Annotated in this window: 60 protein-coding genes (2 of these 60 only partly in view); 45 read left to right on the top strand and 15 right to left on the bottom strand. The window is 71.1% G+C overall.

From position 1 onward, the window contains the following. On the bottom strand, positions 1-483 hold the 5' portion of the coding sequence (locus ACFSKW_RS35575) for a cysteine hydrolase family protein (protein ID WP_379577411.1). 153 nt of this gene lie to the left of the window's left edge; only the first 483 of its 636 coding nucleotides appear in the window; it begins with the start codon at positions 481-483; its stop codon lies off the left edge, out of view. A 506-nt stretch (positions 484-989) separates the two neighbouring features. Between ACFSKW_RS35575 and ACFSKW_RS35580 the strand changes: the two genes are divergently transcribed. Next, positions 990-1,196, top strand: a complete 207-nt coding sequence (locus tag ACFSKW_RS35580; protein ID WP_379577391.1) for a hypothetical protein — start codon at positions 990-992, stop codon at positions 1,194-1,196. Positions 1,197-1,911: 715 nt separating this feature from the next. Here ACFSKW_RS35580 and ACFSKW_RS35585 read toward each other — a convergent pair. Together ACFSKW_RS35585 and ACFSKW_RS35590 are read right to left on the bottom strand one after the other, a co-directional pair. Further along, positions 1,912-2,391 (bottom strand): VOC family protein, encoded by a 480-nt coding sequence (locus ACFSKW_RS35585; protein WP_379577412.1) that lies wholly within the window; start codon positions 2,389-2,391, stop codon positions 1,912-1,914. Further along, on the bottom strand, positions 2,388-3,260 hold the full coding sequence (locus ACFSKW_RS35590) for a sigma-70 family RNA polymerase sigma factor (protein ID WP_379577414.1): 873 nt from the start codon (positions 3,258-3,260) through the stop codon (positions 2,388-2,390). The genes ACFSKW_RS35585 and ACFSKW_RS35590 overlap by 4 nt, the downstream gene beginning before the upstream one ends. 146 nt (positions 3,261-3,406) lie before the next feature. On the opposite strand from ACFSKW_RS35590, the gene ACFSKW_RS35595 reads away from it, so the two are divergent. Together ACFSKW_RS35595 and ACFSKW_RS35600 are read left to right on the top strand one after the other, a co-directional pair. Beyond that, positions 3,407-3,820, top strand: coding sequence for a VOC family protein (locus tag ACFSKW_RS35595; protein WP_379577416.1), 414 nt, complete (start codon positions 3,407-3,409; stop codon positions 3,818-3,820). 299 nt (positions 3,821-4,119) lie between these two features. Continuing rightward, positions 4,120-4,860: a hypothetical protein gene (locus tag ACFSKW_RS35600; RefSeq protein ID WP_379577418.1), complete on the top strand. Its 741-nt coding sequence runs from the start codon at positions 4,120-4,122 to the stop codon at positions 4,858-4,860. A gap of 67 nt (positions 4,861-4,927) precedes the next feature. Here the strand turns inward: ACFSKW_RS35600 and ACFSKW_RS35605 are convergent, their stop codons facing one another. Next, the gene (locus ACFSKW_RS35605) at positions 4,928-5,854 is read right to left on the bottom strand and encodes an oxidoreductase (RefSeq protein ID WP_379577420.1); all 927 of its coding nucleotides are present in this window, start codon (positions 5,852-5,854) and stop codon (positions 4,928-4,930) included. Positions 5,855-5,940: 86 nt separating this feature from the next. Here ACFSKW_RS35605 and ACFSKW_RS35610 point away from each other — a divergent pair, with 86 nt between their 5' ends. Continuing rightward, positions 5,941-6,546: a TetR/AcrR family transcriptional regulator gene (locus ACFSKW_RS35610; protein WP_379577422.1), complete on the top strand. Its 606-nt coding sequence runs from the start codon at positions 5,941-5,943 to the stop codon at positions 6,544-6,546. Here ACFSKW_RS35610 and ACFSKW_RS35615 read toward each other — a convergent pair. The 3 genes from ACFSKW_RS35615 to ACFSKW_RS35625 all read right to left on the bottom strand — a co-directional run bounded on the left by ACFSKW_RS35615 (position 6,506) and on the right by ACFSKW_RS35625 (position 9,225). Further along, the gene (locus ACFSKW_RS35615; protein WP_379577424.1) at positions 6,506-7,252 is read right to left on the bottom strand and encodes a cytochrome b/b6 domain-containing protein; all 747 of its coding nucleotides are present in this window, start codon (positions 7,250-7,252) and stop codon (positions 6,506-6,508) included. The two genes, ACFSKW_RS35610 and ACFSKW_RS35615, sit on opposite strands and share 41 nt — an antisense overlap. Then, on the bottom strand, positions 7,209-7,868 hold the full coding sequence (locus ACFSKW_RS35620) for a molybdopterin-dependent oxidoreductase (RefSeq protein WP_379577426.1): 660 nt from the start codon (positions 7,866-7,868) through the stop codon (positions 7,209-7,211). Before ACFSKW_RS35620 ends, ACFSKW_RS35615 begins: the two co-directional genes overlap by 44 nt. Before the next feature lie 664 nt (positions 7,869-8,532). Next, positions 8,533-9,225, bottom strand: a complete 693-nt coding sequence (locus ACFSKW_RS35625) for a TetR/AcrR family transcriptional regulator C-terminal domain-containing protein (protein WP_379577428.1) — start codon at positions 9,223-9,225, stop codon at positions 8,533-8,535. A gap of 80 nt (positions 9,226-9,305) precedes the next feature. Between ACFSKW_RS35625 and ACFSKW_RS35630 the strand changes: the two genes are divergently transcribed. After that, positions 9,306-9,884, top strand: a complete 579-nt coding sequence (locus tag ACFSKW_RS35630; protein WP_379577430.1) for a hypothetical protein — start codon at positions 9,306-9,308, stop codon at positions 9,882-9,884. A 53-nt stretch (positions 9,885-9,937) separates the two neighbouring features. On the opposite strand, the gene ACFSKW_RS35635 is transcribed toward ACFSKW_RS35630, so the two are convergent. After that, complete coding sequence (locus ACFSKW_RS35635) at positions 9,938-10,333, bottom strand: hypothetical protein (protein ID WP_379577432.1); 396 nt, start codon at positions 10,331-10,333, stop codon at positions 9,938-9,940. Positions 10,334-10,600: 267 nt separating this feature from the next. On the opposite strand from ACFSKW_RS35635, the gene ACFSKW_RS35640 reads away from it, so the two are divergent. Together ACFSKW_RS35640 and ACFSKW_RS35645 are read left to right on the top strand one after the other, a co-directional pair. Beyond that, on the top strand, positions 10,601-10,852 hold the full coding sequence (locus ACFSKW_RS35640; RefSeq protein WP_379577434.1) for an SAV_915 family protein: 252 nt from the start codon (positions 10,601-10,603) through the stop codon (positions 10,850-10,852). Between the two features lie 134 nt (positions 10,853-10,986). Next, positions 10,987-11,757: an SAM-dependent methyltransferase gene (locus tag ACFSKW_RS35645; RefSeq protein WP_379577436.1), complete on the top strand. Its 771-nt coding sequence runs from the start codon at positions 10,987-10,989 to the stop codon at positions 11,755-11,757. A 382-nt stretch (positions 11,758-12,139) separates the two neighbouring features. Here ACFSKW_RS35645 and ACFSKW_RS35650 read toward each other — a convergent pair whose 3' ends face one another. Beyond that, entirely contained in the window at positions 12,140-12,649 is a 510-nt protein-coding gene (locus tag ACFSKW_RS35650; RefSeq protein ID WP_379577438.1) for a MarR family winged helix-turn-helix transcriptional regulator, read from the bottom strand. Between the two features lie 69 nt (positions 12,650-12,718). Here ACFSKW_RS35650 and ACFSKW_RS35655 point away from each other — a divergent pair, with 69 nt between their 5' ends. The 13 genes from ACFSKW_RS35655 to ACFSKW_RS35715 all read left to right on the top strand — a co-directional run bounded on the left by ACFSKW_RS35655 (position 12,719) and on the right by ACFSKW_RS35715 (position 26,481). After that, positions 12,719-13,489 (top strand): SDR family NAD(P)-dependent oxidoreductase, encoded by a 771-nt coding sequence (locus tag ACFSKW_RS35655; RefSeq protein WP_379577440.1) that lies wholly within the window; start codon positions 12,719-12,721, stop codon positions 13,487-13,489. 98 nt (positions 13,490-13,587) lie between these two features. Beyond that, complete coding sequence (locus ACFSKW_RS35660) at positions 13,588-14,556, top strand: SGNH/GDSL hydrolase family protein (RefSeq protein ID WP_379577442.1); 969 nt, start codon at positions 13,588-13,590, stop codon at positions 14,554-14,556. Between the two features lie 5 nt (positions 14,557-14,561). Next, positions 14,562-15,188 (top strand): NAD(P)-dependent oxidoreductase, encoded by a 627-nt coding sequence (locus ACFSKW_RS35665; protein WP_379577605.1) that lies wholly within the window; start codon positions 14,562-14,564, stop codon positions 15,186-15,188. 193 nt (positions 15,189-15,381) lie between these two features. Then, on the top strand, positions 15,382-16,986 hold the full coding sequence (locus ACFSKW_RS35670; RefSeq protein ID WP_379577444.1) for a serine/threonine-protein kinase: 1,605 nt from the start codon (positions 15,382-15,384) through the stop codon (positions 16,984-16,986). Between the two features lie 220 nt (positions 16,987-17,206). Then, positions 17,207-17,707, top strand: coding sequence for a MarR family winged helix-turn-helix transcriptional regulator (locus ACFSKW_RS35675; RefSeq protein WP_379577446.1), 501 nt, complete (start codon positions 17,207-17,209; stop codon positions 17,705-17,707). A 220-nt stretch (positions 17,708-17,927) separates the two neighbouring features. Continuing rightward, on the top strand, positions 17,928-19,172 hold the full coding sequence (locus tag ACFSKW_RS35680) for an FAD-dependent monooxygenase (RefSeq protein ID WP_379577448.1): 1,245 nt from the start codon (positions 17,928-17,930) through the stop codon (positions 19,170-19,172). Between the two features lie 93 nt (positions 19,173-19,265). Further along, complete coding sequence (locus ACFSKW_RS35685) at positions 19,266-20,648, top strand: MFS transporter (RefSeq protein WP_379577450.1); 1,383 nt, start codon at positions 19,266-19,268, stop codon at positions 20,646-20,648. Next, complete coding sequence (locus ACFSKW_RS35690) at positions 20,648-21,466, top strand: FAD binding domain-containing protein (protein ID WP_379577607.1); 819 nt, start codon at positions 20,648-20,650, stop codon at positions 21,464-21,466. The genes ACFSKW_RS35685 and ACFSKW_RS35690 overlap by 1 nt, the downstream gene beginning before the upstream one ends. Beyond that, the gene (locus ACFSKW_RS35695; RefSeq protein WP_379577452.1) at positions 21,463-23,802 is read left to right on the top strand and encodes a xanthine dehydrogenase family protein molybdopterin-binding subunit; all 2,340 of its coding nucleotides are present in this window, start codon (positions 21,463-21,465) and stop codon (positions 23,800-23,802) included. The genes ACFSKW_RS35690 and ACFSKW_RS35695 overlap by 4 nt, the downstream gene beginning before the upstream one ends. Beyond that, positions 23,799-24,293, top strand: a complete 495-nt coding sequence (locus ACFSKW_RS35700; protein WP_379577454.1) for a (2Fe-2S)-binding protein — start codon at positions 23,799-23,801, stop codon at positions 24,291-24,293. Before ACFSKW_RS35695 ends, ACFSKW_RS35700 begins: the two co-directional genes overlap by 4 nt. After that, positions 24,290-24,982, top strand: coding sequence for an SRPBCC family protein (locus ACFSKW_RS35705; RefSeq protein WP_379577456.1), 693 nt, complete (start codon positions 24,290-24,292; stop codon positions 24,980-24,982). The genes ACFSKW_RS35700 and ACFSKW_RS35705 overlap by 4 nt, the downstream gene beginning before the upstream one ends. Next, complete coding sequence (locus ACFSKW_RS35710; RefSeq protein WP_379577458.1) at positions 24,975-25,637, top strand: isochorismatase family protein; 663 nt, start codon at positions 24,975-24,977, stop codon at positions 25,635-25,637. Before ACFSKW_RS35705 ends, ACFSKW_RS35710 begins: the two co-directional genes overlap by 8 nt. Continuing rightward, entirely contained in the window at positions 25,630-26,481 is an 852-nt protein-coding gene (locus ACFSKW_RS35715) for an alpha/beta fold hydrolase (RefSeq protein ID WP_379577460.1), read from the top strand. Before ACFSKW_RS35710 ends, ACFSKW_RS35715 begins: the two co-directional genes overlap by 8 nt. A 66-nt stretch (positions 26,482-26,547) precedes the next feature. Here ACFSKW_RS35715 and ACFSKW_RS35720 read toward each other — a convergent pair whose 3' ends face one another. Together ACFSKW_RS35720 and ACFSKW_RS35725 are read right to left on the bottom strand one after the other, a co-directional pair. After that, positions 26,548-27,300: a maleate cis-trans isomerase family protein gene (locus tag ACFSKW_RS35720; protein WP_379577462.1), complete on the bottom strand. Its 753-nt coding sequence runs from the start codon at positions 27,298-27,300 to the stop codon at positions 26,548-26,550. Positions 27,301-27,317: 17 nt separating this feature from the next. Next, positions 27,318-28,349: a 2,5-dihydroxypyridine 5,6-dioxygenase NicX family protein gene (locus tag ACFSKW_RS35725; RefSeq protein ID WP_379577464.1), complete on the bottom strand. Its 1,032-nt coding sequence runs from the start codon at positions 28,347-28,349 to the stop codon at positions 27,318-27,320. Positions 28,350-28,776: 427 nt separating this feature from the next. Here ACFSKW_RS35725 and efeU point away from each other — a divergent pair, with 427 nt between their 5' ends. The 3 genes from efeU to efeB are packed head-to-tail and all read left to right on the top strand — an operon-like array spanning position 28,777 to position 32,044. Further along, entirely contained in the window at positions 28,777-29,601 is an 825-nt protein-coding gene (efeU, locus tag ACFSKW_RS35730) for an iron uptake transporter permease EfeU (protein ID WP_379577466.1), read from the top strand. 14 nt (positions 29,602-29,615) lie between these two features. Then, the gene (efeO, locus tag ACFSKW_RS35735; RefSeq protein WP_379577468.1) at positions 29,616-30,758 is read left to right on the top strand and encodes an iron uptake system protein EfeO; all 1,143 of its coding nucleotides are present in this window, start codon (positions 29,616-29,618) and stop codon (positions 30,756-30,758) included. Positions 30,759-30,769: 11 nt separating this feature from the next. Then, a complete protein-coding gene (efeB, locus tag ACFSKW_RS35740) occupies positions 30,770-32,044 on the top strand; it encodes an iron uptake transporter deferrochelatase/peroxidase subunit (RefSeq protein ID WP_379577470.1) in 1,275 nt (424 codons plus the stop codon). Positions 32,045-32,217: 173 nt separating this feature from the next. On the opposite strand, the gene ACFSKW_RS35745 is transcribed toward efeB, so the two are convergent. After that, positions 32,218-32,685 (bottom strand): hypothetical protein, encoded by a 468-nt coding sequence (locus ACFSKW_RS35745; RefSeq protein ID WP_379577472.1) that lies wholly within the window; start codon positions 32,683-32,685, stop codon positions 32,218-32,220. Further along, positions 32,682-33,323, bottom strand: coding sequence for an RNA polymerase sigma factor (locus tag ACFSKW_RS35750; protein ID WP_379577474.1), 642 nt, complete (start codon positions 33,321-33,323; stop codon positions 32,682-32,684). Before ACFSKW_RS35750 ends, ACFSKW_RS35745 begins: the two co-directional genes overlap by 4 nt. A gap of 401 nt (positions 33,324-33,724) precedes the next feature. Here ACFSKW_RS35750 and ACFSKW_RS35755 point away from each other — a divergent pair, with 401 nt between their 5' ends. From ACFSKW_RS35755 to ACFSKW_RS35775, 5 genes are all read left to right on the top strand, one after another. After that, a complete protein-coding gene (locus tag ACFSKW_RS35755) occupies positions 33,725-34,213 on the top strand; it encodes a DUF3995 domain-containing protein (protein WP_379577476.1) in 489 nt (162 codons plus the stop codon). 96 nt (positions 34,214-34,309) lie between these two features. Next, complete coding sequence (locus tag ACFSKW_RS35760) at positions 34,310-34,996, top strand: DUF998 domain-containing protein (RefSeq protein ID WP_379577478.1); 687 nt, start codon at positions 34,310-34,312, stop codon at positions 34,994-34,996. 57 nt (positions 34,997-35,053) lie between these two features. Beyond that, positions 35,054-35,647 carry a TetR/AcrR family transcriptional regulator gene (locus tag ACFSKW_RS35765; protein ID WP_379577480.1) on the top strand — a complete coding sequence of 198 codons (594 nt, stop codon included), beginning with the start codon at positions 35,054-35,056 and terminating at the stop codon, positions 35,645-35,647. A 4-nt stretch (positions 35,648-35,651) separates the two neighbouring features. Then, on the top strand, positions 35,652-36,323 hold the full coding sequence (locus ACFSKW_RS35770) for a haloacid dehalogenase type II (RefSeq protein WP_379577481.1): 672 nt from the start codon (positions 35,652-35,654) through the stop codon (positions 36,321-36,323). Positions 36,324-36,553: 230 nt separating this feature from the next. Continuing rightward, positions 36,554-36,910, top strand: coding sequence for an isoamylase early set domain-containing protein (locus ACFSKW_RS35775; RefSeq protein WP_379577482.1), 357 nt, complete (start codon positions 36,554-36,556; stop codon positions 36,908-36,910). A 180-nt stretch (positions 36,911-37,090) separates the two neighbouring features. Here the strand turns inward: ACFSKW_RS35775 and ACFSKW_RS35780 are convergent, their stop codons facing one another. After that, entirely contained in the window at positions 37,091-38,296 is a 1,206-nt protein-coding gene (locus ACFSKW_RS35780) for an FAD-dependent monooxygenase (RefSeq protein WP_379577484.1), read from the bottom strand. A 140-nt stretch (positions 38,297-38,436) separates the two neighbouring features. Here ACFSKW_RS35780 and ACFSKW_RS35785 point away from each other — a divergent pair, with 140 nt between their 5' ends. Both ACFSKW_RS35785 and ACFSKW_RS35790 read left to right on the top strand, forming a co-directional pair. After that, the gene (locus tag ACFSKW_RS35785; protein ID WP_379577486.1) at positions 38,437-39,363 is read left to right on the top strand and encodes a TetR/AcrR family transcriptional regulator C-terminal domain-containing protein; all 927 of its coding nucleotides are present in this window, start codon (positions 38,437-38,439) and stop codon (positions 39,361-39,363) included. Positions 39,364-39,574: 211 nt separating this feature from the next. Next, complete coding sequence (locus tag ACFSKW_RS35790) at positions 39,575-41,056, top strand: mannitol dehydrogenase family protein (RefSeq protein ID WP_379577488.1); 1,482 nt, start codon at positions 39,575-39,577, stop codon at positions 41,054-41,056. Between the two features lie 105 nt (positions 41,057-41,161). On the opposite strand, the gene xylB is transcribed toward ACFSKW_RS35790, so the two are convergent. After that, the gene (xylB, locus tag ACFSKW_RS35795; RefSeq protein WP_379577490.1) at positions 41,162-42,562 is read right to left on the bottom strand and encodes a xylulokinase; all 1,401 of its coding nucleotides are present in this window, start codon (positions 42,560-42,562) and stop codon (positions 41,162-41,164) included. A gap of 170 nt (positions 42,563-42,732) precedes the next feature. Between xylB and ACFSKW_RS35800 the strand changes: the two genes are divergently transcribed. The 15 genes from ACFSKW_RS35800 to ACFSKW_RS35870 all read left to right on the top strand — a co-directional run. After that, positions 42,733-44,208, top strand: a complete 1,476-nt coding sequence (locus ACFSKW_RS35800) for an extracellular solute-binding protein (protein WP_379577492.1) — start codon at positions 42,733-42,735, stop codon at positions 44,206-44,208. Next, positions 44,209-45,144, top strand: a complete 936-nt coding sequence (locus tag ACFSKW_RS35805; RefSeq protein WP_379577494.1) for a carbohydrate ABC transporter permease — start codon at positions 44,209-44,211, stop codon at positions 45,142-45,144. It begins immediately after the preceding gene. Beyond that, complete coding sequence (locus ACFSKW_RS35810; protein WP_379577496.1) at positions 45,141-46,049, top strand: carbohydrate ABC transporter permease; 909 nt, start codon at positions 45,141-45,143, stop codon at positions 46,047-46,049. Before ACFSKW_RS35805 ends, ACFSKW_RS35810 begins: the two co-directional genes overlap by 4 nt. Positions 46,050-46,059: 10 nt before the next feature. After that, a complete protein-coding gene (locus ACFSKW_RS35815; protein WP_379577498.1) occupies positions 46,060-47,073 on the top strand; it encodes an NAD(P)-dependent alcohol dehydrogenase in 1,014 nt (337 codons plus the stop codon). A 4-nt stretch (positions 47,074-47,077) separates the two neighbouring features. After that, entirely contained in the window at positions 47,078-47,917 is an 840-nt protein-coding gene (locus tag ACFSKW_RS35820) for a DeoR/GlpR family DNA-binding transcription regulator (RefSeq protein ID WP_379577500.1), read from the top strand. Positions 47,918-47,927: 10 nt separating this feature from the next. After that, positions 47,928-49,049 carry an ABC transporter ATP-binding protein gene (locus tag ACFSKW_RS35825; protein WP_379577502.1) on the top strand — a complete coding sequence of 374 codons (1,122 nt, stop codon included), beginning with the start codon at positions 47,928-47,930 and terminating at the stop codon, positions 49,047-49,049. A 30-nt stretch (positions 49,050-49,079) separates the two neighbouring features. Next, a complete protein-coding gene (locus tag ACFSKW_RS35830; protein WP_379577504.1) occupies positions 49,080-50,030 on the top strand; it encodes a carbohydrate kinase family protein in 951 nt (316 codons plus the stop codon). A 123-nt stretch (positions 50,031-50,153) separates the two neighbouring features. Further along, positions 50,154-50,897, top strand: coding sequence for an SDR family NAD(P)-dependent oxidoreductase (locus ACFSKW_RS35835; RefSeq protein ID WP_379577506.1), 744 nt, complete (start codon positions 50,154-50,156; stop codon positions 50,895-50,897). 169 nt (positions 50,898-51,066) lie between these two features. Beyond that, entirely contained in the window at positions 51,067-51,846 is a 780-nt protein-coding gene (locus ACFSKW_RS35840) for an alpha/beta fold hydrolase (protein WP_379577508.1), read from the top strand. After that, positions 51,843-53,069, top strand: coding sequence for a SpoIIE family protein phosphatase (locus ACFSKW_RS35845; RefSeq protein WP_379577510.1), 1,227 nt, complete (start codon positions 51,843-51,845; stop codon positions 53,067-53,069). The genes ACFSKW_RS35840 and ACFSKW_RS35845 overlap by 4 nt, the downstream gene beginning before the upstream one ends. After that, a complete protein-coding gene (locus ACFSKW_RS35850) occupies positions 53,066-53,443 on the top strand; it encodes an STAS domain-containing protein (protein ID WP_379577512.1) in 378 nt (125 codons plus the stop codon). The genes ACFSKW_RS35845 and ACFSKW_RS35850 overlap by 4 nt, the downstream gene beginning before the upstream one ends. A gap of 336 nt (positions 53,444-53,779) precedes the next feature. Next, on the top strand, positions 53,780-53,977 hold the full coding sequence (locus ACFSKW_RS35855) for a hypothetical protein (protein WP_379577514.1): 198 nt from the start codon (positions 53,780-53,782) through the stop codon (positions 53,975-53,977). Positions 53,978-53,979: 2 nt separating this feature from the next. Further along, complete coding sequence (locus ACFSKW_RS35860) at positions 53,980-54,243, top strand: hypothetical protein (protein ID WP_379577516.1); 264 nt, start codon at positions 53,980-53,982, stop codon at positions 54,241-54,243. Positions 54,244-54,344: 101 nt separating this feature from the next. Then, complete coding sequence (locus tag ACFSKW_RS35865; protein ID WP_379577518.1) at positions 54,345-54,965, top strand: FMN-binding negative transcriptional regulator; 621 nt, start codon at positions 54,345-54,347, stop codon at positions 54,963-54,965. After that, positions 54,962-55,416 carry the 5' end (the start) of an amidohydrolase gene (locus ACFSKW_RS35870; protein ID WP_379577520.1) on the top strand. It continues 1,036 nt past the right edge of the window, so only the first 455 of its 1,491 coding nucleotides appear in the window; its start codon is at positions 54,962-54,964; its stop codon lies beyond the right edge, outside the window. Before ACFSKW_RS35865 ends, ACFSKW_RS35870 begins: the two co-directional genes overlap by 4 nt.

Genomic DNA, 55,416 nt, shown 5'->3' on the forward strand with positions numbered 1-55,416 from the left:
GCCGAGCTCCATGGCGAAACGGCCGGTGGACTCGACGCAGGTGTTCGCCAGCACGCCGACGACCACCACGTGGGTGATGCCGTGCTGCTTGAGCTGGAGGTCCAGGTCGGTGTTGGCGAACCCGCTCTGCCCCCAGTGCTCATGGGCGACGACATCGCCCGGCTGCGGCTGGAAGTCCGGATGGAACTGCCCGCCCCAGGAGCCCCGGGCGAAGGTGTGCCGCTCCTGGATGCCGCGCTGGGTCGGGTTCGGGTGGCCCCAGGTGTCGTAGTCGCCTTCCTGCCAGCGGCGGTGCGGGACGAACATCACGCGCACGCCGGCCGCGCGGGCGGAGGCGATCACCATCCGCAGGTGGTCCAGCAGGCCGACGTCCTGCGCCACGGGCTCGAGGCGGGGCCAGAGCTTGCCGCCCTCGGAGATGAAGTCGTTGTAGGGATCGACCAGAAGGACCGCCGTGTGGCGGGGGTCGTAGCTCTCGGCCACGGTTCCTCCTCAGAGCTGGATGACGGGCCTCGGCGCCCGAAGCGGTGTCACGACGGCGTGGACGTCCTCAGCCTCGAAGTCGCCGTGTCGGCAGGCAGGTCACACGCCGCGCTCCGTCACCTGCCCCGCAGACGCGCACGACGACCTGCCTGCCTGCGGTGATACCCCGAGAGAAGGCCCTCCTGCCCACGCGGTGTGCGGTCAGCGACGGTCGGGACGACGCGGAAACGAGCCTGGCTGAACGCCGGCGGTTCGCCCCGCCTGGCGACGTGCGCTGTCGACGGGCCGGATCCGTCGGCCCAGACGGGCATCCCTGCTATGGCCGTCGAGCTGCACCGTCAAATAGAGGTATGGGCATGCCCCTTCATTGGAAATCACTCCGATTCGCGGAATGCGGAACCCACCCCGACGGTTGCAGCACCACATATCCGGATTAATCACATAATTCCGGGAACCAGCCCGGGCCCCGCGCCCAGGCACAAGAGACCAGACACGGAGTGATCCGCATGTTCACGATGAAGAACGTTCTCGCAGCCGGAGCAGTGGCAGCCTTCGCCCTCGTCGCACCCGCGACCGTGTCGGCCGATGTCTTCAGCACCGACACCGTGGCCGCCGCACACCACATCGCATCCGCCGACAGGCCCGGCCTTGGCAACGGAATCAGCCTGGGCGGCACCAATGCGGGTGGCGGCGGCAGCAACAGAAACAACTAATACACGTTTCTGAAATCTTGCGAAAAAGGGAAACGAAGAGGCGCCAGAAGCCACGCTTTTCGGCGCCTCTTCGCCGTTGCCGCCCCGCTGCTCGTCAGCGAGTCGGGTACCAACGCCCCACACCACGGCCGGGAAGCATGCACGACGGCCCGATGGCCGGCGAGGCCGAGGAGGCGGACCACAACCCTCCCCGAGGCCCACCCGCCCCACGACGACAGGCAGAGCGGGCCCGGACTCCGGCAACCGGACCAGCTGTCCTCTCCTGGGCACCGCCCGCACGCCCACGGGAGGTCGTCTGGTCCGAGTTGCGCAGGTTGTCGCGGTTGACGAACAGGTACCGGGTCGCGCGCAGCGCCGCCTCGTTCTCCCCGTGCCCGCCGCCGTCGGCGACCGTTCGATCCCGACATTCGTGCCCAGCGCGTACAGGACCAGCAGGAGCCGTCTGCGGATCACCTCGCGTGGGGTGGCACCCCGGATGGCGGCGAGCACGTGCTCACGCTTGCGACTGTAGGCCAGTCGTTCGTAGGCAGCGCGGGCGACCAGGTCGAAAACCGGTCCCACCTTCCTCACCGAGGCCATCGCCGCGCCCGGGACGGTTGCGGCGACGGTGATCGAGCACCGCTCCCGGTCATGGACGAGCGCGGCACCCGCCCGGCCGTTCCGGGCCCTCGCCCCGGTGGTGGACCAGGGTGAGGATGGCGACGGATGGCGGCGTTCAGGGTGCCGGGCGGCCCGTCGCGGCGTGTGCCTGCCGTGATTCGAGTGTCAGGACCACCTGCCGCGGCTGGGTGAATCGCAGCATGTTGCCGGAGGGATCGAGAAAGGCACAGTCGCGGGCGCCGTTGGGCTGGTTGATCGGTTCTTGCATCACTTCGGCGCCTGCGGCCTCGATGCGCTCAAAGATGGCGTCGCAGCTGTCGGTCACGAAGACGAGACGACCCAGCAGGCCCTTGGCCATCAGCTCTGCGATCGCCTGCCGGTCGGCCGGCGAGACACCAGAGTCCGCGCCGGGGGATTCGAGGACGATCTGCACGTCCGGCTGCGACGGCGGGCCGACGCTCATCCATCGCCTCCCCTCGGGTCCGTCGTCGTCGCGTATCTCGAAGCCGAGCACGTCTTGGTAGAAGCCGAGCGCCTCGTTGAGGTCGTGGACAGCGAGAGTGCAGGACGAGAGCCTGAGATCCGTGCGGGTCAACGCCGCTCCTTGGCGCCGGCGGTAAGAATGACGATGTCCAGGTCGCGGAGCCGGCGGGGGTCGGTGTCGATATCGATGCGGGTGATCTTGTCGTCGTTGACGGTGAACGTGAAGACCGCTTTCGGTCGGCCCAGGTGCGACCAGACGGCCGCCGGTACGCCGTCGACCAGAGCGAGCCGGGCGGCCTGAGCCCGTCCGGCGAAGAAGGCCGCCACCGCGTCGCCACCGCGGATCTCGCCGACCACGGCGTCCGGATCGAGCAGCTCGAGCAGGGCGGCGAAATCCCCGCCCCGGGCGGCGGCAAGGAAGGCGTCGACGATTTCCCGCTTCGCCGATCGCGCGGCATCGGATGCGCCGGCAGCTCCTTGCACCCGGCGCCGGGCCCTGCTGGCGAGTTGCCGGGCCGCCGCCGGGGAGCGGTTGATGATGGCGCCGATCTCGCCGAACGACACGGCGAACACGTCGTGCAGGACGAACGCGAGCCGCTCGGCGGGAGTCAGCGTGTCCAGCACCACCATCAGCGCGACACCGACCGAATCGGCCAGCAGCGCCTCGTCCTCGGGGCCGGCCTTGCTGGTCGGGTGGATGCTCTCGTGCGACGCGGCCGGCTCGGGCGGCAGCGCTCCGGCCGACTCCTCACGCCGGGTACGGCGTGCCTCGAGCATGTTCAGGCAGACCCGGGCGACGACCGTGGTCAGCCACCCTCCCGGATTCTCCACCTGGCCGGTGTCGGCGCGGCTGACCCGCAGCCACGCCTCCTGCACCGCGTCCTCAGCCTCGCCGGTTGAGCCGAGCATCCGGTAGGCCACCGCGTGCAAGCGGTCTTGGTGCTCGGCGAACCGCTCGCTCACCCAGTCCTGCTCGATCATCTGTCACATTCCTCCGTCTCGCCGGTCATATCAAGTGACCGGCGAACCCACGCCGATGTGACATCCGGGCCTGGCCCGGATGTCCGGCCTGCCAGTTCAGGCGGCACATCACCTCAAGCACACCTCAAGCACAAGGGAGACAAGGCGTGAAAGCGCACGTGAGCTCGATCCTCCTCGGCGTCCGGGACATGGAGGCGTCCAGGCGGTTCTACACAGAGGGGCTCGGCTGGGAGGTCAAGGACGACTACGGCATCTCGGTGTTCTTCGAATCGGATGGAGCCTCGCCAGTCGGCTTCTACGGCCGCGAAGGCCTGGCCGACCAGGTGGGCACGAGCCCGGAGGGCAGTGGCTTCAGCGGACTGGTCCTCACCTATGTCGTCCGTAGTGAGGCGCGGGTCGACGAGATCATCGCGGAGGCCGAAAAGGCCGGCGCCACGATCCTCAAGCCCGCCGGAGCCCTGCCCTGGGGCGGGTACGGCGGCTCCTTCGCTGACCCGGACGGCTACATCTGGAGCCTCGGCTACAGCGCCCAGGGAGAGGATCAACCCTACGCGGAGTAGCCCGACGAAAGCCTCTGGCGAGTGGGTGACGCGGCCATCGCCGGGGCACGCCGCCGGACTCCTCAGAACCGGTGAGCCCTCGGCATGACCGACGTAACCGCCACCGACGAGTAGGTCCGGCGTCGACGCGAACTCGTGTCGACGCCGAACCACCGCGCGTTGCCGGACCAGGCCTTTAGCCCCGCTCCCAAGATCGTTGGTGTTGGAGTCGGGTTGTGATCGCGTCTCGGCCTGTTCCGTCGGCCCCGTTCTGCCGCTCGTGCCTCGCCTGTGATCTGTTTCCGACATGATCCCTCGCCATGAGAAAGATGATCACGGCACTGGTGGCCGGTGGCGCCCTGGTGGTCACCGCTTTCCCCGCGCACGCGGCGCCCATGGACCCCGTCCTTGCGCTGAAGGCCAAGCTGACGCCCGGACACGGTGTGCGCTTCACCGAAAAGGCCGTTCTGTCGGATGACAAGGAGGAGTGGGAGGTCCAGAGCCGCAAGGGCGCCTTCCAGTTCGACAAGAGGGGCGTCGCAGCCTCCGATGTCACGATCACGACGATCGATTCCGAGCGGCAGCGGGCCATCGGCGTCGACAAGACCACCTACGTCTCCGGCAGCATGCTGGACGGGCGGCTGCCAGAGGGCAAGACCTGGTTGAAGACCCGCGGCGGCGGGCTGTTCGGCTTCTACGGGCAGATCATCAATCCGGCCGAGCCCAAGACCTTGGCGGCCCTGATCAAGGGTGGCACGCCGGGCAAGAGCACCGTCACGGGCACGATCACCTTCAAGGAGCTCGAGAGGGTCTCGCCGTGGTTCGCGGCCTCGACCCCAAGCAGCTGGCACGATGGCACCAAGGTCTCCTACACCCTCACACTGACCTCCGCGGGTCTGGTGAGCGGGGTGCGGAGTTCGTACACCGCGACGGGGGTCGTGGGCCGCGGGGACGTCGAGGGCAGAACCATCACCGTCGACAGCCGCTACACCAAGTGGGGCGGCAAGGTGTCGATCAAGGCTCCGGATCCCAGGACGGTGACCAGCGAGCCGCTCAGCTGAAGCCCAGAGCGTGCGACCAGAACCCTCGCCATCCTGATGTGAACGCGGCTGGATGGGGGCAGGCTCGTCACCGCGTGTCGGGGATCGGGCTGTTCCACGTCACGCCGGTGAGGCGTTCCGAGATCTCCCACAGGCGGCGCGCGGTGCCGGTGTCACGCGTGGCTCGGTGCCCGTGCCGAATCGATGGGCGGCCGCGCAGCTCGAGCAGTCCGTCAGGCGCGATGTACTCGCCGCCGCGCAGCTCGGGAGCCGTCGCCGCGTACAGCGAGGTCCTCGCGCCCTCGCCGGTGGGCTGGAAGGCGGCGGCGACGAGCAGCCGGATGAGACTCTGGTACGCGCGGCCGCGACCGGCGTTGGCGCCTCCCGTGAGGACGTTGGTGCGGGTCAGGCCCGGCGCGACCGCCATGCTGCGCAGGCCGGCTGCGCTCGTCCTGCGGTTCAGCTCGGCCGAGAAGTAGAGGTTGGCCCTCTTGGACTGGACATAGGCGAAGGGCGCGCTGTAGCGGCGCTCGGCGTTGAGGTTGTCCAGGTCGAACCTGGCGAAGCGCTGGCCCTCGCTGCTGACCGTCACCACTCTCGGCTCCCGTCCGGCCAGCAGGTACGGCATGAGCAGCCCGGTCAGCGCGAACGTGCCCAGGTGGTTGATGCCGAAGTGGGATTCGAAGCCGTCGGCGGTCCTGGCGAAGGGGACCATCGCGACGCCCGCGTTGTTGACCAGCAGGTCCAGCGGCCCGAGATCCCATCCGGCGGCGAACTCGCGGATGGAGTCGAGGCTCGCCAGGTCGAGGTGGCGCAGCTCGGCCCGCGCGCCCGGCACCCGGTTCCTGAGGCGGTCGAGCGCCGCCCTGCCGCGGTCGAGGCTGCGACAGGCCAGCACGACGTGGGCGCCGCGGCGGGCGAGCTCGCCGGCGGTGACGTGGCCGATGCCGCTGTTGGCGCCGGTCACCACGGCCACCCGTCCTGACTGGTCGGGGATGGAGTCGAGTGTCCACATGGTCGAACCCTTCTCTCATTGCAACTCAGAGTTGCGATAGAGTGATCGTGACATCACATCCACCGATAACGCAACTTGGAGTTGCAATGGAAGGTGTTTCCCCGCGCCCTGCCGCGGTAGGACGCGGCCAGAAGGTACGGGTGGCCGTCCACGCCGCGACGCTGGCCGAACTCGTCGAGAAGGGCTACGCCGCGCTGACCGTCGAGGGCGTCGCCCAGCGAGCCGGGGTGCACAAGACGACGGTCTACCGGCGATGGAAGGACAGGGAGAGCCTGGTCGTCGACGCGCTGTCGGACCGGTCGGCGACCGACGTGCCGATCCCCGACACCGGCTCGGTGGAGTCCGACCTGCGCGAGCTGGCCAGGTCGCTGGTCCGCATGATGACGGGACCCACCGGCCGGGCGCTGCTGGCGGCGATGTTCTCCGGCGCCGCCGACGTGCCAGGGGTCGCCGAGGCCAGGCGCCAGATCTTCGACGACCGGTTCGGGCGCGCCGAACCCGTGGTCGTACGCGCCGTCGAGCGGGGCGAGCTGCCGCCCCGCACCGACCCTTCCACGCTTCTCAAGGCCCTGGCCGCTCCGGTGTACTTCCGGCTGCTGGTCACCGGCGAGCCCGTCGACGAGCACACCGCCGACCACGCGGCCGAGATCGCTATGGCCGCCGCGCGCGCCGGCGTCCTCGGCGCCCCATGAGGCGCTCCCCCTCCCGGCGCCCCAAGCCCCGGCCGGACGGCGACGAGAGTCCTGCGGCGCGGTCCTCCTCCATCCACTCCGAGTGCTCCCTCGCCGCCCAGGCCGGCTCCACGAAGCCCGTGCGCATCCCACGCCGCGCCTGCGGATCCCGGTAGGCCAGCCGGAGGTGCCCGAGCAGGACGACACCGATGGCCAGCGCCGTCACGTCGTGCACGAAGATGGCGCTCGTCCGGGAGATCACCGGCAGGAGTCCGGTGAACCACATGAGCAGCCCGGTGAACATCATGATCGGCACAGCTCCGGCGATCCACCCCGCGTAGATCTTCTGCCCGGCGTTGAACTTGCCGGCAGGCCGCAGACCAGGCGAGGTCCAGCGCCTGCGGACGGCCCGCAGCCACTCCTTGTCGTACTGCGCCAGGCGGTTCAGCCTGCGCAGGTCGGCGCGGAACGCGGACGAGGCGAGCCCGAGCAGGAACGGCACCGGCAGCAGGATCCCCGACCACTCGTGGACGACGACCACCAGGTGGCGGCGGCCGACCAGCTGGGCGAGGGGCGCGACGTACAGGCAGGCCGCCGCTCCCACGCACAGCAGCATGAGCACGGCTGTGGCGCGGTGGACCGACCGCTCGGCGCGGGTGAACCGCGGTATGCGCCGAGAGCGCTCAGGCGGACCTGTCGGCCCCGTCGAGCCAGCCGTCGACGTCATAGCCGTACTCCTCCCAGTAGCCAGGGATGACCTTGTCGGTGACAGAGATGCCGGAAAGCCATTTGGCCGATTTATAGAAGAACATCGGCGCCACGTAGAGCCGCACGGGCCCGCCGTGATCGTGGGTGACGGGTTCGCCGAGCATCTTCAGCGCCACCAGCACGTCGGAACGGCGTGCCTGCGCGAGCGTGAGGCTTTCGCTGTACACGCCGTCGAAGCAGGTGAAGCGGACCGCCCTGGCCTCGGGCCGCACGCCCGCCGCGTCGAGGAGGTGCGAGAGCGGCACCCCTTCGAAGGGCGTCCTCGGGACCCGCCAGCCGTCGGTGCACTGCACGTCACCGACGACCCTGGTCTGCGGCAACGCGCGCAGGGCGTCGAGCGTGTACGTCGCAGGACGGTCCACGAGACCGTCGACCGTCAGCCGGTAGTTCGTCCTGTCCTTCCGGGGCACCGAGGCCGCCACGCTGAAGTAACGGAAGCCGGCCGGATCGGGCAGCAGCTCGGTGAGTCCGGTCGGGTCGTTCCGCGAGACGGCCCCGAGGACCTTCTCCCAGCCGCCCTGCAGGTAGGGCGCGGTGACGAGGCCGGCGGCACCGGCACCGAGCATCGAGAACATCACCCGTCGCGCTATGGGTGGACCGCTTTCGGGTCCCTTTCGTACATCAGTCACCTCGCGATTCGAGCAGCCGCGACTCCCGTTGGCCAGCGATGGCGGGTGTCCGTAAGACTTTCGTCAGTCTTGCTCGGGATGCGCTCCCCTCCGATGTCTGGAGTGGCCGTCACCCCCTTGCTCGCGGGTACCCGGTTCCGTACGGCCGCCCTGACTCCGGAACCGGCCGACCAGGCGGCGTGCGCATCCGGTAGACCGACCGGGGTCGCCCGGTACCCGCCTCGCCGAACTCGGCGCGCGAGCGCGGCGCCTCACGCGTCCTCCGTGTTCACGTCTCCCTGCTCAGAAGACCTGGGCGAAGCAGGCAAGGGCGACGGCCACGACGAGCACGGCCACCGACAGCGCCTTCACGTAGTTCGATACATGCGACATGATGCTCCTTCGTTGACGGATGGGCGGGAAACGCCTGGCAGCCGCCGGTCGAGGAGTCCGCCGTCGGCGGCCATGCGACCTCCGTCGCGGCCCTCGCCCGTCGCGGTGACGACCGCGGTGTAGCTGACAGCCATGGCACTTCCCCTTGGACGGGTCCACACGGTCACGTCACCCTTCTAACTGGTGACGATACTCGTAACCCAATCGTCACCTGTCAAGATGGTGACGCCGGCCCGCGTCAACGAGGGCGGGCCGAGCCGGCCGCGAGTCGTGACTGCAGGCCGTCGAGGACGGCCCGCAGACCGAACTCGAAGGTCGCCTCGGCCGGCTGGGCGGCGGCGGCGTCCGTCGAGGGCGCGGTACGGGCGCGCAGGCGGGGGAACTGCTGAGCGATCTCGCTGATGTGCGCGATCGTGTCGCGCAGCTGCCGTTCCTCGTCGGCGCCCGCGCGGCGCAGCTGTGCCCGCCAGGCCGACTCCGCCGCCTCGCCCTGTGCGGCGCCGATCACGAACATCAGGACTGTCGCGGCGGCCTGGTCCGCGTCCCGATCGGTGAATCCCGCCGCTTCGTAGACGGCCAGGCAGTGCTCGTCGTAGCGGGCCTTGCCGGGACCGTAGATGAGGTGCGTGCTCATGGCCGGTATCAACCAGAAATGCCGGATGATCATCTCGTGGGCACCGCGCGCCAGCGTCGCCGCCGCCTCGCGCCATCCGACCGCGCCCAGGTCGGGCAGTTCGATCTCGCCGAAGACGTGATCGGCGGCGAGCACCACCAGCTTGTCCTTGCTCTGCACGTGGTAGTACATCGCCGTGGCCGCCGAGCCCAGCTGGGCCCCGAGCCGCCGCATGTTCAGGCCGTTCACGCCTTCGGCGTCGAGGACGTCGACGGCGGCCAGGACGATCTGTTGCTTGGTCAGCGTGTCGCGCGGCATGGGCTGAGAATATCCAGTTGCACTTAGTTCAACTCAGCCCTACTGTTGCACTTAGTTCAAATCTGGCCCGAGGAGCAGACATGACCGACCCGGCCCCCCGGGCAGGACGCCGCCCGCGCAGTGTCATCGCCGCCGCGACGCTGCAACTGCTGACCGTGATCCCCTTCCTGCTCGGGACCTTCATCGTTGTCCGCCACGGCGCGGACGCCCAGGCGGCCGCCGAGGCAGAGATCGTGCGGCAGGGACTGCCCGCCGGCATCCTGGCCCAGCACGGCATCTCCTTCGCGGGAAGCGAGACGCCGGCCATCGTGCTCGTCCTCGTCCTGGTGACCCTGGCGCTGCTCAACCTGACCGGCAGGAGGATCGGCCGAGTCCTGTCCTGGGTGTTCCAGCCGGTGCTCTTCGCGATGGGCGTCGTCATCATCCCGAGCCAGCTGTTCACCGCCCAGCTCCTGGAGTCCTCCTTCAAGAGCTCGGGCGACGCCGTGCTGGCGCGCGTCGATGTGCCGGCCCTGGTCGACGCGGCCACGCAGGTCATGCCCGGCTGGGCGCACTCGGCGAGCATCGCCAAGCTCGCCCTGACCACCCTGGGCTCGGTCCTCGTGATCATCCTGCTCGCGGTACCGTCGGCGCGCGCGTACTTCCGCGAGGCACAGTAGAGGACCTGAACGCCTGTGCGGCCTCGGCGATCGCAAGGCGGCCTCAGCCGGTCTCAGGTTCGCGCGCCGACCTTCGGTACCGTCCGCTCCGTGTGGCCGCGCGCCTGGCGCGGCACGTCAGGACGCCGGCGGGCCGCTGTCGACAGAGTCACGAGCGACCGCGCGACCATCGATCCCGCGAACGCCGCGGCGGCGAACACCCCGAACCTGAGCATGTCGGGCCGGGTCAAGGTCAGCTCCCCCGCGGTGTTCACCAGGAACCCCGTCGTGAAGCACCACACCATCAGGACCGTCGCCGAGGCGGCGAGGGGACTTCGCGACCAGGCCGCGTACGCCCCCGCCACGGCGGCCATCGCGACGACGCGCGGCGTGCCGACTGGGACGAGGACGGCGACGGCGGCACAGGCCGCGACGGTCACCACGAACCCGCCGGCGATCAGGAATTCCACCGGCGGCCTCTCACGAATGACATGCACGATTCATCACACCGCATTACGGAAAGCGCGCGATAAATCACTACGATATCCCTCCGTTTTTATGACGAATCCTGACGCGATAATGACGCGGGACGCGCCGTCCTCAGGACCGACGTCAATCACGTGTCAGGGTTTCGGCGGTCGCCGTTCAGATCCCGTATCGGCCCCGCCCAGGCCGATTTCTCACGCCATAGCGTCACTTTCTACATAAGTTCCCCCAGGAGAAATCACATGTCAGAAGTGCCGCTATTCGTTCCGGTCCGGCAGGGCCGGTTCAGCGCCTCGCTCCGGCTGTTCCGCACGGTCGCAGGCAGGAAGACCGCAGTGGGCTTCACCTCTCCCCTGCGCCTGGCCAAAGCGCTCGGCTCCGGCCAGCAGTGGGTACGGCTCAGCGAGCCGGCCCTGCGCGGCATGCTCAAAGACCTGGACGTCATCGGTGTCGTCGTCGACCCCGCGGGAACGATCACCCGCCCGAGCACCGGAGCAGCCTGATGCGCGCGCTCGAAGCGGCTGCTCCTGTTCGCCGACGATCGTCGCCCGACGGCGGCCCTGCCAGGTGGGATTCATTGGTTTAACCGTTTGCGGGCGCTCTTCACGGTGTGATGGGATGCCGCGCTGTGACAGCCATGAGCGACCTCATCCGCCCCCACGACTACCCGCGTTCCTCTCGCTACGATCCCGGTTGGCTCGTTGGTCTGGACATGGGGCCGAACCCGCTGTGGCTGCTGGAGGACCTCTCCCGCGATCTCGAACTCAAGCCGGGCATGCGGGTTCTCGACCTCGGCTCCGGCATGGGCGCCACGTCGGTGTTCCTGGCCCGCGAGTTCGGCGTGGACGTCGTGGCCGCCGACCTGTGGATCGCACCGGAGAAGGCCGAGGCCGTCTTCGCCGAGGCGGGCGTCGCGCACCAGGTACGCGCCGTGAGCGCCGAGGCGCATGCCCTGCCGTTCGAGCCGGAGTCCTTCGACGCGATCGTCAGCATCGACGCCTATGAGTACTTCGGCACCGCTGACAGCTACCTGGCCTACATCACCCGCTTCCTCAAGCCCGGCGGTCAGCTGGGGGTCGCCACCCCCGGCATGACGCGCGAGGTCCGCGACCTCGGCGCCATCCCGCCGCACGTCAAGGCCCTCGTCGGGTGGGAGGCGATCGCCTGGCACACCGCCGACTGGTGGCGCTTCCAGTGGGACATCACCGAGTTGGTCACCGTCACCTCCGCCCGGCTGCAGGAGAACGGCTGGCACGACTGGCTGCTGTGGTCCAGGGCCTGCCTCGAACACGGCGCCACCGACAGGGATGTCGTCGAGCGGACGATCGCCATGCTGGAGGCCGACCGGGGTGAGTACCTGTCCTTCGCCCTGGTGAGCGCGCGCAAGAACGCCGCCCCTGCGTCCTGACGCAGGGGGTCGGGCAGGGCGTCCCGGTCGCGCCCTGCCCCGCACGTCGCCGTCCCCCGGCGCCGTCGTCGACGTCATGGCCGGCGGCGGCGCTCGCCGTATGAGGAGCGACGCCCATCCCCGCCCCCTGCGGCGGACGCTCATGTCCGGAACCGGCGGCAACCAGCCTCTTCGAGCTGGTGTGTGGACTTCGAGCGGGCGCGAAGATGCGCGCTTTCGCCCTGCCTGCCGAGCCCGTGAGGAACGCGACCGGCGCCCATGACCTGCGGACGGCACGGCGCAGGGACACCCGGCGCAGGGACGCTCGGCACGGCGCAGGGACGCTCGGCACACGCGACGGCGCCCGCGGAGCCGGTCTTGGGGACGGCCGGCGATCGGCCCGTCAGTGACACCCGGATGAGGTTCCCGCCCCGGGCGGGCGCGGCGAGGAGCCGCGGTAGCCGGGGTGGACGCCCGGGCTGAGGCCCTGGTCCTCGGCGATCACCGTCAGCAGCGCGATGAGCTGCTTGCGCTGGTCAGGATCCAAGGCCGAGGTGAAGTCGGCCTCGTGTGCCATCGCGGTCCTCGCGATGTCGTCCATGACGCGCGCCGCGTCCGGGGTCAGGTGCAGCTCGTAGTTGCGGCGGTCGCCGGTGGACCGGCGGCGCTCCACCAGTCCCGCCCGGTCCAGCGGGTCGATCAGGGAGGTGACGCGGCTCGGCACCACGCCGAGGTCTTCGGCCAGCGACTGCTGGCTGCGGCCGGGCCTGGCGGCGATCATCCGCAGCAGCCCGACGTCGGCGGGCGACAGGCCGAGCTCGGCGGTCCGCGCGGCGAACCGGTTCGCGGCGTGCGCGCCGAGCTGCGCGAGCAGGAACGCGGCGCCCATCGGATGGTTGCGGGACTCGGTCACGGCGCATACTGTACTCCACGCAGAATGATTCACACGAGTGAACCTTTCTCTAGAGAGAAGTGATGTGTGATGACAACCGATTGGCCGCGATATCCCGGACTGGACGGCAAGGTCGCCCTGGTCACCGGCGGTTCACGTGGCATCGGCGCGGCGGCCTGCCGCGCCCTGGCCGCCAACGGCGTCAGCGTCGCGGTCACCGGCCGCGACTCCGCGGCGGTCGCCCGCGTCGTCGCGTCGATCACCGACGAGGGCGGGCGAGCGCTCGCGGCGCCCGGCGACGTGACCGATGCGGGCACGCTCGCCCGCATCCGTGCGAGCGTGGAGAGCGAGCTTGGACCGGTGGAGATCCTTGCCCCGTTCGCCGGCGGGCAGGGCGCGCCCGCGCCGACCGCCGAGCTCGACCCTGCCCGATGGCGCTCCGTGCTGGAATCCGATCTGACGTCGGTGTTCCTCACGGTCCACGAGTTCCTGCCGAGCATGCTCAGGCACCGTGCCGGGTCGATCATCCTGATGTCGTCCACGGCGGGCCGCCGCCCTGGCGGCGCCAACGCCGCCTACGCCGCAGCCAAGGCCGGCGTCGTCATGTTCGCCCAGCACCTGGCCGCCGAGGTCGGCGGCGACGGAGTGCGTGTCAACTGCCTGGCACCCTCGGCCGTGCTCAACGACAAGCTCGGCTCCCTGCCCGCCGAACGGCTCGAGCAGCTGGCGGCGGCGTTCCCCCTCGGCCGCATCGGCGAGCCCGACGACATCGCGCAGGCGGTCCTCTACCTCGCCTCGCCCGCCTCGTCCTGGGTGACCGGCGCGACGTTCGACCTCACGGGAGGACGGGTGACCGGATGACCGCCCCCGCCCACCGCACCCACGCCGGCCGCCTGCGGCCGGCGAGCGTACCGGGACCCGCGCAGCCACCCGCCCACCACCCGAACGGAGACCTCCCCATGACCGACCCGACAACCGAAGCGACTCCGGACTCGACGCCCGGCGCGACTCCGGACTCGACGCCCGGCGCGACTCCCGACCCGACGACCGGCGCGACTTCGGACTCGACGCCTGGCGCGACTCCCCACCTGGAGACCGAAGCGACTCCCCATCCGGCTTTCGATCCGATGGCCGTACGGCTCGTCCGGTTCCAGCGGCCCACCACCGCCCTGCCGTATCTGGCGGGCGCGGACGAGACCCGCGTCGCCGCCCTGTTCGGCCTCGACGCCCCCGCCTACCGCGCGCTGCTCGACGACTTCGAGCGGCAGACCCGGCAGGCGGCCGAGACCCTGCTCGCGCGCACGGATTTCGCCGACGCCGTGGACCGGCTGCCGCTGAACGACTCCCCCCACATCGTCGCCATCGGCGAGAGCACCACCGCCGACCGGCTGTCGTGGTTCGAGATCCTGCGGCACGCCGTGACGCTGCGCCGCCCCGCCGACGCCGTCCGGTTCACCAACCTGGCCGTCTCCGGCTGCACCACCACCCAGGCGCTCTCCTACACGCCCGCGCTCGCGTTCCAGCGGCCCGACATGGTGCTGTGCATGCTCGGCGGCAACGACGCGCAGCATCCCGCGCCCGGCGCGCCGACCCAGGTCGGACTGCCCGAAACCCAACGTAACCTGGCCCTGCTGCACGACCTCGCCCGGCAGCGCGGGCCGGTGCGCTGGACATGGCTCACCCCCAGCGCGGTGGACGAGTCGCGCGTCGCCGAATATCCGCACTTCCGGCGCGCCGGGATCAGCTGGGCCAACAAGGACATCGACGAGATCGCCGAATACCTGCTGGACCGGCCGGAACCCACCGTGGACACGAGATTCGACGCCTCGGCCGAGGGCCTCTATCTGGACGACGGCGTTCACCTCGACATCGCCGGTCAGTGCGAGGTCGTCACCGCCGTCGTCCACGCGATGGCCGGTGCGGCGTGAAGCTGATGGTCTTCGGCGCGACCGGGGGCACCGGACGCCAGGTGGTCGAGCAGGCGGTCACCGCAGGGCACGACGTCACCGTCCTGGCGCGCGACCCTGCCCGCGTCTCCGCGCGCGACCAGGTGACCGTGATCGGCGGCGACGTGCTGACGCCGGAGACCTGGCACGTCGCCGTCGCCGGCCAGGAGGCCGTGCTGTCGTGCCTGGGCAGCACGGATCGCCGCCACCCCACCACGGTCTATTCCGCGGGCACCGCCAACATCCTCGCCGCGATGCGCGACGGCGGGGTGAGCCGTCTGCTGTGCCTGTCGTCGGCGGGCCTGGAGATCGCGCCGGGCACGCCGCTCGGACAGCGCCTCGTCACCCGGTACGTGATCCAGCGCCTCTACCGGCACGGCTACGCCGACATGACGCGCATGGAGCGGGTGGTGGCCGCCGCCCGCGACCTCTACTGGACCATCGTGCGCGCACCGATGCTGACCGACGGGCCGGTGACCGGCGACTACCGCACCGCCGAGAACGCCCACCTCGCCAAGGCGAGGTCGATCTCCCGTGCCGACCTCGCCCACTACCTGCTGACCCACGTCGCCGACGAGGCGAGCCGGCACGCCGTCGTCGAAATCTCCGGCTGACCGAGACCGCCGCCGTTCCCGCCGGGGGCACGGGAACGGCGGCACACCACGCTCCCGCCGCGACCGGTAGCCGACCGGTCGCGCAAGAGAGCGGCCACATGCAGCGGAGATCGCGAAACGTACGTACAAATCGGGATCTATCCCGTTAAGGTGCATGAGGTCCGTCCCGGCCGTCTCAGGAGCCACTCCCCTCATGCCGAACGCCGAACCGCTGCGTCCAGACGACCCCCAGGCGATCGCGGCCTACCGGATCGTCGGACGGCTCGGCGAGGGTGGCCAGGGCGTCGTCTACCTCGGTCAGGCTCCGGACGGCCGACCGGTGGCCGTCAAGGTGCTGCGGCAGTCCGTCGGCGGCGACGACCGCTTCGCCAGGGAGGTCGCCGCGGCCCGGCGCGTGGAGCCGTTCTGCATCGCCCAGGTGCTCGACGCGTCGACGGGCGGGCGCCCGTACATCGTCAGCGAGTACGTCGACGGGCCCTCCCTGCAGCAGTCGGGCCGCCATTACGGCGCCGACCTGCAGCGCCTGGCCGTCAGCACGGCCACGGCGCTGACCGCCATCCATGAGGCGGGCATCGTGCACCGCGACTTCAAGCCCGCCAACGTGCTGCTCGGACGGGACGGGCCGCGCGTCGTCGACTTCGGCATCGCCCGGGTGGCCGATTCCGCGGTCACCGTCACCAGCAGCGTCGTCGGGACGCCCGCGTACATGGCGCCCGAGCAGCTCGCGGGCGCGCGCGTCGGCCCCGCGGCGGACGTCTTCGCCTGGGCTGCGGTCATGGTGTTCGCGGGGACGGGCACGCCGCCGTTCGGCAACGACTCGCTGCCGGCGGTCATCACTCGCATCCTGAACCAGGAGCCGTTCCTGGGCGACCTGCCGGAGCCGTTGCGCTCCGTCGTGTACGCCTGCCTGGCCAAGGACCCCGGCGCCCGCCCGCAGATGCGGGACGTCCTGCTGGGCCTGCTCGGCGGGCAACCGGCCACCACCGTGGGGAACCGGCACCCGCCGTCGGGTCAGCAGGCGCCGCCCTGGCACCGCCACGCCCAGGCGGGCGGCCCGCCCGCCACCCTTCCGCCGGGCCGGGCGAGACCGCGCGTGCCGCTGCTCGCCGCCGCCTCCGGAGCCGTCGCCGTGTGCCTGGCGGCCGGCGTCGTCGTCTGGAACGCCTGGCCGGGCACCGACACCACCCGGTCCGCGCTTGCCGCAGGCTCCAGTGAGCCGTCCCCTTCGGCGACCACCTCGCCCGAGCGAGGCGAGACCGTCGCGCCCGGGGAGAGACGAACCCCGACGGCCACCCGGACGACCAGGCGCCCACGCCCCACGCCCAGGCCGTCGCAGGAGCGCGCGACCGTCCGTCCTACGCCTGCGGACACGCCCACGCCGACGAGGAGACCGGCGACGAACAGCCCGACGACGAAGAACCCCGCGACGCGGAAACCGGCGACGAAGAGTCCGTCGCCCACCGCGAGCAGGCCCAAGGCCGCCTCGTTCAGCCTCGCCTACGTGCGGGTCGCCGGCGCGTCCAGGATCAACGGCGACGGTGTCACCTGCTACTCAGGCTCGGTGAGCTTCGGCATCGCCCTGGGCGCGACCGAGATGGGGGCTCCGTTCTCCTACCAGTGGCTCGTCGACGGACAGGCGATCGAAAGCGGCTCCAGGCGGCTGCCGTCCTACGGCCGAGACGACTATTTCGGATCGAAGAGGCAGATCACTCCCGATCTCGGGTCCACGCACACAGTCGTCTTCCAGCTCACCTCGCCGGTGCGGAAGACCAAGTCGGCCACATGGACCATGTGCTGACGCGGCTCTCCCAGAAGGGGCGGCCCTTCTTGACGAGCAGCGCCCGCGCGGGCCGACCCGAGCAGCAGGCGCCGAGACCGGACGAGCAGGTCCGCGCACAACCGCAGGCGGCTCGGGAGGATCTCTCCGGACGGATCAGTCCGTCCTGACGGCGGAACCGACCGTCGCGGCGGTGACGGCGATGAAGGGGGCGCGCCGGGTTCATGATTGGGTAGGGCGCATGGTGCGTGAAGCGGGTAAATCGACGGCGGCTAGGGGAGGTCGCGGCGAGGCGATCGCGACCCCTGCCGCACTCCTCGCCGCGCCTGGCTACGTGGCCCGGCGGCTCTACCAGTCCTATGTCGCGCTGTGGACGCGCATGGTCGATCCGGTCCTGACCGGCCCGCAGTTCGCGGTGCTCACGGCCGTGGACAACCATCCCGGTGTCGACCAGGGCTCGCTCGCCTCGTCGGTGGCGCTCGACCGGTCCACGATGGCCGACATCGTCCGGCGGCTGGAGGACAACGGGCTGATCGTCCGGCACACCGCGTTGCACGACGGCCGCCGCAAGCTGCTGCACCTCACCGAGGAGGGAGCGCGGCGCCTCGACGAGGTGAACCGGCGCGCCCGGGCGCTCGACGAGCAGTTGCTGGAGGGCTATTCACCGGCCGAACGGGACCGCGTTCTGCGCGAGATGACAGCGCTGGCCGCCCGCTGGGAAGGGCTCATGGGCGACGAGTGACGCGGTCCTGAAGCGGCGCGCGAAGCGTCCGCATCCTGGCCTACCTCTTGCTTTTTCCGGATCGTCCGTGTTCGGATTAGTTTTGCCGGACGCAGCACCCGTGCTTCCGCCGCGAAGGCGGAACGGCTGTGATCTGCGTGCCCGCGAACAGCCGCAACGGCATCCGAGATGACATTCCGAGGGGTTGGAGGAGCCATTGGCGCCGAGCCAGTCGTACCGCGTGACGATCGTCGGAGGTGGGCTCGGCGGGCTGACCGCCGCGCTGGCACTGCGGCAGCGCGGCCTGCGTGTCACGGTCCTCGAGCAGGCCGCCGAACTGGGCGAGGTCGGCGCCGGCATCCAGACCGCGCCGAACGCCAGCCGCGTCCTGCTCGGGCTCGGGCTGCGCGCCGCTCTCGAGGAGATCCACACCGAGCCGCTGGACCAGGTGCGCCGCCGCTGGCAGGACGGCAGCGTGATCGGCCTGACCCCGCTCGGCGACTTCTGCAAGCGCGAGTACAACGCCCCCTACTGGCACTATCACCGCGCCGACCTGCACAAGGTGCTGCTGGACGCGTGCCTGGACGAGGCCCGCCCCGGCCCGGTCGTGCGCGTGCGCACGGGGTGCAGGGTCGTGGCCGTCGACCGCTCGAACCCCGCCAGGCCCGCCGCGCTCACCGCCGCGGGCGAGCGGTACGAGGCCGACGTCCTGGTCGGCGCGGACGGCATCCGCTCCGGCGTACGCGACGCGCTGGGCCTGCCCGACACCCTGCTCTTCTCCGGCGAGATGGCCTACCGCGCGCTCATCCCAGGAGACAAGATCGCCGCGGACCCGGCGACACGCTGGCTGGTGGATCGATTCCAGAGCACGATCTGGTACGGGCCCGACCGGCACCTGGTCCACTACATGATCCGCGGCGGAGAGTGGCTCAACGTCGTCGCGATCGTGCCCTGCTCACCCGAGGTCGAGCGGCGGTGGACCGTACCGGCCACGGTGGACGAGCTCGCCGACGCCTTCCCCGGCTGGGACGACCGGGTCGCCCTGATGCTCTCCAAGGCCGAAGGCGACGTCTCCGCATGGGCCATGTACCACCGCCGCCGTGATCCGGTGTGGGTGGACGGCCACGTGGCCCTGCTCGGCGACGCCTGCCACGCCATGCTGCCCTACCAGGCGCAGGGCGCCTCGCAGGCCATGGAGGACGCGGCCGTGCTCGCCGAGGAGCTCGGCGCCGTACCGCGTGAGGGCGTGCGGGCCGCCCTCACGCGGTACGTGGCGCGCCGCGCCAAGCACGCCGGGATGGTCCAGGACGCCGCCTGGCGCAACATGTCCCTCTACCACCTGCCCGACGGCCCTGAGCAGCGGGCCCGCGACGAGAGGCTCAAGCGGTTCGACGGCGAGTCCGACGTCTCTTACGAGTGGCTGTGGAGCGGCACCCCGTTGAACGACCCCGACGAGGAGAGCTTCTCCTACCAGTTCCACAACTGACAGGCCCCCGGACCCGACGGGTCCCGGGCACCCCCGGGGACGCTCCTACCGCGTTCCCGTCTCCTCAACACCTCACATCAGGGTGGGAACACCATGCAAACAGGAGACCAGATCGTCCAGAGTCTGCCGTGGAAGTGGAGCGTCCAAGGCAAGATCTTCATCATCGGCGGCCTCGGCTACATGTTCGACGCCTGGGACGTCGCGCTCAACGGCTTCCTCACGCCACTGCTCGGCAAGGAGTTCGGCCTGTCGGTCGGCGAGAAGGGCCTGGTGGCGACCGCCAACCTCATCGGCATGGCCGTCGGAGCCGTCCTGTGGGGCACGATCGCCGACCGGCTGGGCCGCAAGCGCGCCTTCAGCCTGACCCTGCTCATCTTCGCGCTCTTCTCCGTCCTCGGCGCCCTGGCCCCGAACTACGGCGTCTTCCTCGTGCTGCGCTTCGTGGCGGGGGTCGGCCTGGGCGGCTGCATTCCCGTCGACTACGCGCTGGTGGGCGAGTTCTCGCCGAGCCGGCTGCGCGGCAAGATCCTCGCCGCCATGGACGTCTGGTGGCCGATCGGCGCGACCCTGTGCGGCGTGGTCGCCCTCGTGCTCGAGCCGGTGCAGGGCAACTGGCGCTGGATGCTCACCGTGATGGTCCTTCCCGCGCTGCTGCTGTTCTGGGTGCGCCGCGGCGTTCCCGAATCGCCCCTCTACCTGGCCAAGGCCGGTCGCGAGCAGGAGGCGCGCGAGATCATCGACGATCTCGTCGCCCGGACGGGCGCCCGTGCCGAGCCGTACGTCATCGAGGCCCCCGCCGAGGACGGCGCCGGCTCACGGGGGGCGCGGGCGGTGCTCGACCAGCTCCGCCAGGTCTGGAGCTTCAGCCCGCGGGTGACCTCCGTCGCCTGGCTGCTGTTCATCACCGTGATGACGGTGTACTACGTGGCGCTGAGCTGGATGCCCACGATTCTCAAGGAGGAGGGCTACACCGACTACGCGGCCTTCGCCAAGACCACGCTGATGACGGCGGTGGGCATCGTCGGCGTCCTGGTCTCCGCGTGGCTGGTCGAGGCCGTCGGCCGCAAGTGGGTGATCGGAGTGTCGGCGCCGGTGGCCGCGGCCGCGCTCGTGGGCTTCGCGCTGTTCCTGGACCTCAAGACCGCCGCGCTGGTGTGGCTGGGCGTCTTCGGCTTCTTCATCCAGGTCGCCATCCCGGTGCTGTACGCCTACGTCGCCGAGCTGTACCCGACACCCATCAGGGCCAGCGGGTTCGGCTGGGCCTCGTCGGCCAGCCGGGTGACCTCCGGCTTCATCCCACTGATCTTCGGCGGGTTGCTGTGGCCCCTGCTGGGCCTGACCCTGACGTTCGCCGTCCTCGGCGCCGTGATGCTGGCGGTCGTCCTGTGGATGGCCTTCGCCGCGCCGGAGACCAAGGGCAGGGAACTGGACCACATCACCGGCCGCGCCGACGACGCGGCGAAGGTGGGGACGTGATGAAGCCGGCGCCGTTCGCCTACCACCGCGCGAGGGACGTCGCGGGAGCGGTCGCCCTGCTCGCCGAGCTGGGCGAGGACGCCAAGTACATCGCGGGCGGCCAGAGCCTGGTGGCGATGATGAACTTCCGCCTGGCCCGCCCCTCGCACCTGGTCGATCTCAACGGCCTGCGCGGCGAGCTGGCCTACATCAGGCGTGAGCGCGGCGCGCTGCGCGTCGGCGCGCTGACCACCCACCACCAGGTGGAGACCGCGCCGCTCGGCCGGGATTTCGCCGTGCTGGGCGACGCCATGGAGTGGATCGGCCACCTGCCGATCCGGACGCGCGGCACCGTCGGCGGCAGTCTCGCCCACAGCGACGCGACCGCCGAGTGGTGCCTGCTCGCGATCCTGCTGGGCGCCGAGGTCGTGGTCCACGGGCCAGGAGGGCTGCGGCGCGTTCCCGCCGAGGACCTGTTCCTTGGCTTCTTCACCACGGCGCTGGAGCCGGAAGAGATGATCACCGAGGTGGTCTTCCCCCGGCCCGCGCCGCACGCCGCGCTGGCCGAGCACGCCGAGCGGCGGGGCGACTTCGCCGTCGTGGCCGCCGCCGTCGACCTGGACGCGCGACGCGTCGTCCTCGGCGGGGTGGCCCCCGTGCCGCTGCGGGTCCCCGAGGCGGAGGCCGTGCTCGCCGGCGGCGGGACGTTCGCCGAATGCGCCGAGGCGGCCGCGGCGGCCATCGATCCGCCCTCGGACGCGAACGGCAGCGCCGGCTACCGCAGGGCCCTGACCAGGACCCTGATCGTCCGAGCCTGTGAGGAGGCGATGCCACGATGAGCTGGGTCGGGAGATCGGCCGCCCGGCGGGAGGATCCGCGGCTGCTGACGGGGAACGGGCGGTTCGTCGATGACATCCACCTTCCCCGCATGCTGCACGCGCAGTTCGTCCGCAGCACGATCGCCCACGGCACCGTGACAGGAATCGACCTGTCCGGAACGCTCGCCGTGCCGGGGGTCGTCGCCGCGTTCACCGCCGCCCACCTGGAGGTCGGGGACGTCACCGCCGTCCTCGACCGGCCCCTGTCGGAGTTCGTGCCCACCGCGATGCCGGTGCTCGCCAGGGACCGGGTCCGCTACGTCGGGGAGCCGATCGCCATCGTGCTCGCCGAGGACCCCTACTCCGTCGAGGACGGCCTGGAGGCCGCCAGAGTGACGTACGAGACGCGCACGCCGGTGCTCTCCGACGAGCAGGCGCTCGCCGGTGGCGCGCCGCTCGTGCACGACGCGGCGGCGGCCAACACGCTGGTGGACGTGTCGATGTTCGCGACACCCGGCATCGACGACGTCTTCGCCGCCGCGCACCGCGTGGTCCGCGTACGGTCCAGGACGGGCCGGCAGAACGCGCTGCCGCTGGAGACCAGGGGCAGCGTCGCGACGTGGGACGCGCGTGAGGAACAGCTCCTCGTGCACACCTGCACCCAGGTCCCGCACCAGGTCCGCACGGTGATGGCCGAGTGCCTGGGTCTCGCGGAGCGCGCCGTACGGGTCGTGGTGCCCGACATGGGCGGCGGTTTCGGGCAGAAATGCGTCGTCGGACGGGAGGAGATCGCCGTGGGGGCCGCGGCGCTGCGGCTGCGTCGCCCGGTGAAGTGGATCGAGGACCGCAGGGACGCCCTCACGGCCTCGTTCCTGGCCCGCGAGCAGCGCTACGACGTGCGCGGCGCCTTCGACGCGGACGGCAGGATCCTGGCTCTCGACGCCGACGTGGTGTGCGACATGGGCGCCTACTCCTGTTACCCGTTCACCGCCGGCATCGAGCCGCTGATGGCGTCGGCGGAGATGCCGGGCGTCTACCGCGTGCCCGCCTACCGGGTGCGCGGCAGGGCCGTCACGACCAACAAGGCGCCGTCGGCTCCGTACCGGGGCGTCAGCAGACCCCAGTTCGTCATGGTCATGGAACGGATCTTCGAGCGGGCGGCCCGCGAACTCGATCTGGATCCCGTCGAGATCCGGCGGCGGAACCTGATCACCGAGTTCCCCTACACCGGGATCAACGACGTCACCTACGACCCCGGCTCCTACCTGGAGTCGCTCGACCTCTGTGAGCGGACGCTGAGGGAGGAGGGCTGGTACGAGCGGAAGGAGCAGGCGGCCGGGGAGGGACGCTTCCTCGGCATCGGCTACTCCTGCTTCAGCGAGCGCACCGGCTACGGCTCCGGCGCCTTCGCCAAGCGCAAGATGGCCGTGGTGCCGGGCTTCGACCTCGCCGAGATCAGGATGGACCTCACAGGGGCCGTCACCGTGACGACGGGGACGATGAGCCACGGGCAGAGCCACGAGACCACGCTGGCCCAGATCGTCGCCGACCGGCTCTGCCTGGACCTCACCCAGGTCAAGATCCATCAGGGCGATACCGACCGGATCACCTACGGATTCGGCACGTTCGCCAGCCGCTCGGCCACCATCGGGGGCAGCGCCGTGGCGCGCGCGGCGACCAAGCTGGCCGACCGGCTCCTGCACCTGGGCGCGCACCTGCTGGAGACGACGCGCGACAACGTGGAACTGCACGGCGGGCACGTGCGCAGGCTCGACGACCAAGGGCGGGCCGTTGCGTACCAGGAGCTGGCCGACGTCGCCTACCTGAAGGCCAACCTGCTCCCCAAGGACGCCGAGCCGGGCCTGACGGCGAGCGCGTCGTTCGATGTGCACGGGGACGGGACGTTCTCCAACGCCGCGCACGGCGTCGTCGTGGAACTGCACCCGGGGACGGGACGGGTGGAATTCCTGCGCTACGTCTGCGTGGAGGACTGCGGGGTCGCCATCAACCCCCAGGTCGTCGAGGGACAGTGCCGCGGCGGCATCGCCCAGGGCATCGCGGGGGCGCTGTTCGAGGAGGTGACCTACGACGCGCAGGGCGAGCCGTCGTGCGCGAGCTTCATCGACTACAAGGTGCCCACCGCCAACGAGATCCCTGACATCGAGATCCATCACCTGGAGACCCCGTGCGCGTTCACCGAGAGCGGGGCGAAGGGCGCGGGAGAGGGCGGCACGATCGGCGCCCCCGCCGCGGTGCTCAACGCCGTGAACGACGCGCTCCGGCCCACCGGGGTGGAGCTCGACGACACACCCATCCGGCCCGAGACGGTACAGCGGGCGATCGGAGCGAAGGTATGACGGAGAAACTGCTGATAAGCCTGACCGTGAACGGGACGCGGCACGACGATCTGGTCGTGGAGTCCCGGCACACGCTGGTCGACGTGCTGCGGCACCACCTCGGCCTCACCGGCACGCATGTCGGATGCGAGCACGGCGTCTGCGGCGCCTGCACGGTCCTGCTCGACGGCGCCCCGGTGCGCTCGTGCTTGATCTTCGCCGCCCAGGCCGAGGGCCAGGAGATCCGCACGGTCGAGACGCTGGCCCGAGACGGTGAGTTGAACGACCTGCAGCAGGCGTTCTCGGCCCATCACGGCCTGCAGTGCGGATTCTGCACGCCCGGCTTCCTGATGCTCGCCGAGGGCTTCCTCGCCGAGCGTCCCGAAGCGACGAGAGAGGAGATCCGCGAACTCGTGTCCGCCAACCTGTGCCGGTGCACCGGCTACCAGACCATCGTCGACGCGATCGAGTCCTGCGCCAGAGGGCGGCGCGACGTGGGGGAAGACCGATGATCCTGGACAACGAGATCACGGTGAACGCGTCGCCGGACGACGTCTTCGCGCTGATCAACGACGTGGAACGGGTCGTGACGTGCCTGCCGGGCGCGGCGCTCGACGGCCGTGACGGAGACGCCTACCGCGGCGGCGTCAAGGTCAAGGTCGGCCCCATCACCGCCGCGTACGCGGGAACCGTGCGGTTCCTGGAGGTCGACCCCGGCGCCCGGCGGCTGCGGCTGCAGGGAAGGGGCGCCGACACGCACGGGAGCGGCGACGCCGAGGCCGAGGTGGTCCTCACGGTGGAGGAGGCGCCCGGCGGCGCGGTGCTGCGGGTGAGGACCGACCTGCTGATCCGAGGGAAGATCGTCCAGTTCGGCAAGGGCGCGATCGTCACCGTCTCCGACAAGCTGCTGAGGCAGTTCGCGGGGAACCTCGCGCGCCTCATCGAGGCCGACCGCTCCGGCGGCCCGAGACCGGCCGACGCGGCCGCGACCGTCCAGGCACCGCAACCGGCACCGCAATCGGCACCGCAACCAGCACCGCGACCGGCGGCGGAACTGGATGCGCTGTCGATGCTGGTGCCGCCGGGCGCCGCCAAATACGTGCCGATCGCCGCCGCCTTCGCACTCGGCCTGTTCCAGGGCTGGCTGCTCGGCAAGGTCGGCGCCCAGGCCAAGATCATCAAGGAGCTGCGCCGTGGCTAGCGGCATGTACGGCGAGCCGACCGACGACACGTACGCGCACGCCGGGTTCGGCGCACCGGCGCGCAGGGGCGAGCGCCCGGCGATCGTCGTCGTGGACCTGACCAACGGCTTCACCGACCCCGCCTACCCGTCGGGCGCCGACCTGTCGGACGTGGTCGCCGCCACCGCCAGGCTCATCGAGCACGGTCGCGCCGCCGGCGTGCCGGTCGTCTTCACCACCATCGCCTACACGCAGGCCGAGGCCGACGGCGACATGGTGACCTGGCTGCACAAGGCTCCGGGCATGCGCGCGATGCGCGAGGGCAGCCCCGCGGTCGCGATCGACGAGCGGCTGCCGCGCCGCCCGGACGACGCCCTGGTGGTGAAGAAGGGCGCCTCGGCGTTCTTCGGCACCGGCCTCGCCTCGATCCTGACCGGCCTCGGCCGCGACACGGTCCTGGTCTGCGGCGCCACCACCAGCGGCTGTGTACGGGCGACCGCCGTGGACGCCGTCCAGTCCGGTTTCACCGTGCTGGTGCCGCGTGAGTGCGTCGGCGACCGCGCCGCAGGCCCGCACGAGGCGAGCCTCTTCGACATCCACGCCAAGTACGGCGACGTCATCGACCTCGCGGAGGCCGTCGACTACCTCGCCGAAGGAGTCGCCCTCGATGTCTGAACGCACCCTCACCCAGCCGGCCCTGGCCGACCTCGCCGCGGTGCCCGCGCGGAGCCGGTGGGCCCGCTCGGGCCCGATCCGGCTGCACGTCCTCGACTACGGCGGCGACGGCGTGCCCCTGCTCGTCCTGCCGGGGATCACCAGCCCGGCGATCGCCATGGACTTCGTCGCGCGCGAGCTGACCGGCCTGGTCCGCCCCGTCGTCATGGACGTGCGCGGCCGCGGACTCTCCGACGACGGCCCCTCCTACACGCTGGAGGACTACGCCGCCGACACCGAGGCGGTGCTCGCGGGCCTGGGGCTCGAAGGCGCCGTGCTGCTGGGCCACTCGATGGGGGCGCGGATCGCGGGCCTGACGGCGGCCAGGGGTAACGTCGCGCTGCGGGGGACGGTGCTCGCGGACCCGCCGATGAGCGGCCCGCGGCGCGGGCCGTATCCGACCACGCTCGCGGCGTTCCAGAGCCAGCTCCGGCAGGCGCGGCGCGGGACGGACGCCGACGAGGTGGCCGGATCCTGGCCTCGCTGGCCGCGGCGCGAGCAGGAACTGAGGGCGCGCTGGCTGGCCAGTTGCGGCGACGAGGCCGTCGCGCAGACGCACCGGGGTTTCGAGAGCGAGGACTTCTTCGACTTCTGGCCGTCGGTGCCCGCGCCGACGTTCCTGGTGTACGGCGCGCTCAGCCCGGTGGTGACCGCTCTCGGAGCGCAGGAGGCGGCCAGGACGAACGCCGCCGCGCGCCTGGTCGAGGTCCCCGACGCGGGGCACATGCTCTTCTGGGACAACCCGCGGGATGGCCTGGGAGCCGTTCGCGACATCCTGCGCGAACTGCTCGCAATCAGGATCTGACAGGGCGCCGGGCGCAGGCGCGAGGCGAGGAGGGCCGGGCAGCTGCCCGGCCCTCCTCGCCTCGCGTCAGTACGTGCCGTTGAGCAGGCTTCCGGCCTGGGGGACGGTGGTCGCGAGACCCAGCTCGGACAGGATGCGGTACGTGGTCGCCGTCGCCGCCGTCAGGACGGGCAGCCCGGCCTCGTCCTCGACGGCCTGGACGACCGGCAGCGACGGCATCTGCACGCACGCCGACAGGACCAGCGCGTCCGCGCGGCTCAGGTCCAGCCTGCGCCAGTGCTCCCGCAGGCCCTGCGGGTCGAGGCGGCCGACGGCCAGGTTGTCGGCCACCTCCAGGCTCAGCGCGTCGACGACCTCGACGCCCGCGTCCTCGATGTACTCCACGACCTTCTCGGTCAGCGGTCTCATGTAGGGGGTGATGACGGCGACCCTGCCGGCCTTGAGCGCGGCGAGCCCCGCCAGGAGCGCCCCCGCGCTGGAGACGACGGGCGCCTCGGCGCCCTCGGCGCGCAGGGCGTCACGGATGGAGTCCTCGGCGCTGCAGTGGTAGCCGGGCCCCTGTGCCATGATCGCCACCAGGCAGGCGGTGGTGACCACGTCGGGGCGGGCGTCGGCGAGCTCGCGCGCGGCGCGCTCCGCCTGCGCGTTCATGGCGACCAGCTGCTCGGGCGTCACCTGCCGCATCCGCGCCCTGCTGCTGTGGAAGACGAACCTGTCGCCCGGCTCGGCCTCCTCGCGGGCGCGCAGCATCCGCGGCAGTTCCGTCTCCATGGTCAGGTTGGAACTCGGCACGATCAGGCCGATGTGGTGGTCGGTCACGGAATCCTCCAGGCGGGTCAGCGGCGTCCGGCAGGGCGCATCTCCGGGACGACGACGTCGCCGTCCACGACCACGGGCTCGTCGTCGAGGAAGAGGCTGCAGCCGCGCATCGGGATGTCGAAGTGGCAGGGAGTGTCGTTCGGCCCGCCCAGCTCGTTGTTGGGACCGATGGAGAACATGACGTTGCCGTAGAACGAGCGCAGCTCCATGCCCATCCCGCCGGGGAACTGGGTGAGGCCGTGCCAGTGGGCCCGCTCGTCCAGCCCCCACCCGACGTGGGACATGCCGTAGCCGCGCGGGTCGTCGAACGACCTGATGTAGGACGACAGCAGCTCGGCGTCGAGGCCGCCGCGGATGTCGGTGATGAACCCCTGTTCGACGGTGAGCGTGACGGGGGTCTGGACGTAGGTGTTGAACGGCAGCAGCACGTCGCCGGGCGAGAGCACGATCCTGCCGTCCACGCCGTCGTCGGCGCCTCCGGTGAAGACGAACGCGGCCGGCCAGTGGTCCCAGCGTCCAGGCTGGTCGGTGTATCCGTACTCGCTCATCGTGGGGTAGACCCCGAGGCGGTAGGTGACGTCGGTCCCGCCCGGGCTGGTGATGCGCATGGCACCCGCCTTGCCCAGCAGTTCGGCGCCGACCTCCACCCGTTCGCGCAGTTCGGGGGTGGGCATGAGGCGGGCGAGGAGCGGGGCGGGCTCGACGGCGGTGAGGATCCGCGTGCCCGCCTCCTGGATGGCGAACTGCTCCTTGCTGAACAGCAGGAACTTCAGGTCGACGAGCATGTCGGCCTGCTTGAGCGCCTCCACCGCCTGGGGGTTCGCGGCCAGTTCGGACGCGCCCACCGCCCACGCCCCCGACGCGGTCGTGGGGGCGGGCAGCCGCAGGTGGTAGGCGGAGGCCCCGAGGCGCCGGGCCGCGTAGAGGAACGCGTCGGCGTAGTCGAGACGTTCGGCGCCCTCGGAGAGCACCGCCACCGTCTCGCCCTCGTGCACGCCGCTGAGCGTCAGCTGCCGCAGGCAGATCTCGTTCAGCAGGTTCTGGTCCATCGACCCTCCCATGATCACGTCAAGTTAGTCCGAACACGGACGATCTCGGCCACAGTGAGCCCGGAAGCTCCGAGCCGGTGACCGAATTAATCCGAACACGGACTAGTCTGTCGGCGCAAGAGGGAGCGGCAGACTGGTACACCCGACCCGAACAGGTCACCAGGATCGGCAGCGCCGCCCCCTCTCGCCGGGGCCGCGCGACGCCCCCTCTCGTCGCCGATCCGGACCACGGCGTGGGCGCACTCCTCGACCGGGCCACCATGCTCCTTGCGGTTCCCGCGCGTTCTCGAGTCGCGGCTCAGCGCTGCCGCATGACCTCGCCAGGACGGTCGGCGCACGCCGCGACGACCCCGCAGTGACGTCAGGAGTGCATCCGAGTAAGGTAAAGCACACCTAAATTAGGCAAGGCTCACCTTGGGAGCATCACGTGTTCGCCAGCTACCTCATCGGCCTCCGCGAAGGACTGGAGGCGACCCTCGTCGTGTCCATCCTGGTCGCTTTCCTGGTCAAGAGCGACCGGCGGGCCAAGCTGCCGCTCGTCTGGACCGGCGTCGCAGCCGCGGTGGCAATCTCGATCGGGTTCGGCGCGCTGCTGTCGTTCACCGCGGCCCGGCTGCAGTACGAGCACCAGGAGCTGTTCGAGGCGGTCGCGTCGATCAGCGCCACGGTGTTCGTCACCTGGATGATCTTCTGGATGCGTGGGGCCGCCAGGAGGATCTCGGCCGACCTGAAGGCCAGGCTGGGCGAGGCGCTCGAGGTCGGCTCGGTCGCGGTGGCGGTCATGGCCTTCCTGTCGGTCATCAGGGAGGGCCTGGAGACCTCGCTGCTGTTCTTCGCCTCCGCCCAGGGCGCCGCCGCCACCGCCAGCCCGCTGATCGGCATCAGCCTCGGCGTGCTCACCTCGATCGTCATCGGCTGGGGCCTGTACGCGAGCGCCATCAGGGTCAACCTGACCAGGTTCTTCACCTGGACCGGCCTGCTGCTCGTCCTGGTCGCGGGAGGCATCCTCAAATACGGCGTGCACGACCTCCAGGAGGCGGGCGTCCTTCCCGGCCTGACCAGCCAGGCCTTCGACCTCAGCGGCGTGCTCGACCCGGGCGCGTGGTACTCGGCCCTGCTCGCCGGCATGTTCAACATCACTCCGCAGCCGACCGTGCTGGAAGTCGCGGCGTGGGCCGTGTACGTCGTGCCCGTCCTCTTCCTCTTCCTCAGGCCGGTCACCGCCAAGGTGGCCCCGCAGCCCGCTTCGTAACACAGGAGAACTTCATGCGCACCCCCCTTCTCGTCGGCGTCCTCGCGCTGGCCACGCTCACCGCCTGCGGTGGCACGGAAGGCCCCACGACCGCGGCTCCCGGCGGCCGGAGCACGGCGGCGGCGCCGGGCAAGGTGACGGTGACGGCCGGTGACACCGACTGCAAGGTCGGCGTCGCCGAGGTCGCGGCCGGCACCTCGACGTTCTCCATCACCAACAGCGGCAGCAAGGTCACCGAGTTCTACGTGTACGCGGCCGGCGACCGCGTCATGGGCGAGATCGAGAACATCGTGCCCGGCCTGACCCGTGAACTGGTCGTCGAACTCCCCGCGGGGACGTACGAGACGGCCTGCAAGCCCGGCATGATCGGCAAGGGCATCCGCGGCGCGCTCAAGGTCACCGGCGAGCACAAGCCGCTGACCGACGACGCCGCGCTGGCCGACGCCGCGACGAGCTACCAGCGCTACGTGAAGAGCCAGACCGCCGCGCTGCTGGACAAGACCCAGGAGTTCGTCGACGCCGTGAAGGCCGGCGAGGTGGAGAAGGCCAAGGGGCTGTACCCGGTCGCCCGCACCTACTGGGAGCGCATCGAGCCCGTCGCGGAGATCTTCGGCGACCTCGACCCGAAGATCGACGGCCGTGAGGAGGTCGTCGAGGAGGGGATGGAGTTCACCGGCTTCCACCGGCTGGAGAAGGACCTGTGGCAGGCGAAGGACATCAGCAAGTCCGGCCCCATGGCCGACCAGCTGATGGACAACGTGAAGCTGATCGTCGAGAAGGCCAACGCGGAGAAGCTGTCGCCGCTGCAGCTCGGCAACGGGGCCAAGGAGCTCCTCGACGAGGTCGCCACCGGCAAGATCACCGGCGAGGAGGACCGCTACTCCCACACCGACCTGTGGGACTTCGCCGCCAACCTGGCCGGCGCCAAGGCGGCCGTCCAGTCCCTCCGCCCTGCCCTGGAGGCGCGCGCCCCCGAACTGGTCACGACGCTGGACGAGAAGTTCGCCGCGGCCGAGGCCGCACTGGAGGCCCACCGCGACGGCGACGGCTGGAAGCTCCACACCGACCTGTCGAAGGACGAGCTGAAGGTCCTGTCCGACACGATCAACGCGCTGGCGGAGCCGATCAGCAAGATCGCCGCCGTCGTCGCGAAGTAGAAGGGGGAATCGTGGGCGAGATCAGCCGCAGGAAGCTGTTCGGCATCGGCGCGGCGGGCGTGGCCGCCGCAGGGGCGGGAGCCCTCGCGGTCGGCGCGACGGCCGGCGAGCCGACCGCCGAGCTCGTCGCGAACGCCGCACCCGTGTCCGCGGCCACCTCGGACGCGGTCCCCTTCTACGGCGTCCACCAGGCAGGGATCGTCACCCCCGCCCAGGACCGGCTCCACTTCGTCGCGTTCGACGTGACCACCACCAAGCGCGAGGAGCTCGCGGACCTGCTCCAGGAATGGACGGCCGCCGCCGCCAGGATGACGCAGGGGCGCGAGGCGGGTGCCTTCGGCGCCGTCGGCGGCGCACCCGAGGCGCCGCCGGACGACACCGGCGAGGCCCTCGGCCTGCCCGCCTCTGGGCTGACGCTGACGATCGGATTCGGCCCGACGCTGTTCGACGACCGGTTCGGGCTGGCCGCGAAGAAGCCCGCCGGCCTCGCCGGCCTGCCGAGGTTCCCCGGCGAGGCGCTCCTGCCGGAGATCTCAGGCGGCGACCTGTGCATCCAGGCGTGCGCACACGATCCGCAGGTGGCCGTCCACGCGATCCGCAACCTGGCCAGGATCGGCTTCGGCCGGGTCTCGGTCCGCTACTCCCAACTCGGCTTCGGCCGTACCTCCTCGACCTCGCGCGCCCAGGCGACGCCGCGCAACCTGATGGGCTTCAAGGACGGCACCGCCAACCTGAAGCTGGAGGACACCGCGATGCTGCGCGACCACCTGTGGGTGGCGGACGGGGACGGCGCGGACTGGCTGACCGGCGGCAGTTACCTGGTCACCCGCAAGATCAGGATGCACATCGAGACCTGGGACCGCACGTCGCTGACCGAGCAGGAGGCGATCTTCGGCCGGAACAAGGGCGAGGGCGCGGCGCTCGGCCACCAGAAGGAGTTCGACGAGATCGACTTCACGAGGAAGGGTCCCGACGGGATGGCGCTGATCGCCGACGACGCTCACGTACGGCTCGCGCACCCGTCCAACAACAAGGGCGCCCGGCTGCTGCGACGGGGCTACAACTTCGTCGACGGGTCCGACGGCCTGGGCCGCCTGGACGCCGGGCTGTTCTTCATGGCCTACCAGCGCGACCCGCGCACGCAGTTCGTGCCCGTACAGATGGCGCTGGCCCGGCAGGATTCGCTCAACGAGTACATCAAGCACGTCTCCAGCGGGCTGTTCGCCGTCCCTCCCGGAGTCAGGGACGCCGGCGACTACTGGGGCCGTGCCCTGCTCGAGCCCTGACCCTCGCGCCCGGCCGGGCCTTCCCCCCAGGTGGAGCCGGGTCCGCCCGGGCGCGCGCCCGGGCGGCATGTGGGCAGCACGCCCGGGCCGGACGTGCGGGCCGGACGTGCGGCGCCGCACGTGGGCAGCACGGGCCGTGTCTCACCGGCGTGGGAAGGCCGCGCGGCCGTGTCTCACGGGCGCAGGCGGTCGGCGAACCGCTTGAGCGCCCTGGCGGCCAGCGGCTCCGTCAACGGGCGCAGCGCCGTGTCGACCAGGCGGATGCCAGGCAGGCGCAGGCCGCCGAAGAAGGCGAACCTGGTCCCCTCCCCCTCCGGTACGGCGGCCATGCCGCCGAGCAGGAAGCGGCTCCGCATGAGGCACCAGCCCGGGCGCAACCGGACGTCGAAACGCGCTCGCAGGCCCAGGGGGCTGCGGGCCAGCGCTTCGAGGCGCTCCCCCGACGCCGAGGTCACCGTGAAGGACCTGATGTCGGTGATCAGCATGGGCATCTGGCTCTCGAGGTCGGCCGCCGCAGCCCACACCCGGTCGTACGGGGCGTCGATCACCTGCTCGGCGTAGGCCACGCCGGGGGTGCTCCGGGCGATCACCCACAGCCTGCGGACGCTGTCGAGCTCGGCCACCGGCCAGGAGTCGTTCACCGTTCCCACGCCTTCCTGAAGTTGCGGCGAGCCCGGAACAGCCGGGTCCTCACGGTGGGCTCGGGCACGCCGAGCAGGGCGCTGACGGCGTGCTCGTCCAACCCTTCGAGATCGCGAAGGACGAGCACGGCACGGTGCGCCGGCGACAGCCGTTCCAGCACGTCCCGCACGTCGGCGGCGAGCTGCGGATCGTCGCGGGCGGGCACGTCGTCGAGCGGCTCGGGTACGGCACGGCCGGCCGCTCGGGCCACCCGCACCGCCTCACGGACGGCGATCACCCGTGCCCAGCCGAACAGGGCCGCCGGTTCCCGCAGCTGGCCGAGCCGGCGGAAGATCACGATCAGCGCCTCCTGCGTGGCGTCCTGGCCGTCCTGCAGGGCGATCGGCCCGCACAACCGGCCGATGTAGGGGGTGAGCAGGTCGAGCAGTTCCTGCACCGCGAGGGTGTCGCCTTGCTGGGCCGACCGCACGAGCGCCGCCAGTTCGGCCCCGCCCGTACCAGAGGCCGCCAACCCGGTGCCCGCCGCGCCGGAGCCCGCCGTGCCGGTGCCCGCCGTGCCGGTGCCCGCCGTGCCGGGAACCGCAGCACAGAGGGCCGCCGTGCCGGGGGCCGCCGGGCCGCCGGGGGCCGTGCTCACCGCTCGCTCGACCGGGAGAGGAACGGTGCCACCGTGGTCGGGAACCGGTGCGCCACCACCCACGTCACGGCGCCGCCGCGCGTCCGGCCGTTCCGCAAGGAGTACGGCGGCACGCTCACCCGGCGAGTGTCCCACAGCCGCGACGCCGGCCGCAGGGCGGCCGGCGCACGACCGGCGATCACGGGGCAGGCCGGAAACCTGGTCGAACGGGTCCGTGGGGATGTCACGGCTTCCTCCTCTGACGGTGCGTCAGAAAGGGAGAGCACGCGGACAGGCCGGACGTTCCCGTGTTCTGCGTCACATCGCGCCGGCCGCCCGTGGTGCATGTCACAGGGAACGCGGGGCGCGCTCCAAACCTCCTCTGTCGTGCCGGCAGTTCACATCATCAGGAGGCGGAAGCGATGAACGATCGGACACGGGAACGCGCGGGGATCGCGGTGGTCGCGGTGCTGGCGACGGACGCCTTGGTGCACGTGTACTGGATGACCGGCAGCACCTGGCCGGCGGGGGATGCCGAAGCGCTGTCCCTGGCCGTGCTCAACGTCGTGCTCCCGTTCACACCGCGGGGGCTTCTGCTGCCGCTGGGGCTGCTTCTGGCCGCGTCGACGACGATCCTCCTGGCCGTCGGCAGACCTGCCCGGCTCAGCGGGAGGCTGCCCGTGGTCGTCACCAGGCTCGGCGGGCGGCTGGTCGCCGCCGGACTGCTGGTCCGCGCCGTCGCGGGCCTGGTCTGGGCGCTGGGGATCGGAGCGAGCCCCGCCACCCCGTTCTACTGGCTCAATCTCCTCGCCTACACGCCGGTGTGCCTGGCACTCTTCGCCGGCGCGGTCATCGCGACCGGGCCTTACCGCGCGAACCGTCCGGCGAGTCGCGGCACCCACGGCCGCTGAGCCGCGCATCCGCCGGTGGGTGTCCGAGATCGGCCGGCGGCTCCGACGTCTCCGGTGAACGGCACGCCAACGGTGCCCGGCACACAGGAGAGGGCGATGTCAGAGCAGACCGCACTCACAACCACTCGGACCGCAGGCCTGCTGGCGTGCGGCGTCGTCGCAGGGCCGCTGTTCCTCACGGTGTGGCTGGTCCAGGCGCTCACCAGGGAAGGTTTCGACCTGACCCGCCATCCGCTCAGCCTGCTGAGCCTCGGGGATCTCGGATGGATCCAGATCGCCGGCTTCGTCGTCTCGGGTCTGCTGTTCATGGCGTTCGCCGGTGGCCTGCGACGCGCGCTGTATCCGGGCCGGGTCGCCGCGTGGGGCCCGGCGCTGATCGCCGTCAACGGGATCGGGCTGATCATGGCGGGTGTCTTCACCACCGACGCAGGCGCAGGCTTCCCGCCGGGCGCGCCGGCCGGGGCGCCACCGCACGTCACCTGGCACGGCGTCCTGCACGAAGTCGGATTCCTGGTGGCGTCCCTGTCGTGGATCGCGGCCTGCTTCGCGCTCGCGCGCCGCTTCACGGCCCTCGGACGGCGGGCTCGGGCCGCGACCTGCGGGGCGGCCCCCATCGCCGTGCTCGCCGTGGTCGCCTGGCCTGACCTCGACAGCCTCAGCGTCCGGTTGGTGGTCGGGTCGGCGATCCAGTTCGCGTTCACGGCGGCCCTGGCCGTATGGATGATGCGGCCCTCGCCGCCGGCGGCTCCCACGACCACAGGAGCGACACGGATCCGCCGGTAGGGGCACGTGCGGGGCATACGCTATCTTGGAACAGTCATTCCAAGTTAGGGAGTGCCGATGCCGGACGTGAAGCATTTCGATCCCGACGCGGTGCTGGAACAGGTGGAGCACCTGTTCTGGCGGCGCGGCCCCGCCTCGACCGGGATGGCGGAGGTCGTGGCCACGACCGGGCTCAGCCGGTCCAGCCTGTACGCGACCTTCGGCGGCAAACAGGAGCTGTACGTCAAGGCGCTGCGGCGCTACGTCGAGCAGCGGTCGCGGCCGGTGTTCGAGCGCCTGTCCGGCGACGAGCGGGGGCTACCCGCGGTGGAGGACTTCTTCCACCGGCTGATCCTGGCCCGGTGCGCGGGCCGGCACGCGCGCTGGGGTTGCATGGTCGCCAACGCCCACGCCGAGGCCGAGGGCGCCGATCCTGAGGTCCTGCACGTGCTGGACCTCCACCAGGAGCAGCTCCATACGGCCATGCGCGCGGCCCTCGGCGCCGCCCTCGCCAAGGGACAGCTTCGAGCCGGCCTCGACCTGGACGCGACCGCCGAACTGCTCGCCCTGCTCGCCTACGGCGTGAACGTGCGCTCGCGAGCCGGCGCCGACGCCGCCCGCCTGCGCGCCGCCGCGTCCGCGGCGCTGAACCCCCTTCGATCCCAGAGGTGAGGCCATGATCCAGCGACCGCGTGTAGTGATCTTCGATGTGAACGAGACGCTCACCGACATGGAGCCCCTGCGTGCCCGGTTCGAAGACGTCGGGCTGTCAGGGGAGCTGATGGACACCTGGTTCGCGAGCGTGCTGCGCGACGGGTTCGCGCTCGCCGCGGCCGGCGGGTACGCCGAGTTCGCCGCCATCGCCGCGGACGTGCTCCGAGGCCTGTTCACCGGCAGGAGGAGCGACGCCGACGAGGCGGTGGGCCACGTGCTGCGCGCCTTCACCGAACTCCGCGTACACCCCGACGTGCCCGGCGGGATGCGGATGCTGCGCGAGAGCGGTGCCCGCCTGTTCACCATGACCAACGGCGCGGCGGCGATGACCGAGCGGATCCTGGCCCGCGAGGGGCTCCTCGACCTGGTGGAGGCGAGGCTGGACGTGAGCGGTCCCCGGGTGTGGAAGCCCGGCCGCGCCGCCTACGACTACGCGGTCGACAGGGCGGGTGTCCGGCCGGGCGAGGCGGCGCTGGTCGCGGTGCACCCGTGGGACATCGACGGCGCCCAGCGGGCCGGCCTGGTCGGGGCATGGCTGAACCGTCGTGGCGCGCCGTACCCGAGTGTGATGAGCACCCCGCGCGTGACCGCGCCCGACCTCACGGCGCTGGCCGCTCAGTGGCAGGCCGGGTGAGGAGTTCGGAACGGGCTCGCGGCGGCCGACCCTAAGGGGCCCGGCAAAAGCGGATCAAGATGCCCTTGCCCTGCGTCGTGGCGAATTGCCGCCATCACCTCCCACGTCCTGCAATGGCCGAAAGCGCGCCGGCCACACCACTCGCCACCCGTCCTTCGTGGCACGGGCTGTCCGGCGCGACGCCATCCGATCCCACGGGCCGCAGAGCACGCACAGACAGGGGACTCTCCATGATCAGGCAAGACAAGCCGACCAAGGACGGACTCGTCCAGCTCACCTTCACCATGCCCGCCGACATCCCCGGACCGATCTCCGTCGTGGGCGACTTCAACCAGTGGGACCCGTACGCCCACCCCATGACGCGCACTCCCCAGGGCGCTCACAGCACCGTCATCGCCCTCCCGCAGGGCACCAGCATCTGCTTCCGCTACCTGGCCGAGGGAGGGGTGTGGCTGGACGAGCCGGACGCCGACGGCCACGACGAGCACGGCTCGATCGTGCACGTCGCCGCCCTCGACGCCCAGAACGGCAAGTCCGCCCGGAGCGGCGGCACGGCGAAGAACTCCGCCGCCGCCACGACGGCCTGACCTGTCCTTCTCCTCATGCGGGGGCGCCGTCGCACCGGCTCGCGGTCACCGCGCCTCCGCAGCGAGAACAGGCCCGGTGGGGACGACCGCCGGCGGGCCGGCGACCATGACGGCGCTGCCCTCGATGCCGTGAGCGTCGCGGTCGTGCCGGGTCCCCGCGCCCCGGGACCCGGCGCCTGCTCAGGCTCGGGCCCGGCTGCTCGAGTAGTCCTTGAGGACGATGGCGTCGGTCCTGCTCGCCATCTTCTCGATCAGCCCCGCCCACGGCAGGCGGGGCAGCAGCCTGATCGACAGGTTGCGCAGGTCGATGGCCAGCTGCGACGCGGGCACGAAGCCGCTGACGCCACCCGGCGGGAGCTTCTGGCACTGCTTGACGAATGCGCGCATCTCCCGCTCGTAGGCAGCGAAGGCCGCCCCGTGGTCCCCTCCTGCCGCGGCCAGTTCTCCGGCGAGGACGTAGGCGCCGACGAGGGCCAGACCGGTGCCGTTGCCGGCCAGCGGCGAGGGACCGTACCCCGCGTCGCCGAGGAGTACGATCCTGCCGGATGACCAGCCGTCCATGACGATCTGGGTGGCGGAGTCGAAGAAGAAGTCGGCCGCCCCGTCCATCTGCCTGAGCATCGCGGGAACGTGCCAGCCCGCCCCGGCGAAGACCTCCGCCACGATGCGCTTCTGCGCGCGGGTGTCACGATGGTCGTAGTCGAGCGGCGCCGACGCGAAACCGAACAGGACCTTGACCTCCTCAGGCCGCCGGGATGGGCGCAGGGCCGCCACCTTGCCGCCCGGCATGTTGTGGAACCACTCCCAGTCCTGGACGCCGAAGTGGTTGGGCACGGTGAAGGACGCCGTATAGCAGCCGAGGTCGCGGCTGAAGCGCGACTCGGGGCCGAAGACCAGCGAGCGCGTCTGCGAGTGCACGCCGTCGGCCGCCACCACCAGGTCGAAGTCGCGTGGCTCGGACCGGGCGAAGGTGGCGCGCACGCGCTCCGGCGTCTGCTCGACCGCGACGACCCTGTCGTCGAAGACGTACTCCGTCCCGTCCCTGGTCACCCGGTGCAGGAGGTCGACGAGGTCGCCGCGCAGGATCTCCACCTCCCCGACGACCCCGTTTCCGCCCAGGAAGGAGGCGGGCATGTCGGCGACGCTCCGGCCGGAGGCATCGACGTACGACATGCCCTTGGAGCCGACGGACACCTGACGGGCGTCCTGGAGCAACCCCATGCGCTCCACCACCTCGCGAGAGGCGCCGCGCAGGTCGACCGCGTGCCCGCCGAGACGCGGGGCGGGCGCCCGCTCGACCACGGTCACGGCGAAGCCGTACCGGCCCAGCCAGTGGGCCAGGGCGGATCCCCCGACGCCGGCACCGCAGATCAAGACATCTGTCATCAGTAGCTCCCTTCGCTGTAGCGCTCGCCACCGTACTCCTGATGCGCGTACACCGTAAGAAAGCACTAGTGCACTACTTTATGCTGGTGGAGCCCAGGCTTCAGACAGCCTGCCGCACTAGGACAGTGGGAGCGTGGACCGTGGACGAAAGCCAGCCTCCTTACCTGCGGATCGCCGCCGACCTGCGGCAGCGCATCACGACAGGCCGGCTCAGGCCCGGAGACCGGGTGCCCTCGACCCGGCAGATCACCCAGGACTGGCAGGTGGCCATGGCCACCGCCACCAAGGCGCTGACGACCCTGCGCCAGGAGGGACTCATCCGGCCGGTCCCGGGGGTCGGCACCGTGGTGGCCGATGCGGCGAGGGGCGCCGGCCCTTCGCGCCGCCCGTCTCCGGAGCTCAGCAGGGAGCGCATCGTGCGCGCCGCGATCGCCATGGCCGACGCCGAGGGGCTGGCGACGCTGTCCATGCGCCGGATCGCCGGGGGCCTGCGGACGTCGGTCATGGCCCTCTACCGCTACGTGGCCGGCAAGGAGGAACTGCTCACGCTGATGGCCGACACGGTCCTGGCCGAAAGCTCGCCGACCGGGCCGTTGCCCGACGGCTGGCGGGCGCGCCTCGAACTGACCGCCCGTACCCACTGGGCCCTCTACCACCGCCACCCGTGGCTGGCGCAGACCGTCTCCTTCACCCGCCCCGCACCCACCCCGAACGCCATGGCTCAGGCCGAGGCGGCCATGCGCGCGCTGGACGGCCTCGGGCTCACGCCCGCCACCATGATCCACATCTACGCGACCATGGCCACCTACGTGCGCGGCACCGCGACCAACCTGGAGGCCGAAGCCGAGGCCGTCCAGCAGACCGGGACAACCGACGACGAGTGGCTCGAGGCAGAGGTGCTCCCGCGGATGCGGGAGTTCCCGCTGCTGTCGCGGATCCCTCCCGACTGCCTCGACCTGGACACGCTATTCGAATTCGGACTCCAGCGTCTGCTGGACGGCATCGCCACGCTCATGGCCGAGGCACGATCCCAGCCGGGGGTTGGAGCCACCCCGCACGCGAGCTGAGCGTCCCGTGGATCGAGCGCGTTTCGCCCCGTGACCGAGGGAGAAGACAACAGCCGTCCTGGTCACGCTCCTCGCGCGGACCCTGCCCTTCCCCTGGACCGGCGCCCCTGCCCGCCGACCTGGGACGACCGGCCGAGGACCTCGGTTTGAAGCCGTGGGAGACGGCCATGCTCAGCTAGGGGGAGGTCGTTCGAGAGAGGACTTGATCGCGGTGACAGCACTGACGCAGGAGACGCTGGCTGCTCTTCCCGAGGAGGTGGCGGTCCCCGCCTATGACCGGTCGGGGCTCACCGCCGGCATCGTCCACGTCGGGGTGGGCGGGTTCCACCGTGCGCACCAGGCGATGTACCTCGACCGGCTGATGAACGAGGGCAAGGCGCACGACTGGGCGATCTGCGGTGTCGGGGTCCTCCCCGGAGACGCGCGGATGCGAGACGCGCTGGCCGCGCAGGACGGCCTCTACACGCTCGTGCTCAAGCATCCCGACGGATCACGCGAGGCCCGCGTCATCGGTTCGATCACCGAGTTCCTCCTCGCGCCCGACGATCCTGAGGCGGTCATCGAGAAGATGGCCGACCCGGCGGTGCGCATCGTGTCGCTCACGGTCACCGAAGGCGGCTACAACATCCACCCGGTCACCGGGGAGTTCGACGCTGACGCCCCGGCGATCCGCGCCGACCTGGAGCCGGGCGCGGTCCCCTCGACGGTCTTCGCGCTCGTCACCGAGGCACTGCGCCGCAGGCGTACCCGAGGAGTCGCGCCGTTCACGGTCATGTCATGCGACAACATCCAGGGCAACGGGGATGTCGCGCGCCGCAGCTTCACCGCGTTCGCCAGGCTCGCCGACCCCGATCTGGCGGCCTGGATGGAGGACGCCGTCGCGTTCCCCAACTCCATGGTCGACCGCATCACTCCTGTGACCACCGACGAGGACCGCGCGTCCGTGGCCGGGCGGTTCGGTGTCCGCGACACGTGGCCGGTCACCTGCGAGCCGTTCACGCAGTGGGTGCTCGAGGACCGGTTCGCCGCCGGACGTCCCCCCTTGGAGGAGGCCGGGGTCCAGGTCGTCGCGGACGTGGAGCCGTACGAGCTGATGAAGCTGCGCCTGCTGAACGCCGGGCACCAGGCGTTGGGCTACTTCGGCCATCTCATGGGCCACCGCTACGTCCACGAGGCGGCCACCGACCCCGCGCTCGCGCGGTTCGTGCTCGACTACATGGACATCGAGGCCACGCCGACGCTCCGGCCGGTGCCGGGGGTCGACCTGGACCTGTACAAGCGGACCCTTATCGAACGGTTCGCCAACCCCGAGGTGCGCGACACACTGGCGAGGCTGTGCGCCGAGTCGTCGGACCGGATCCCGAAGTGGGTGCTCCCCGTCGTACGCGAGCAGCTTGCCCGCGGCGGCGAGGTCACGCGCGCGGCCGCCGTGGTGGCCAGCTGGGCGCGCTACGCGGAGGGCGTCGACGAATCAGGCGAGCCGATCACGATCGTCGACCGGCTGAGGGACCGGCTGACGGTTATCGCGAAGACGCAGCGCGAACGGCCCACCGCCTTCATCGACAACCGGGAACTCTTCGGCGATCTCGCGGGTGACGAGCGGTTCGTCGAACCGTATCTGCGCGCGCTCGAATCGCTGCACGAGCGGGGTGCCCGTGCGACGGTCCGGGCGCTCGCGGGAATGCCCGCGTGAGCGCGCGGGGCCGCGCCGCCGAGCGGCCGTGAGCGTGCCGCGTCGTGCCGGCGTGCGCGGGCAGGCGGGTCGAGCGGGGCGTCGGCGGCCGCTGGGCGGGCCGGGTCAGGGCGCGTGCCGGGTGTACTGCTCCCTGATGACGGGACGGTGGTCGGGCGCCGGTTCGGCCGCGATGGACAGCGGCCACCGCGGACGCGTGCCGGTCAGCGCCCACGCCGCCTGGGTCGCCGCCCCGTCCGCGACGTACTCGCCGGGCCGCGGCACGACGACCGGCGGCTCGAACGTCTGGGCGGCGATGGCCTGAACGGCGGCGTTCTGGGCCGCCCCGCCGATCAGCAGGATGCGGCCGGTTTCGACGCCCTGCCCGCGGACGGCTTCCAGACCGTCGGCGAGCCCGCACAGCATGCCCTCGATGGCCGCGCGTGCCAGGGCCGGTCGCGTCGTGGATCGCAGCGTCAGCCCGAACAGCGTGGCCGTGGCGTCGGGCAGATTGGGCGTGCGCTCTCCCTCGAAGTACGGCAGGAGCACCAGGCCGTGCGAGCCGGGAGGAGCCTCAAGCGCCAGCAGGCCGAGCCGATCGTGATCGACGTCGAGGACGCCCGCCACGGCGTCCAGCACGCGGGCCGCGTTCAGTGTGGCGACCAGCGGCAGGAACAGGCCGGTGGCGTCAGCGAATCCGGCGACGGTGCCCGTGCTGTCGCTGGTCGGACGGCCGGTCACGGCGAAGACGGTGCCGCTGGTCCCGATCGACACGACGACGTCGCCGCGGGCCGCGCCGAGGCCGAGGGCTGCCCCCGCGTTGTCACCGGCGCCCGCGCCGACGACGATCGAGGTTCCCGCGGCGGTGCCCGCGCGTTCGGACGGCCCGAGGATCCGCGGCAGGGTCGCCGCGTGCCCGAGGGCCCGCTCGAAGAGCTCGAGGTCGTACTCGCCGGTGGACGGGTTCCAGTACGCGGTGCCGCTCGCGTCGGACCGGTCTGTGACGAGTTCCCCGAGCTCCGGTCCGAGCGGGCTCGAGGCGGCCGGGCCGTATCCGCGCAGGCGCCAGGTCAGCCAGTCGTGCGGCAGCGCGACGGCGGCGACCTTGGCGGCGTTGTCGGGTTCGTTGTCGCGCAGCCAGCGCAGTTTGGCGGCGGTGAAGGAGGCCACCGGTACGGTCCCCGTCCTCCCGGCATAGGTCTCGGCGCCCGTCTCGGACACGAGGTCGCGCGCGGCGGCGGCCGATCGCGTGTCGTTCCAGAGCAGCGCGGGCCGGATGACTCGGCCGTCGATGTCCAGGGCGATGAGGCCGTGCTGCTGTCCCGCTATCGCGATCGCCGCGACGCCGTCGAGTCCCTCCGCCCGGCTGATGGCGGTCCGCAGCGCCTGCCACCAGTGCTCTGGATCCACCTCGGTGCCGTGCGGGTGGCCCGCCCTGCCGGAGCGGACGAGATCTCCGGTCGCGGCATCGCGGATCACGACCTTGCAGTTCTGGGTGGACGAGTCGACGCCCGCGACGAGTGTCATTGCCGCCTCATTCGCTGAGCTCAGAGCCGCGATCCAAGCAGACGACGGCTTATGCGGCTAATGGAGTCAAAATATCATATTTATTGCGAGATTTTCTCACATATATGTTTACACACCCTTTTTACGCGGAGTAAACCGGCCTCAATGCCCTTACCTGCTGGAGTACGGGGGTGAAGTGGACAGTGGACCGCTATCCGCCCGAGCCGAGTAGGCGTGCCGTCCTTCGTGGCGCGCTGGCCGCAGGGGCGGCGCTCGCCGTGTCCGGGGGCGTGAGCTCCTGTGGATCACGCGAAGACGCGCCCCGAACGGCCGCCGGCGACCAGTGGCGCCAGTTCCAGGGCGCCACGCTGAACTTCATCTCGGAGAACACCGCTCCGACCGCGGCCATCGCCGCGAACACCCGCCCGTTCACCGATCTGACGGGCATCGAGGTCAGGATCGTCACCCTGGAGCTGACCGCGCTGGTCCAGCGAGTCGCCCTGGACCTGGCCTCGGGACGCGCGCAGTATCAGGTGATCTACGCCGACCCCTACCAGGTGCTCGCGCCGTACCAGCGGGGGCTGGTGGACCTGCGGACGTTGCAGGCCGACCCGAACCTGCCCGACCTGCCCGGCGGCGTGGCGGACTTCATCCCCGCCCAGATGGACGCCGCCGGCCGGTTCGTCGATCCTCAGGCGGTCTACGCCCTGCCGTACGACGCGCCGACGATGATCTGGCAGTACCGGCGCGACCTGTTCGACAAGTACCGCGACCGCATGGCCGACGACCTCGGATTCGACCCCACCCCGAGCAGTGCGCGGACGTGGGAGGAGTACTTCGGGATCGCCCAGTGGTTCAACAAGAACGCGACCTCGGACGTCAGGTACGGCACCGGCCACCAGGCCCGCCAGCACGACTCCCTGATGAACGACTTCAGCAACGTGCTGTGGTCCTACGGCGGGGACTACTTCGACAACGGCAAGCAGGTGGGACGGCTGGGCTCTCGCGACCCCGGGCCGTGCCGCCTCGACTCCGCCGCCGCGATCGCGGGCGCCGAGTTCTACCAGCGGCTGCTCAGCATCGCCGATCCCGCTTCCACGACGTGGGACTGGGACGGCGTGGGCGCCGCCTTCCGCGGCGGCCGGCTGGCGATGTGCCCGAACTGGCATGAGTTCGCGGCCAGCAACGAGCAGGTCATGCCCGGCAAGGTCAGCTACTCCGCGCTGCCCAGGGGACCGGTCAGCACGGCCAACATGTACGGCGGCACGGGCCTGGGGATCAGCGCGAACACGCTGCCCCACGAGCGCGGCGCGGCCTGGCTGTTCCTGGTGTGGGCCACCTCGCCGGGCACGCAGCTGGCCAACCTCAAGAGCAAGGCCGGCGGCGGCACTCCCACGCGTACCTCGGTGTACGAGCTCCCGGAGGTGCGCGCGGCCGAGAAACGGCCTTCGCCGATGCCCAACATGCTCACGGCCGCCGCCGTTCGCGAGGCATGGCAGGCCGACAGGATCGGCCTGCGGCCGAAGATCCCGATGTGGAACGAGTGCAACACCGCGATCTTCACCCAGCTGTCGCGCATGCTCACCGGAGGAGCCTCTCCGGAGGAGGCGATGCGTTCGATCAAGTCACGGGTGGACCAGATCGTGGCCCGAGGGTGGGTGGCCTAGATGACGCACGCCGCGGACTACTCATCGGCGATCGACCGGCCGAGGCAGCCGAAGGCCACCGCTCCCAGGGAGCCGCGCATCGGCTTCGAGGGCAAGATGATGTCACCCGGCCTGCTCCTGCTGGCCGCGCTGTCGATCGTGCCGTTCCTCGCCCTCATCGCGATGAGCTTCTCCCATGTCCGGCTGCTCGGCGGAGTCCGGCTCGACCTGGTGGGCCTGACCAACTGGGTGCGCTTCTTCACCGACGCGGACATGTGGATGTCATGGCTTCGCACGATCGTCTACTTCGTCCTCACCGTCGGTCTGGAGATGGCTCTGGGCGTGGGCATCGCGCTGTGCCTGTTCCGGGTGCTGCACGGCCGGAACATCCTGCTCAGCCTGCTGCTGCTGCCGATGTTCGCCGCGCCCTCGATCGTCGGGCTGCTGGGCCGCTACCTCACCGACTCGACCTTCGGGCTGTACGCGTGGGTGCTGCGCTCCCTCGGCTACACCGGCGACATCCTCGGCAGTCCCATCAGCGCCTTCGCCGCCGTCGTGCTGATGGACGTATGGGAGTGGACTCCGCTGATCGCCCTCATCACGCTCGCGGGACTGTCGAGCGTGCCGCAGTCGGTGCGGGAGGCCGCCGCCGTCGACGGCGCCCCAGGGTGGATGACCCTGCGCTACATCATCTTCCCTGCGATCTCCAACGTGCTGCTCGTCGCGCTGCTGATCCGCTCGATGGACGCCATCCGCTACTTCGACATCATCTGGGTCACCACCAACGGCGGCCCCGCGGACGCGACCAAGATCGTCCCGGTCCGGCTGTACGAGACGGCGTTCCGCTTCTTCGACCTCGGCTACGCCGCCGCCATCGGCCTGGCGATGCTGGCCTTCTCGATCTTCATCGCCCGCACCTTCGTACGCCTGCTGGACGTCAGGGGGTTGACCCGATGAGCACCGCACAGGTCGCGCAGACGAACGGCGGGGCGGTCACCGCCGCCCCTCGCGGGGTGCCGCAGTCGCCGCTCGAGGCGAGCACCAAGAGCACCCGGTGGGTGGTGGCGCTGCTCCTCGTCGTGGCCATGCTATGGACGCTGATCCCGCTGGCGTGGATGCTGCTGTCGTCGTTCAAGAACCCGACGGACGTCACCGCGCCCACGCCGCAGTTCGTGTTCGCACCGACCCTGGACAACTACCGCAACCTGTTCACCGGCTCCAACAACCTCTGGCCGTACATCCTGCACAGCGTGCTCGCCGCCGGGATCTCCGCGGTGCTCGCGGTCGGCCTGGGAGCGCTCGCTGGGTACGGCCTGGCCAGGACCCAGATGCGCGGCAAGCGGCACCTGGCCTTCTGGATCATCTCGACCCGCATGGCGCCCATCGCGGCGGTCGTGGTCCCGCTGTTCATCATCTTCCGCGGGATCGGCCTGATCGACTCGATTCCCGGGTTGGTGCTGGCCTACCTGACCTTCAACCTGCCGTTCGCCATCTGGCTGATGAGCGCGTTCTTCGCCGAGGTGCCGCCGTCGCTGGAGGAATCCGCGCTCGTCGCCGGCTGCACCCGGTGGCAGGCCTTCCGCACGGTCGTGCTCCCGCTGACGAAGTCGGGGCTGGTGACCACCTTCGTCCTGTGTCTCGTGTTCGCCTGGAACGACTACGCGTTCGCCGTGGTGTTCTCCGGACCGAACTCCCAGACGCTGCCCATCGCCGCCTCCCAGCTGGTCACCCAGACGGGCGTCGACTGGGGGCAGCTCACCGCGATCGGCACGATCGTGGTCGTGCCGATGATGCTCGCGGGGCTCGCCGTGCGCCGCTGGCTGGTCACCGGACTCACCCTCGGCGCCGTCACCGGCGAATAGGAGGAAAGCCATGCGCGCGGCCGTACTGCACCCCGTAGGCAGGGTCCTGCTGGAGGAGCGGCCCCGGCCGGAGCCGGGTCCCCGGGAGGTGCTCGTGCAGGTCTCCTCAGTGGGGACGTGCGGCTCCGACGTGCACTACTACGAACACGGGCGGATCGGCGACTTCGTGGTGACCTCGCCGCTGGTGCTCGGCCACGAGCCGTCGGGGACGGTGGTGGCCACCGGGCCCGGAGCCGGCCGCCACCACCCCGGGCAACGTGTCTCGCTGGAGCCAGGGGTGCCCGACTTCACCTGCCCCGAGTGCAGGGCAGGCCGGTACAACCTGTGCCCGCGGATGCGCTTCTTCGGCACGCCTCCGATCGACGGCGCCTTCTGCGAGTACGTCGTCGTGCACGAGGAGTTCGCCTACCCGGTGCCCGACTCCGTCTCCGATGACGCCGCCGCCCTGATCGAACCGCTGTCGGTGGGCGTGTGGGCCTGCAGGAAGGCCAGGGTCGGGCCCGGCACCCGCGTGCTCGTCACCGGCGCCGGCCCGATCGGGCTGCTGTGCCTGCAGTCCGCGCTCGCCTTCGGCGCGACTGACGTCCTGGTCACCGACGTCAATCCCGCCCGGCTGGCGATGGCCCGCGGCCTGGGCGCGAGCGAGACCCTCGACGTTCGCGAGAGCGGCCTGCGGGACGCCGGGTTCGAGCCGGACGTTCTGCTCGAATGCTCGGGCCATCCGGCGGCGATCGGAGAGGCCGTCCGCGCGGTGGGACGGGCGGGGCGGGTCGTCCTCATCGGTATGGGCGGGGACGAGATCCCGCTGCCGCTGTCCCATGTGCAGACGCGCGAACTCGAGGTGACGGGCACGTTCCGCTACGCCAACACCTGGCCACAGGCCATCGCGCTGGCCGCCTCGGGAAGAGTCGAACTGGACGCCCTGGTCACCGGTCACTACGGCCTGGCCGAGGTCGAGAAGGCGCTCACGGCGGGCGCCCGCGATCCCGAGCTGGTCAAGGCAGTCGTCCGGCCGCAGGAGTGAAGACATGACCAGGGCGCGCACCACGACCGCCGGCCTCGAGCAGAGGCGGCGGGCGGTGCTCGCCCGTGTCACGGAGGCGGGACGGATGGGAATCGCGGAGCTCGCGGAGGAGTTCGACGTCAGCCTGATGACCATGCATCGGGACCTGGACGCCCTCGTCGGCCGTGCGCTGCTGCGCAAGTCCCGCGGACAGGTGGCCACCGTCGCGGCCGTCCTGGTGGAGGTCTCCCCCGAGGTGCGCAGGTACGCGCGCCTGGCGGAGAAGGAGGCCATAGCCGAGGCCGCCCTGCGCGAACTGCCGCCCAGGGGAGTGATCCTCATGGACGACTCGACCACGCTGTTCCCGCTGGCCCAGCGCCTCGACGAGCGCGGCAGCTACACGGTGATCACGAACTCTGTGGAGATCGCCCGCATCGTCGCCGCCACCGAGCACAGCGACGCGATCCTGCTCGGCGGCGACTACCAGGGCGCCTTCGACTCCACGATCGGACCAGAGGTGTCACGCGCCCTGCAGCGCGTCCACGCCGACCTCGCGCTCATGTCGGCGGTGGCGGTCACCGGCGGCCGGCTCTACCACCCGGTTCAGGGCTACGCCGCGGTGAAGGAGGCGATGCTCGACGCGGCCCAGCGGCGTCTGCTGCTCGTCGACTCCTCCAAATTCGGCCGCCACGCCCCCTTCAGTCACCGCGACGTCAGCGCCTACGACACCGTGATCACTGATCAGGGTGTCCCGCAGGACGAGGAGCGAACCCTGCGCAAGCTGGGTGCCCGGCTGCTTCTCGTCGCCGTCCACGACGGCCGGCCGACGGCCGCCGTCACAGAACCGCTTCCAGCCAACTCGTGAGGAGAAACCGATGGCCAGAGTTCTCTACGACGAGGCGACCCGCGTCTACCCCGGATCCGCACGGCCCGCGGTGGACGCCCTCGACCTCGACATCACCGACGGCGAGTTCCTGGTCCTCGTGGGTCCGTCCGGCTGCGGGAAGTCCACCTCCCTGCGCATGCTCGCGGGCCTCGAGCGAGTCGACGGCGGGCACATCAGCATCGGCGAGCGCGACGTCACCCACCTGCCGCCGCGCGACAGGGACATCGCGATGGTGTTCCAGAACTACGCGCTCTACCCGCACATGTCGGTGGCCGACAACATGGGCTTCGCCCTGCGGGTGATGAAGGCGCCCAAGGAGGAGCGCGACCGGCGGGTACGTGAGGCCGCCCGCCTGCTGGACCTCGAGGAGTTCCTCGACCGCAAGCCCAAGGCCCTGTCCGGCGGGCAGCGGCAACGCGTGGCCATGGGCCGGGCGATCGTGCGCGAGCCGAAGGTGTTCCTCATGGACGAGCCGCTGTCCAACCTGGACGCCAAGCTGAGAGTGCAGACCCGCACCCAGATCGCCGCTCTCCAGCGCAGGCTCGGGGTGACGACGGTCTACGTGACCCACGACCAGGTCGAGGCCATGACGATGGGCGACAGGGTGGCCGTCCTCAAGGACGGGATCCTTCAGCAGGTCGACACGCCGTTGCGGCTCTACCAGCACCCGGCCAACGTGTTCGTCGCCGGCTTCATCGGCTCGCCGTCGATGAACCTGGCCGAGTACCGGGTCGAAGGCGACGAGGCCGTCCTCGGCGACATGCGCGTCCGGCTGAGCCGCGAGACGCTCAAGGCGCTCAAGGAGGAGGGCAGCGACCGCGTCATCCTCGGCTTCCGGCCCGAGGGCGTCGACGTGGTCGGCGAGGGAGACGCCGGCACGGACGGCTCGACCTTCCCGATCACCGTCACGGTGGTCGAGGAACTCGGCTCGGACGCCTTCCTCTACGGCCAGTACGCCGGCACGACCGACCCGGCGCTGCGCGACCAGACGGTCATCGCACGCGTCGACCCCAACGCGCCCCCGGCCAAGGGCGAGCAGGTCCGGCTGCGCATCCAGCCCGGCAAGGAACGGCTGTTCTCCGCGGTCACCGGCCAGCGGCTGTCCACCTGACCGCCGCCACCACGACAGGGAGCCCAGCACATGATCGTGTCCTGTGGTGAGGCTCTGGTCGACCTGGTCCCGCGGCAGGACGGCGAGAGCTACGCCGCCAGGCCCGGAGGCAGCCCGGCCAACGTCGCCGCCGGTCTCGGCCGGCTCGGCGTCGAGGTCGCGCTGCTCGCCCGGATCGCGGACGACGGGTTCGGCCGGCTCCTGCGCGCGCACCTGACGGACTCGCGCGTCGATCTGAGCATCGCCGTCCGCGCCGACGAGCCGACGACACTGGCCGTCGTCACGCTCGGCGCCCAGGGCGCGGCCGAGTACGCCTTCTACGTCGAAGGCAGCGCCGACGGCGCCTGGAGGCCTGACCAACTGCCGCCTGAACTGCCCGGCAGTGCCTGCTGCGTGCACGTGAGCGGGTCGCTCGCGCTGGCCGTACCGGCCATGGGCGACACCCTGGAGTCGCTGCTGCTGCGGGAGCGAGCGCGGCGCACGCTCACCCTCGACCCGAACCTGAGACCTCGGCTCGCCCGCGATCCCGCCCTCCTGCGCGCGCGGCTGGATCGCTGGATCGGGCTGGTGGACCTGGTCAAGGTGAGTTCCGACGACCTCGCATGGCTTGCGCCCAGCGAGCCGGTCGAGACCGTCGCGGCCCGCTGGCGGGAGCGCGGACCCGCCCTCGTCGTCGTGACCCGCGGGGCCGCGGGCGTCCACGCGCTCGGCCCCGACGGGCCGGTCGACCTGCCCGCGCGGCAGGTGCGGGTCGCCGACACCGTCGGCGCGGGGGACGCGTTCATGTCCGGCCTGCTCGCCGCCCTCTTCCGGGACGACAGGCTGGCCAGGGACCGGCTCGCCACCATCCCCGTCGACACGCTGACCGCGGCGCTCACCTACGCCCAGCGCGTCGCCGCCCTCACCTGCACCCGCGTGGGCGCCGAACCGCCCTGGCGACACGAGATGGACGCGGAGCCCGCCCGCTGGTCAGGCCATTGACGGGGTGGAGCCCTCCGGTCGTGGCGCTCTCGTGCAACCGGGTGAAGCGGAGCGGGGTTCAAGGGAGGCGTGGAGGGCGGGAGTCGCCTCTCCCTTGAAGCCCACTCAGGACAGGAGCCCGGCATGACTGCGGTTTTGAACGGCAAGGCGGCGCTGGTGACCGGCGGCAGCCGCGGTATCGGCGAGGCCGTCGCGCTCCGGCTGGCCGAGGACGGTGCGGACGTGGCGGTGACCTACCAGCACAGCCATGACCAGGCCCGCGCCGTCGTGAAGCGGGTCGAGGCGCTGGGACGCCGCGCCGTGGCCTTCCAGGCGGACGCCGGCGACCCCGAGGCCGTGACGGACACGGTGAGCCGGGTGGCAGCCGAGTTCGGCCGGTTGGACGTCCTGGTCAACAACGCGGCTGTGTTCCCCTTCGGTCCTCTTCAGGACGTGCGGCCCGAGGACTTCGACCGGGTGCTCGCCGTCAACGTGCGCGCGCCGTTCATCGCCGCCCAGATCGCGGCAGGGCACATGACCGAAGGCGGACGGATCATCAACATCGGCAGCTGCCTGGCTGGGCGTACGCCCTTCCCCGGCGTCACCCTCTACGCCTTGAGCAAGACCGCCCTCACCGGGCTGACCAAGGGGCTCGCCCGCGACCTGGGCCCGCGTGGCATCACCGCCAACGTGATCCACCCCGGCCCGATCGACACGGACATGAACCCGGCGGACGGGCCGGGCGCCGACGCTCAGAGCGCCTACACCGCCCTCGGACACTACGGGCAGCCGGCGGACATCGCCTCGACCGTCGCCCACCTGGCCGGCGAGGGAGGCCGGTACATCACGGGCGCCTCCATCGCGGTGGACGGCGGCGTCACCGCCTGACGCCCCGCCCCGATCCGGCGCGGGCGCGCGGCCGGATCGGGATCCGCGGCCGCGGGTCCAGCGTGGAACGCGGCCGCCTGCTTCCGGCCTTCCCCGGCCCCGGACATGGACGGTGGGAGAATGAGGTGATATGGGCAGTATGGGAGTCAATGCCAGAAATCATGTGGTGGTGACCGGGCGGGCGGACGGGCCGACGGTGATGCTGTCCCATGGCTTCGGCTGCGACCAGAACCTGTGGCGCCTGGTGGCACCGTCGCTGGCCCGGGACTTCCGGGTGGTGTTGTTCGATCATGTGGGGTCTGGCCGGTCGGACCTGTCGGCCTGGCAGGAGGAGCGGTACGCCACCCTGGACGGCTACGCCGACGACGTGCTGCGGATCTGCCGGGAGCTGGAGCTGTCACAGGTGGTGTTCGTGGGGCACTCGGTCAGCGCGATGATCGGGGTGCTCGCGGCCATCCGGGAGCCGGAGCGGTTCGCGAAGCTGGTGCTGCTGGTTCCCTCGCCCTGCTACATCGACGACGACGGCTACCGGGGTGGGTTCAGCCGGGCCGACATCGAGGAGCTGCTGGAGTCGCTGGACAGCAACTACCTCGGCTGGTCGGCTGCCATGGCCCCGGTGATCATGGGCAACCCGGACCGCCCCGAGCTCGGCGAGGAGCTCACCAACAGTTTCTGCCGGACCGACCCGCGGATCGCCAGTGCCTTCGCCCGCGCGACGTTCCTGTCCGACAATCGCGCCGACCTCGCCCACGTGCGCGTGCCCACGCTGGTTCTCGACTGCGCCCACGACGTGATCGCTCCCCCCGAGGTCGGCAGGTTCGTCCATGCCCGGATCAGGGGAAGCCGCCTGATCACGCTGCCCGCGACCGGCCACTGCCCGCAACTCAGCGCCCCGGAGGCCACCAGCGAGGCGATCGCCTCCTTCGCCGCCGGCGATCGTCGGACATGAACGGGCACGACCCCGGTGACGGTCCTGGCGAGGCGGCCATGTTCGCCTCGCTGCTGGAGGACAGCGCCGAGGACCTGTACGACAACGCGCCCTGCGGCTACCTGTCCACGCTCCTGGACGGCCGGATCGCCAAGGTCAACGCCACGCTGCTGACCTGGCTCGGCTACACCCGCGAGGAGCTGGTCGGCCGCCGGTCGTTCGCCGACCTGCTCACCGTCGGCGGCAGGCTCTACCACGAGACCCACTTCGCGCCCTTGCTGGCCATGCAGGGCGAGATCGGCGGTGTGGCCCTGGAACTGCGGGCCGCCGACGGCACCAGCCTGCCGGTCCTGGTCACCTCCACGGTCAAGACCGGCACCGACGGACAGCCCCAGCTCATCCGCACCACGATCTTCGACGCCTCCGACCGCCGCGCATACGAGCGGGAACTGCTGCGCGCGCGACACGAGGCCGAGCGCGAACGCGAGCGGCTCCAGCGCCTGGTCACCACGCTGCAGCGCAGCCTGCTGCCCCCCTCGCTGCCGGACGTGCCCGGGCTGGAGGCCGTCGCCCACTACCACATCGCCTCTCGCGACGAGGTCGGCGGCGACTTCTACGATCTGTTCCCGCTCACCCGCGACCGGTGGGGCTTCTTCCTGGGCGACGTGTGCGGCAAGGGCGCCGAGGCCGCGGCGGTGACCTCCCTGATCCGCTACACCCTTCGTGCCGCCGCCGCCTACGATCCCGACCCGGACACCGTACTGGACACCCTCAACGCCGCCCTGCACAGCGAGTACAGCGCCGACAACCCCCACTACTGCACCGCCATCTTCGGCATCCTCACCCCGGACGGCGACGCCTTCTCCGTCACGCTGGCCGGCGGCGGCCATCCCCCGTGCCTGCTGCTGAGCGCCGACGGCACCGCCGACTACCAGCCCACCACGAACGGCATGCTCATCGGCATCCTGCCCGGCGCCACGTTCACCACCAGGACGATCCGCCTGGCGCCCGGTGACACCCTTCTGCTGTACACCGACGGGCTGACCGAGGCCCGTACGGGGGCCGGCGGCGAGCGGTACGGAGACGAAGCCCTGCGCGCCTTCGCCACGCGCCTCGCCCCCACCACCGCGGCCGGGGCCATCAGCGCGCTGGCCGACCTCGTCGACGGCTTCGGCAACGGTCTGGACGACGACACCGCCATCCTGGCGCTCGGCGTGCCCCTGCCCGTGGAAGACCCACCATGACCGGCCTGACCAGCACCGTGCGAGGCGTCGACAGCGGCGTCGTGTTCGAACTCGCCGGAAGGCTGGACCACCACACCGCTCCCGAGGTCCGCCGGACGCTGGCGGACATCCCTCTGACGGCGGGCCAACTGCTCATCATCGACCTGTCGGGGCTCACGTTCTGCGACTCCAGCGGCATCGCCGCCTTCGTCGCCGCCCGCAACCACGCCACGGCCGCGAACGCGACCATCGCGATGGCCGCCGTGCCCGCCCAGGTCGCCCGCGTCTTGCGCCTGATCGGCCTCGACCGGGTTCTGTCCGCCTACCCCACCGCCCAGGCCGCGTCCGAGGAGTGGACTCGCACCGCCCACCGGCACCGCGACCACCGCCAGTGATCAACCGCACGGCAGGAGATCGCGTCGCCTCGACCTCACCCGCGTGCGGCGTGCTCGGGGACGGCACGCGTGCTCGACAGGCGAGGCCGCAACGTGGCGGGGATGAGCGGGCCTGGAGATGTCGTTCGTCAACGAGGACGACACCCGGCTCAACGGCGTGCGGTCGGGCCAGTATGACGCCACGCTCATCCGCCCCGAGCAGGTTCGACCGGATCCTGCTGTCGATGGTCGACGAGGTCGCCGCCAAGTACCGGCTGGCGGGTCCGCGGATGATGATGCACGGCTTCTCCCGAGGCGGACAGTTCGCCCACCGCTTCCTCTACCTGCACCCTCACCGTGACCGAGAAGGACCCGCTGTGGATCGAGGGCGCCGACGCGGCCGGCGCCACCAGGCTCGACCGCATCCAGAGCCTGCGCCGCAGCTGCGAGGCGGCAGGCATTCCGGTACGGCTCGACGTCGTGCCAGGGGCCGCGCACAACGGCTTCGACGTGCTCGGGCACGTCCGTGACTTCTTCGCCAACGTGGAGGGCTGACCATGCCGTCGCTGGTCAAGATAGGCGTCGTCGAGCTGACCTGCGGGATGCTGACGGGCTGGTTCATGGTCTACATCACCCGCACGCCCCGGGCCGAGCGGATCCGTCGCGGCCTGCGCGATCCTCGCAGAGTGCGGCAGGGGCACCTCGAGCTGCTCATGATGGGGACCATGCTCATCGCCATCGGCGCGGCAGTGCCGTCCGTTCCGATGCCGGCGCTGGCTCGCCGACCCGGGGCGAGGAGTCCGACCATGATTGTGCCCTGACCACAACCGGAAGGGGGTGCATTGTGCCATGGCCATCTTGGCCGACGTTCGGAGGCGGGAGATAGTCGTGGTCATGTGGACCCAGACCTACGGATGTGACCGTGCGACACAACAGTGACTACCTGCTCGACGACAAGGAGAGGATCAGGGCCCTCGTCCAGGACAATCCGTGGGCGACGCTCCTCAGCGGCACGCCGCGCGGCCTCGTCGGCTCCCACCTGCCGGTTCTGGTCGAGGAAGGCCCTGCGCTCTCGATCGTCGGCCATCTCGGCAGGCCCGACGACGAGGCGCATGAGCTCGGCGAGCACGAGGTCCTGCTGATCATCGCGGGTCCGCACGGCTACATCTCGCCCGGATGGTACGGCGGCGGCGGGCCCGCCGTACCCACCTACAACTACCTGGTCGCGCACCTCTACGGCCGCCCCGAACCGCTCGACGCCGCCGAGACCTACCGGGTGCTCACCGACACCGTCGACCGGTACGAGAGCGTGCGGCCCACGCCGTTCAGGGTCGAGGACGATCACGGGCGCAAGGTCGCGCGCGGTGTGACCGGGTTCCGGCTGCGACCGACCCGCGTGCTGGCCAAGGCCAAACTCAGCCAGGACAAGCCTGCCGAGATCGCGTGGCGCATCATTCAGGCGCTGGAGACCGACGCCGGCTATCGCAACCCCGAGCTCGCCAGGCACATGCGCCAGGTCCTGACCTCCGGGGAGAGCCGATGAACGACGGATGGACGCTGCTGCGCTCGGCCAGGCTCGGCCAGGCGGCGACGCCGGTCGACATCCTGCTCGGCGAGGGCCGGGTGGCGCGAGTCGAGGAGCGGATCACGCCCGAGAGCGGCTGGAACGTCCTCGACGTCGAGGGCCGCACCGTCGTGCCGGGACTGTGGGACCACCACGTCCACTTCGACCAGTGGACCCTGGCCAGGCAACGGCTCGACCTGTCGTCCGCCACGTCGGCGGCCGAGGCGGCGAGCCTGGTGGCCGAGAGACTGAGGACCAGGCCGCCCGAGCCCGGCCTGCCGCTGGTCGGCTACGGATTCAGGGACGCGATGTGGCCCGACAGGCCGCATCGCGACCTGCTGGACGCCGCCGCCCCGACGGACGTGCCGATCGTGCTGGTCAGCGGGGATCTGCACTGCTGCTGGGTCAACGCCGCCGCGGCGGAGAAGTA

This window comes from Nonomuraea mangrovi, assembly GCF_042681425.1.
Classification (GTDB): domain Bacteria; phylum Actinomycetota; class Actinomycetes; order Streptosporangiales; family Streptosporangiaceae; genus Nonomuraea; species Nonomuraea mangrovi.

Bases quoted from the DNA above. Each gene is read 5' to 3' on its own strand.
- ACFSKW_RS35580 (WP_379577391.1), top strand. From the start codon at position 990: ATGTTCACGATGAAGAACGTTCTCGCAGCCGGAGCAGTGGCAGCCTTC.
- ACFSKW_RS35590 (WP_379577414.1), bottom strand. From the start codon at position 3,260: ATGATCGAGCAGGACTGGGTGAGCGAGCGGTTCGCCGAGCACCAAGAC.
- ACFSKW_RS35600 (WP_379577418.1), top strand. From the start codon at position 4,120: ATGAGAAAGATGATCACGGCACTGGTGGCCGGTGGCGCCCTGGTGGTC.
- ACFSKW_RS35605 (WP_379577420.1), bottom strand. From the start codon at position 5,854: ATGTGGACACTCGACTCCATCCCCGACCAGTCAGGACGGGTGGCCGTG.
- ACFSKW_RS35610 (WP_379577422.1), top strand. From the start codon at position 5,941: ATGGAAGGTGTTTCCCCGCGCCCTGCCGCGGTAGGACGCGGCCAGAAG.
- ACFSKW_RS35615 (WP_379577424.1), bottom strand. From the start codon at position 7,252: ATGACGTCGACGGCTGGCTCGACGGGGCCGACAGGTCCGCCTGAGCGC.
- ACFSKW_RS35620 (WP_379577426.1), bottom strand. From the start codon at position 7,868: ATGTTCTCGATGCTCGGTGCCGGTGCCGCCGGCCTCGTCACCGCGCCC.
- ACFSKW_RS35625 (WP_379577428.1), bottom strand. From the start codon at position 9,225: ATGCCGCGCGACACGCTGACCAAGCAACAGATCGTCCTGGCCGCCGTC.
- ACFSKW_RS35630 (WP_379577430.1), top strand. From the start codon at position 9,306: ATGACCGACCCGGCCCCCCGGGCAGGACGCCGCCCGCGCAGTGTCATC.
- ACFSKW_RS35645 (WP_379577436.1), top strand. From the start codon at position 10,987: ATGAGCGACCTCATCCGCCCCCACGACTACCCGCGTTCCTCTCGCTAC.
- ACFSKW_RS35655 (WP_379577440.1), top strand. From the start codon at position 12,719: ATGACAACCGATTGGCCGCGATATCCCGGACTGGACGGCAAGGTCGCC.
- ACFSKW_RS35660 (WP_379577442.1), top strand. From the start codon at position 13,588: ATGACCGACCCGACAACCGAAGCGACTCCGGACTCGACGCCCGGCGCG.
- ACFSKW_RS35665 (WP_379577605.1), top strand. From the start codon at position 14,562: ATGGTCTTCGGCGCGACCGGGGGCACCGGACGCCAGGTGGTCGAGCAG.
- ACFSKW_RS35670 (WP_379577444.1), top strand. From the start codon at position 15,382: ATGCCGAACGCCGAACCGCTGCGTCCAGACGACCCCCAGGCGATCGCG.
- ACFSKW_RS35675 (WP_379577446.1), top strand. From the start codon at position 17,207: ATGGTGCGTGAAGCGGGTAAATCGACGGCGGCTAGGGGAGGTCGCGGC.
- ACFSKW_RS35685 (WP_379577450.1), top strand. From the start codon at position 19,266: ATGCAAACAGGAGACCAGATCGTCCAGAGTCTGCCGTGGAAGTGGAGC.
- ACFSKW_RS35690 (WP_379577607.1), top strand. From the start codon at position 20,648: ATGAAGCCGGCGCCGTTCGCCTACCACCGCGCGAGGGACGTCGCGGGA.
- ACFSKW_RS35695 (WP_379577452.1), top strand. From the start codon at position 21,463: ATGAGCTGGGTCGGGAGATCGGCCGCCCGGCGGGAGGATCCGCGGCTG.
- ACFSKW_RS35700 (WP_379577454.1), top strand. From the start codon at position 23,799: ATGACGGAGAAACTGCTGATAAGCCTGACCGTGAACGGGACGCGGCAC.
- ACFSKW_RS35705 (WP_379577456.1), top strand. From the start codon at position 24,290: ATGATCCTGGACAACGAGATCACGGTGAACGCGTCGCCGGACGACGTC.
- ACFSKW_RS35715 (WP_379577460.1), top strand. From the start codon at position 25,630: ATGTCTGAACGCACCCTCACCCAGCCGGCCCTGGCCGACCTCGCCGCG.
- ACFSKW_RS35725 (WP_379577464.1), bottom strand. From the start codon at position 28,349: ATGGACCAGAACCTGCTGAACGAGATCTGCCTGCGGCAGCTGACGCTC.
- efeO (WP_379577468.1), top strand. From the start codon at position 29,616: ATGCGCACCCCCCTTCTCGTCGGCGTCCTCGCGCTGGCCACGCTCACC.
- ACFSKW_RS35755 (WP_379577476.1), top strand. From the start codon at position 33,725: ATGAACGATCGGACACGGGAACGCGCGGGGATCGCGGTGGTCGCGGTG.
- ACFSKW_RS35760 (WP_379577478.1), top strand. From the start codon at position 34,310: ATGTCAGAGCAGACCGCACTCACAACCACTCGGACCGCAGGCCTGCTG.
- ACFSKW_RS35765 (WP_379577480.1), top strand. From the start codon at position 35,054: ATGCCGGACGTGAAGCATTTCGATCCCGACGCGGTGCTGGAACAGGTG.
- ACFSKW_RS35770 (WP_379577481.1), top strand. From the start codon at position 35,652: ATGATCCAGCGACCGCGTGTAGTGATCTTCGATGTGAACGAGACGCTC.
- ACFSKW_RS35775 (WP_379577482.1), top strand. From the start codon at position 36,554: ATGATCAGGCAAGACAAGCCGACCAAGGACGGACTCGTCCAGCTCACC.
- ACFSKW_RS35780 (WP_379577484.1), bottom strand. From the start codon at position 38,296: ATGACAGATGTCTTGATCTGCGGTGCCGGCGTCGGGGGATCCGCCCTG.
- xylB (WP_379577490.1), bottom strand. From the start codon at position 42,562: ATGACACTCGTCGCGGGCGTCGACTCGTCCACCCAGAACTGCAAGGTC.
- ACFSKW_RS35805 (WP_379577494.1), top strand. From the start codon at position 44,209: ATGACGCACGCCGCGGACTACTCATCGGCGATCGACCGGCCGAGGCAG.
- ACFSKW_RS35810 (WP_379577496.1), top strand. From the start codon at position 45,141: ATGAGCACCGCACAGGTCGCGCAGACGAACGGCGGGGCGGTCACCGCC.
- ACFSKW_RS35815 (WP_379577498.1), top strand. From the start codon at position 46,060: ATGCGCGCGGCCGTACTGCACCCCGTAGGCAGGGTCCTGCTGGAGGAG.
- ACFSKW_RS35820 (WP_379577500.1), top strand. From the start codon at position 47,078: ATGACCAGGGCGCGCACCACGACCGCCGGCCTCGAGCAGAGGCGGCGG.
- ACFSKW_RS35825 (WP_379577502.1), top strand. From the start codon at position 47,928: ATGGCCAGAGTTCTCTACGACGAGGCGACCCGCGTCTACCCCGGATCC.
- ACFSKW_RS35830 (WP_379577504.1), top strand. From the start codon at position 49,080: ATGATCGTGTCCTGTGGTGAGGCTCTGGTCGACCTGGTCCCGCGGCAG.
- ACFSKW_RS35835 (WP_379577506.1), top strand. From the start codon at position 50,154: ATGACTGCGGTTTTGAACGGCAAGGCGGCGCTGGTGACCGGCGGCAGC.
- ACFSKW_RS35845 (WP_379577510.1), top strand. From the start codon at position 51,843: ATGAACGGGCACGACCCCGGTGACGGTCCTGGCGAGGCGGCCATGTTC.
- ACFSKW_RS35850 (WP_379577512.1), top strand. From the start codon at position 53,066: ATGACCGGCCTGACCAGCACCGTGCGAGGCGTCGACAGCGGCGTCGTG.
- ACFSKW_RS35860 (WP_379577516.1), top strand. From the start codon at position 53,980: ATGCCGTCGCTGGTCAAGATAGGCGTCGTCGAGCTGACCTGCGGGATG.